A 56948-nucleotide genomic window follows, 5' to 3' on the forward strand; every position below is an offset into this window, starting at 1 on the left:
CTCGATCACAGTCCCGGCCGATGAGCTTGAGCGCCGCGTGGAAGAGCAGCTCGGCGAGGTCGGCCAGAAGGTCAATATCCCGGGCTTCCGGCCGGGTAAGGTCCCGATGAAGATCCTCAAGCAGCGCTACGGCGACGACATGCTGGGCGAGGTCATCAAGCAGGCCGTGAGCGAGACCAGCGAGACCGCGCTTACCGAGCGCGAGTTGAAGCCGGCGATGCAGCCGAACATCTCGATCACCAGCTTCGAGAAAGGCCAGGATCTGGTCTATAAGCTCGAAGTGGTCCTGATGCCGGCGATCGAGCCGATGGACTTCTCCAAGTTGTCCGTTACCCGGCTGACGCCGAAGATCTCCGACGAGGAGGTGACGCAGGCGCTCGAGGGGATCGCCAAGGATTACCGGTCTAGCGCGCCGATCGAAGGCGACCGCCCGGCCAAGGAAGGCGACGTCGTGGTCATCGATTTCGTCGGTAAGGTGGATGGTGAGGCGTTCGAGGGCGGCTCGGCGGAGGATTTCCGTCTCGAACTCGGCAGCGGTCGCTTCATTCCCGGCTTCGAGGACCAACTCGTCGGCGCCAAGGCCGGCTCCGATGTGGAGGTGAAGGTTACCTTCCCGGAGGAATATGGCAGCGAGGCGCTGGCCGGAAAGGATGCGGTCTTCGAGGTGAAGGTGAAGTCGATCGAGGAGTATCAGGACACCAAGATCGACGACGAGTTCGCCACCAGCCTCGGCATGGAATCGCTCGACCAGCTCAAGGACATGATCCGCGAGAAGCTGGCCGGCGACTACAGCGAACTCGCGCGCGGGAAAATGAAGCGCTCGCTTCTCGACCAGCTCTATGACGGCCATGAGTTCGAGGTGCCGGAGCCTATGGTCGAGCAGGAGTTCAACCAGATCTGGGAGCAGTTCGAGAAGGCCCGCGAGCAGGGCGAGATCGACGAGGAAGACCAGGAGAAGGGCGACGAGGACCTCAAGGAGGAGTACCGCGGAATCGCCCATCGCCGCGTCCAACTCGGCCTGTTGTTGAGCCATGTCGGCGAAACGGCGAAGATCGAGATCACCCAGGACGAACTCAACCGCGCGGTCGTCCGCGAGGCCCAGCGCTATCCGGGGCAGGAGCAGCAGGTCTTCGAGGCCTATTCCAAGAATCCGGAACTGATGGCCCAGCTTCGCGCGCCGATCTTCGAGGACAAGACGATCGACTATATCGTCGAGCAAGCGCAGGTCGAGGAGAAGGAGGTTCCGGTCGAGGAGCTTCTCGCCGAGGATGGCGAGGACGACGAAAAGTCCGGCGCCAAGAAGGGGGCCGCCAAGAAGGGCGGCGCGAAGAAGGCGGCGAAGAAATCAAGCGCCAAGAAAAGCGCCGCGAAAAAGGGCGACGCCAAGAAGGCGGAGGCGAAAAAGGCCGAATAGGCCGACACGAAATGAACGCCGGCGGCCTTTAACCGCCGGCGTTCCCGCTTAGATCGGAGAGACACGCCATCGACGTCCCGGCCGTAGTGGGCGCGCGGACGCGGGCGAGGGGAAAGGTGCCGTGCATCGGTCCCGCGCCCGATCAGGGAAAGAGGACAATCATGCAAGATCGCGATCCGATCGATCTCTATATGAACACGCTGGTGCCGATGGTGGTCGAGCAGACCAACCGCGGCGAACGCGCCTATGACATCTATTCGCGCCTGCTGAAGGAGCGCATCATCTTCCTGACGGGCGGCGTCGACGATCATGTCGCGAGCCTGATCTGCGCGCAGCTCCTGTTCCTGGAATCGGAGAACCCGACGAAGGATATCGCCTTCTATATCAACTCGCCGGGCGGCGTGGTGACCTCGGGACTCTCGATCTACGATACGATGCAGTACGTCCGTCCGAAGGTCTCGACCGTGTGCCTCGGTCAGGCGGCATCGATGGGCTCGCTGCTGCTGACGGCCGGTGAGGCGGGCAAGCGTTTCGCCCTGCCGAACAGCCGGATCATGGTTCACCAACCCTCCGGCGGGGCGCAGGGCCAAGCGACGGACATCGAGATCCAGGCGCGGGAAATCCTTCGTATCCGTGAACGCCTGAATGAAATCTATGTCCGGCATACCGGCCAGACGTTGGAGACGATCGAGCAGTCGATGGAGCGCGACAAGTTCATGAGTGCCGACGAGGCCAAGAGCTTCGGCATCATCGACGAGGTCATGTCCAGCCGGCCCGATTCGGTGGAAGGCGGCGATAAGGCCTAGTATATCGCGCCCGGCGCGCCGGGCGCGAACCGAACCGCGCCCGCGCCGAATTCACCGGGGGCCCGGGCAATGCGACCGGGGAACGGTCGGCCCCGCCGATAAGGGGTTGCGCGACCGGGCCTTGATCGATTGTCTTAGGTTGACGCGGTGGGCCGGGGCGCGTTCCCGTTCCGCTGGAAGGTGTCCGATCACGCCTGATGATGCTTTTGGCGTTGAAGGGTACGGATTTCAGCGGATACGATTATCGCCTTGGTTTTCCGGCTTCGGTCGGATGCCACCCAACGCGGACGCGAGGCGCGGGGCTAGGGCGCGGTGTCGGACGTGGTCTTGGGTACGGGTTTCGATGGGACCTCTGAATATCCGGTCGATGTCGGCCGGGACGGGACATCGCGGGAAACGGGTTCGGGCGGGGATCGGCGGATAGCGCCGTTCGAATTCATCGCGCGGAGCGTCATACGGGGATCCGCCCGAACAGGGCGTGCCGAACGAAACCTGGGGCGCCCTGAAAAACAGGTCGAGACGAAAGAGTAGCGACGATGAGCAAATCCACCGGTGGCGACAGCAAGAACACGCTCTTCTGCTCCTTCTGCGGGAAGAGCCAGCACGAGGTGCGGAAACTGATCGCCGGGCCGACGGTCTTCATCTGCGATGAATGCGTCGAGCTGTGCATGGACATCATCCGGGAGGATCACAAGGCCGGCGTCGCGAAATCGCGTGACGGCGTGCCGACCCCGCATGAGCTTCGCGAGGTGTTGGACGACTACGTGATCGGTCAGGACCATGCCAAGCGTGTCCTCTCCGTCGCGGTGCACAACCACTATAAACGGTTGGCGCACGGTCAGAAGAACACCGACGTGGAATTGGCGAAGTCCAACATCCTGCTGATCGGTCCGACGGGGTGCGGCAAGACGCTGCTGGCGCAGACGCTGGCGCGTATCCTGGACGTGCCCTTCACCATGGCGGACGCGACGACGCTGACGGAAGCGGGCTATGTCGGCGAGGATGTGGAGAATATCATCCTGAAGCTGCTGCAGTCGGCCGACTATAATGTCGAGCGCGCGCAGCGCGGTATCGTCTATATCGACGAGGTCGACAAGATCAGCCGCAAGTCCGACAACCCCTCGATTACCCGGGACGTCTCGGGCGAGGGCGTGCAGCAGGCCTTGCTGAAGATCATGGAGGGCACGGTCGCCAGCGTGCCGCCCCAGGGTGGACGCAAGCATCCGCAGCAGGAGTTCCTGCAGGTCGACACGACCAATATCCTGTTCATTTGCGGCGGTGCTTTCGCGGGCCTCGACAAGATCATCTCCGCGCGGGGCAAGGGCTCCTCGATCGGCTTCGGCGCGGATGTCCGCGCGGAGGAGGATCAGGAGGTCGGCAATATCCTGCGCGCGATCGAGCCGGAGGATCTGCTGAAGTTCGGCTTGATCCCGGAATTCGTGGGTCGTGTGCCGGTGCTGGCGACGCTCTCCGACCTCGACGAGGAAGCGTTGATCGAGATTCTGACGGCGCCGCGCAATGCCTTGGTCAAGCAGTATCAGAAGCTGTTCGAGATGGAGGACGTGAAGCTCGAATTCACGGCCGACGCGTTGAGCGCCATCGCGAACAAGGCGATCGCGCGCAAGACCGGCGCGCGCGGCCTGCGCTCGATCATGGAAGGCATCCTGCTGGAGCCGATGTACGACCTTCCCGGCCTGGACGGCGTCGAGGAGGTGGTCATCAACCGCGAGGTCGTGGAAGGCCGCGCCGAGCCGCTCTATATCTACGCCGAGCGGCGCGACGAGATGGAATCGAGCGCCTCCTGATCCTGGGTGACGCCGCATTCCGGTCGGATCGGCGTTCAGTCTTCCGCGCGGGGTTGCTGTCGCGGGCGGAAAGACCATCTAGAAGGGACGCCGAGAGCGTCGGCCCACCCAGCGCCCGGCAAGAGGGCCGGGTCGGCGACTTCCGCTTGAAATGAACGGCCATCGGCCACATTGTTTAGTATGATGGGTGCCGCTGCCCACAATATGCAGCTTTGGCGCCACGCTTGGAGAGCCATGCCATGACAGAGAGTCCGACCGGGACCCCCACCAGTTCGTCGAGCGCGCTCTATCCGGTTCTGCCGCTGCGCGACATCGTCGTCTTTCCGCACATGATCGTGCCGTTGTTCGTCGGGCGCGATAAATCCGTGCGTGCCTTGGAAGACGTGATGAACGACGACAAGCAGATTCTTCTCGTGACGCAGAAGAATCCGGGCGACGACGACCCCGCGCCGGAAGAGATTTACGAAACCGGGACGATCGCGACCGTGTTGCAGCTTCTCAAGCTGCCGGACGGCACGGTGAAGGTTCTGGTCGAGGGCGGGCAGCGCGCGCGGATCGATCGCTATACGCATACCGACTCCTTCTTCCAGGCTGAAGCCAGCCTGATCGAGGACCCGGCGGAGGACGAGGCGGAGTTGAAGGCGCTCGGCCGCGCGGTCGTCAGCCAGTTCGAGCAATATATCAAGCTCAACAAGAAAGTGCCGGCGGAGGTCCTGATCTCGGTCAATCAGATCGAGGAATCCTCGAAGCTCGCCGACACGGTGGCGCAGCATCTGGCGCTCAAGATCGCGGACAAGCAGGAGCTGCTGGAACTCGGCACGGTCTCCGAGCGGCTGGAGAAGATCTACGGCTTCATGGAGGGCGAGATCAGCGTCCTTCAGGTCGAGAAGCGCATCCGCAACCGCGTCAAGCGGCAGATGGAGAAGACCCAGCGCGAGTATTATCTGAACGAGCAGATGAAGGCCATTCAGAAGGAGCTCGGCGAGGGCGAGGACGGCCGCGACGAACTGGCCGAGCTCGAGGAGAAAATCCGCAAGACGAAGCTCTCCAAGGAAGCGCGCGAGAAGGCGACGGCCGAGCTCAAGAAACTGCGCGCCATGAGCCCGATGTCGGCCGAGGCGACGGTCGTGCGCAATTACCTCGACTGGTTGCTCGGCATTCCATGGAAGAAGCGCTCGCGCATCAAGAGCGATATCGGGGATGCCGAGGAAATCCTGAACGCGGATCACTATGGTCTGGAGAAGGTGAAGGAGCGCATCCTGGAGTATCTCGCCGTGCAGGCGCGGCAGAAGAAACTCAAGGGGCCCATCCTGTGCCTCGTCGGCCCGCCCGGTGTCGGCAAGACCTCGCTCGGCAAGTCGATCGCGCGGTCCACGGGGCGCGAGTTCGTGCGCATGAGCCTGGGCGGCGTGCGCGACGAGTCGGAGATTCGCGGCCACCGCCGGACCTATATCGGCTCCATGCCCGGCAAGGTGATCCAGGGCATGAAGAAGGCGAAGAAGTCGAATCCGCTCTTCCTGCTCGACGAGATCGACAAGCTGGGCGCCGACTGGCGGGGCGATCCGTCCTCGGCGCTGCTGGAGGTGCTCGATCCGGAGCAGAACAACAGCTTCAACGACCATTATCTGGAGGTCGATTACGATCTCTCGGACGTGATGTTCGTGACCACGGCCAACACGCTGCACATGCCGCAGCCGCTGATGGACCGCATGGAGATCATCCGCATCCCCGGCTATACCGAGGATGAGAAGGTCGAGATCGCCAAGCGCCACCTGATCGCCAAGCAGCTTCAGGAGAACGGCCTGAAGCAGGAGGAGTGGTCGATCTCCGACAACGCGTTGCGCGACCTGATCCGCTACTACACGCGGGAGGCCGGCGTCCGCAATCTGGAGCGCGAGATCGCCAAGCTTTGCCGCAAGGCGGTGAAGGAGTTGATGACCGACAAGAACCGTGACGCGATCAAGGTCACGACGGCCAATCTCGGCGATTACGCGGGCGTGAAGAAGTTCCGCTATGGCGAGATCGAGGACGAGGACATGGTCGGGGTCGTCACCGGCCTGGCCTGGACCGAGGTCGGCGGCGAGTTGCTGCAGATCGAGGCGGTGACGGTGCCCGGCAAGGGCCGTGTCACGATGACCGGCAAGCTCGGCGACGTGATGAAGGAATCGGTCCAGGCGGCCGAGCATTTCGTCAAGAGCCGCGCCCAGGCCTTCGGCATCAAGCCGTCGCTGTTCCAGCGCAACGACATCCACGTCCATGTGCCGGAGGGGGCGACGCCGAAGGACGGTCCATCGGCGGGGATCGCCATGGTGACGTCGATCGTCTCCACCTTGACTGGAACGCCGGTGCGCCGCGACGTCGCCATGACCGGCGAGATCACGCTGCGCGGTCGGGTGCTGCCGATCGGCGGGCTGAAGGAGAAGCTTCTCGCCGCCCTTCGCGCCGGCATCAAGACGGTGCTGATCCCGAAGGACAACGAGAAGGATCTGGCCGAAATTCCGGACAATGTGACCAAGGCGCTGACCATCGTGCCGGTCGCCTCGGTCGAGGAGGTCATGGCGAACGCGTTGAGCGAGCCGCTGACGCCACTCAAGGCGGAGGACATGGAAGCCGATCTGCGCGCGCTCGCCGCCGGGAACGGGGCCCATGGCGGCCCCCCGGAAATGACGACCCACTGATCGCCGATTCGCGGATGGGGTGTTCGTCCGCGACTCACGAAAGGATTATCCCCCGGGCCTCCATGGCTCGGGGGCTTTCTTTTCACGCCCGCGCACGATGCGTCCCGCAATTGTTCGGGCATATATGCCGAACCATGCCGAGGCGATTCAGTTTCGCGGCTTTCGAGGCAAAATCCCCGGAAAACTGGCGTTTTTGGCGGCTTTCCGATTGACGCTTCTTCGCCGGCTCGCCTACACTCCGTGCCGTTCCGGATGAATCGATCCGCGACACGCTTTCACTTCAATCCCGATATGCAAGGGGGGTTCCAACGTGAACAAAAACGACCTTGTCGCCAGCGTGGCCAGTGCGGCCGGTCTGTCGAAGAATGACGCCACCGCCGCCGTCGATGCGGTGTTCGATTCGATCACCGGCGCGCTGAAGGGCGGCTCCGAGGTTCGTCTGGTCGGCTTCGGCACCTTCTCCGTCAGCCATCGCGCGGCCTCCACCGGGCGCAACCCGCAGAACGGCGAGACGATCCAGATTCCGGCCTCCAATCAGCCGAAGTTCAAGGCCGGCAAGGCCTTGAAGGACGCCGTCAACTAATCACGGTTCACGGCCGTTTCGCGAAGAGCCGACCGTCCTGGGACGGTCGGCTTTTTCGTTGTGCGCGATCGCGCGGTCGGTGCCCGAATGCTTGTCACGCCGGCGCCCGGACGCTATTCCCATCGTCGAACCAAGGGCGGTTAGCTCAGCTGGGAGAGCGCCTCGTTTACACCGAGGAAGTCGGGAGTTCGATCCTCTCACCGCCCACCATATCCTTCGCGCGCGGCATATTGGCCGCTTCCGGTGCCGGCTTATCGTTCCCGAAGGGCCTGGGCCCGGAATGGCGAAGTCACGGACGCGTTCGGGCGATCCGACGGCGGTTCCGCGCGGAACCGAAGCGGACAAGGCATGGCGCGCGCGCTGATCGTCGATGACAACGCGACCAATCGGAAGCTCCTGGAGGCGTTCTGCGATGCCTTCGGGCTGGCGGTCGATTGCGCGCGATCGGGAGTCCAGGCCCTGGAACTCGTGACACGGTCGTTCGGACATGATGCCGCGCCGGAAAGCGCCGCGGCGTGCCGGGACCATCGGTACGGCCTCGTCCTCCTCGATATCCACATGCCGGAAATGGACGGCGTGGAGACGGCGCGCCGTATCCGCGAACAGGTGGGCGATAGCCTGCCGATCGTCGCGGTGACGGCCGACACGACCGCGGAGAATCGCGCGCGCTGCTTCGCCGCGGGACTCGCGGATGTGATATACAAACCCGTCAGCGCCGAAATTCTGGTGCCCGTCCTTGGCCGTTTCCTGCCGCTGTGAGGGGCCGTTTCGGAAAATCGTAACAAAGCGACATTGGCTTGCTTGACAGGGCGGCGGCGACGGATTACCTAGCCGCCACCCGACGATGAACGGGCCGCCGACGACCTCCCGATGGGGGGAGACGGGGGGTCGGATCAGCGTCATGCGGGGGTGTAGCTCAGTTGGTTAGAGTGCCGGCCTGTCACGCCGGAGGTCGCGGGTTCGAGCCCCGTCACTCCCGCCATTTCCTTCCTTCCCAATCGTCGAACAGGGCGCGCGCGCGGACCATGGCGCGCGCCGCGCCGGGCTGCTTTCGCTTGTCCGGGAAGGCGCGGTTTCCCTATAGTCGTGGCGGGTTTCGCACCGCACCATCGCTTCGGATTGTCGCAAGCGGCCCGGCTTGACCGATCGTCGTGGAAGTGCGACGAAGACGATGCCTTCGGAACGGGAACGGCGGCGTGCTGCGACACGCGCCGGTTCGCTACGGCCCGGGAGGGCGGGCCGAACCAGGGAGCACGCACGGGAATGCAAGACTTGCAGGGTCTTCTCGCGGAATATCTTCCGATCCTGATCTTCATCGGTATCGCGGCGGGGCTGTCGGTCGCCATGATCGTCGGCAGCATGATCGTCTCGCGCCAACATCCCGATTCGGAAAAGCTTTCGGCCTATGAATGCGGTTTCGAGGCGTTCGACGATGCGCGCCAGCGCTTCGATGTGCGCTTCTATCTGGTGACCCTCCTGTTCATCATCTTCGACCTGGAAGTGGCCTTCCTCTTCCCCTGGGCCGTGGCGCTGGGTGATATCGGTGTCTTCGGCTTCTGGTCGATGGTGGTGTTCCTGGGTATCCTGACAATCGGGTTCGTCTATGAATGGCGGAAGGGAGCGCTCGAATGGGAGTGAGCAGCGATCAAAAGGCCGCCGACCTCAAGACGGACGACCTGAAGGCCGATCCGCAGGTCGCGCTGAACCGGGGCGAGCTGGTCGCCGGTACCGACAATGATCCGTTCGGCCGGCGCACGGAGGATGGCCTGGTCGGCCCCGGCGCGGGACAGGATGCGATCATCCGCGGCGTCAATCAGGAGTTGACGGACAAGGGCTTCGTCGTCGCCAATCTCGACAAGCTGGTGAATTGGGCGCGCACGGGCTCGATGTGGCCGATGACCTTCGGGCTCGCCTGCTGCGCGGTCGAGATGATGCATGCCTATATGCCGCGCTACGATCTCGACCGATTCGGCGTGGTGGTTCGCGCCAGTCCGCGCCAGTCGGACGTGATGATCGTGGCCGGCACGCTGTGCAACAAGATGGCGCCGGCGCTGCGCAAGGTCTACGACCAGATGGCGGAGCCGCGCTGGGTCATATCGATGGGAAGCTGCGCCAATGGCGGCGGCTATTATCACTACAGCTATTCGGTGACGCGGGGCTGCGACCGGATCGTGCCGGTCGATATCTACGTGCCCGGCTGTCCGCCGACGGCGGAGGCGTTGGTCTACGGCATCCTGCAATTGCAGAAGAAGATCCGGCGGACCGGAACGATCGCGCGCTAGCGGCGGGCGGGCGCCCGGGCGGCGGGATCGGAAGAGGCAGGAAGCGCGACAGCAGCGGATGGAATGATGAGCGCGACGGGGGATAAGGCGATCGACGCCCTTCAGGACTTGGCCGATTACATCGAATCCAAGTTTCCGAACGAAATCGACGAACGGCGAATCGCCAATGACGAGCTTTCGCTCGTCGTGCCGGCCAGTTCCCTGGTGCGGCTGTGCAAGTTCCTGCGGGACGACGCCAACTGTCTCTTCAAGCAGTGCATGGATATCTGCGGCGTCGATTTCCCGGACCGGGAAAAGCGCTTCGAGATCGTCTACAACCTGCTCAGCATGAAGCATAATCTCCGGCTGCGCCTGAAGGTGGAGACGGATGACGAGATGCCGGTTCCCTCGGTCACGGGCGTCTGGCCCTCGGCCGGCTGGTGGGAGCGCGAGACCTGGGATCTCTATGGCGTCTTCTTCTCCGACCATCCGGATCTTCGGCGCATCCTCACCGATTACGGGTTCGAGGGCCATCCGCTGCGCAAGGATTTCCCACTGACCGGGTTCGTCGAGCCGCGCTACGACGCCGAGCAGCGCCGCGTCGTCTATGAGCCGGTGCGGCTGACGCAGGAGTTCCGAACCTTCGATTTCCTCTCGCCCTGGGAAGGCATGACGCAGGACCTGCCGGGCGACGAGAAGGCCGGCGAGGGGGCGGGCAGTCAGCAAGGTGCCCCGGGCGCCGCCGGTGAAGGGGGCAAGTCATGAGCATCAACACGGTCGTCGCGGGCTCCACGGCGGGCATGCCGGAATCGTCGGATCAGGACCCGACGATCAAGAACATGACCATCAATTTCGGGCCGCAGCATCCGGCGGCCCACGGCGTGCTGCGCATGGTCATGGAGATGGACGGCGAGGTGATCGAGCGTGTCGATCCCCATATCGGCCTGCTGCATCGCGGCACCGAGAAGCTGATCGAATACAAGACCTACATGCAGGCGATCCCCTATTTCGACCGCCTGGATTACGTCTCGCCGATGTGCCAGGAACATGCCTTCGTGCGCGCGGCGGAGAAGCTTCTCGGCATCACGCCGCCGGAGCGCGCGCTCTATATCCGCACGCTGTTCGATGAGATCACGCGTATCCTGAACCATCTGCTCAACGTGCCCGCCTTCGCCATGGATGTCGGCGCGATGACGCCGATGCTCTGGGCCTTCGAGGAGCGCGAGAAGCTGATGGAGTTCTATGATGCCGTCTGCGGCGCGCGGCTCCACGCGGCCTATTACCGCGTCGGCGGGGTGCATCAGGACATGCCGGCCGACCTGCCGGAGAAGATCCTGACCTGGGCGGAGCAGTTCCCGAAATTCATGGACGACATGGAATCGCTGCTGACCGAGAACCGGATCTTCAAGCAGCGTTCCGTCGATATCGGCGTCATCACCCAGGAGGAGGCGCTGGCCTGGGGCATGACGGGGCCGGTACTGCGTGCCTCCGGCGTGCCGTGGGATCTGCGCCGGGCGCAGCCCTATGCCATGTACGAGCGGATGGATTTCGAGATCCCGGTCGGCAAGAGCGGCGATTGCTATAGCCGCTATCTCGTCCGGGTGGAGGAGATGCGCCAGTCGCTGCGCATCATCCATCAGTGCCTGGAGCAGATGAAGGAAGGCCCGGTGCTGACCGACGACGCCAAGATCGCGCCGCCGCGCCGGGGCGAGATGAAGCGGTCGATGGAAGCGCTGATCCATCACTTCAAGCTCTATACCGAAGGCGTGCACGTGCCCGCCGGCGAGACCTATACGGCCGTCGAGGCGCCGAAGGGCGAATTCGGCGTCTATCTCGTCGCCGATGGCACGAACAAGCCCTATCGCTGCAAGATTCGCGCGCCGGGTTTCGCGCATCTGCAGGCGATGGACCATGTCTGCCGAGGCCATATGCTGGCGGATTCCGTGGCCATCCTGGGTGCCTTCGACATCGTGTTCGGGGAGATCGACCGGTGAGTGCCGAGACGTTCGAGTTCGAGGGCAAGTTCAAGGCGGAAGCCGAGCGGAACCTTGCCAAATATCCGCATGAGCGTCGTCAGTCGGCGATCCTGGCGCTGCTGTTCCTGGCGCAGGAGCAGCGCGCCGCCAAGGCTGGGGCCGGCAAGGGCGGGCGCTGGGTCGACGAGACCGCGATGCGCGCCATCGCCGACATGCTGGGCATGCCCTATATCCGCGTGATGGAGGTCGCGACCTTCTTCACCCAGATCAATCTGGCGCCGGTCGGCGATCATCATATCCAGCTTTGCGGCACCACGCCCTGCATGCTGCGCGGGGCGGAGAGCTTGCGCGCGGCGGTCGAGAAGCATCTCGGCATCCATGAGGGCGAGACGACCGAGGACGGCAGGTTCACCCTGAGCGAGGTCGAGTGCCTGGGCGCCTGCTGCAACGCGCCGATGGTGCAGATCAACGACGACTATTACGAGGATCTGACGGAGGAGAGCCTGCTGGCCATCATCGACAAGCTGGCGAAGGGCGAGAAGCCGGTGCCGGGCTCGCAGATCGGTCGGCGCTGCTCGGAGCCGGAGGGGGGGCCGCATGTGTTGAAGGACGGCCCCTCGCCGCAGGGACCGGCCGATCCGAAGGGTGGCCCCCACGGCAACATGCCGGCGGGCGAGCCGGAAAAGCTTTACTGAGGCAAGGCGGGACACGAAGGCCATGGCAAGCGCGACCTGGACGCCGCTCAAGGACGAGGACCGGATCTTCGGGAACCTCTACGGCTATGATTCCTGGCGGCTGGAAGCGGCCAGGAAGCGTGGGTCCTGGGACAACACCAAGGATCTGATCCTCCTCGGCCGCGAGAAGATCGTGGAGATCGTGAAGGGCTCCGGCCTGCGCGGGCGCGGCGGCGCGGGCTTCCCGACCGGCATGAAATGGTCCTTCATGCCGAAGGATACGGGCGGGCGTCCCTGCTATCTGATCGTCAACGCGGATGAGTCCGAGCCCGGTACCTGCAAGGACCGGGAGATCATGCGCAACGATCCGCATACGCTGGTGGAGGGCTGCCTTCTCGCCGGTGTCGGGATCGGCGCGACGGCGGCCTATATCTATATCCGCGGCGAGTACCGCGCGGAATACCGCGTGATGGAAGCCGCGATCCAGGAGGCGTACGACGCCGGGCTCCTGGGCAAGAACGCCTGCGGCTCGGGCTATGATTTCGACGTGATCATGCATCACGGCGCCGGTGCCTATATCTGCGGCGAGGAAACGGCCCTGCTGGAGAGCCTGGAGGGCAAGAAGGGCCAGCCGCGCCTGAAGCCGCCTTTCCCCGCGATGGCCGGCCTCTGGGGCTGTCCGTCGACGGTCAACAATGTCGAATCGATCGCTGTGACGCCGACCATCCTGCGCAAGGGCTCGGACTGGTTCGCGGGCTTCGGCCGGGAGAAGAACGAGGGCACGAAGCTCTTCTGCATCTCCGGCCATGTCGAGAAGCCGTGCAATATCGAGGAGGCGATGTCGATCCCGCTCAAGGAGTTGCTGGAGCGGCATTGCGGCGGCGTGCGCGGCGGCTGGGACAATCTGAAGGCGGTGGTGCCGGGCGGCTCCTCCGTGCCGTTGATCCCGCGGTCGATCTGCGACGATGTGTTGATGGATTTCGACGCCCTCAAGGAGGTCAAGTCGGGCCTCGGCACGGCGGCCGTGATCGTCATGGATCAGTCGACGGACATCGTGAAGGCGATCGCGCGCTTCGCCTATTTCTACAAGCATGAGAGCTGCGGCCAGTGCACGCCCTGTCGCGAGGGCACGGGCTGGATGTGGCGCGTGATCACGCGCATGGCCGAGGGCCGGGCGGAGATCGAGGAGATCGACATGCTCCTCGACGTCTCCAAGCAGGTCGAGGGTCATACGATCTGCGCCTTGGGCGATGCGGCGGCCTGGCCGATCCAGGGGCTGATCCGCCATTTCCGGGACGAGATCGAGGATCGCATCAAGAACCGCACGCGCGTTCAGGTACGCGGCACGGTGGCGGCCGAATGACGGGCCGGTAAGGGAACGACCGATGGCCGGTTGCGATAGGGTCGATTGAGATAGGCCGCTTCGGATGGGCCGTTTGAGATAGGGACGAGGGGATCGATGCCCACAGTCAAGATCAACGGGGAAGAGCACGAGGTCGAGGCCGGCATGACCGTGCTTCAGGCGTGCGAGCAGGCCGGGGTCGAAATCCCGCGTTTCTGCTATCACGAGCGTCTCTCGATCGCCGGAAACTGCCGCATGTGTTTGGTCGAGGTGAAGCCCGGCCCGCCGAAGCCCCAAGCCTCCTGCGCGCTGCCGGTCCAGGATGGGCAGGAGATCACCACCGACAGCCCGATGGTGCACAAGGCGCGCAAGGGCGTGATGGAATTCCTGCTGATCAATCATCCGCTCGATTGCCCGATCTGCGATCAGGGCGGGGAATGCGACCTGCAGGATCAGTCCATGGCCTACGGCTTCAAGGGCTCGCGCTACGAGGAGAACAAGCGCGCCGTCGCCGACAAGTATATGGGCCCGCTGATCAAGACGATCATGACGCGTTGCATCCATTGCACGCGCTGTGTCCGCTTCGCCGCCGAGGTCGCGGGCGTCGAGGAGATCGGCCTGCTGAACCGGGGCGAGAACGCGGAGATTTCCAGCCTGGAGAAGGCCGTCGACAGCGAGATGTCGGCCAATGTGATCGATCTCTGCCCGGTCGGCGCGCTGACCTCCAAGCCCTATGCCTTCGAGGCCCGGCCGTGGGAACTGCGCAAGACCGAATCCGTCGATGTGATGGACGCCGTCGGCTCCAACATCCGGGTGGATGCGCGCGGTAACGAGGTGTTGCGCGTTCTGCCGCGCCTCAACGAGGAGGTCAACGAGGAGTGGATCTCCGACAAGACGCGCTATGCCTGCGACGGGCTGGCGCGCCAGCGGTTGGACCGCCCCTATGTGCGCGGCGAGGATGGTAAGCTGAAACCGGCCGATTGGTCGACCGCGCTTCAGGTGGTGGCCGACAAGCTGAAGGCGACGGCGGCGGACGGGATCGCCGCCATCGCGGGCGATACCGCCGATGTCGAGAGCCTTTACGCCCTGAAGGCGCTGATGCAGCGCCTGGGTGTCGCCAATATCGACTGCCGGCAGGATGGCGCCCGGATCGAGGCCTCGCCGCGCGCGCAATATCTCTTCAACAGCGGCATCGCCGGGATCGATCAGGCGGACGCCCTGCTGATCGTGGGCTCGAACGTTCGTTGGGAAGCGCCGATCGTGAATGCGCGCATCCGCAAGCGGTGGATGACGGGGCAGCTTTCGGTCGGCGTCATCGGCCCGAACGTGGAGACGACCTTCGATTCGGACTATCTCGGCGCCGGGCCGGAGACCCTGACGGATGTCGCCGAGGGCAAGCATCCCTTCGCCGAAATCCTTCGCAAGGCCGAGCGTCCGATGATCATCGTGGGGCAGGGCGCGCTTGCCCGCGAGGACGGCGCGCAGGTCCTGGCGACCGCCCGCGCGATCGCGGAGACGTTCGGCATGGTCGCCGACGGGTGGAACGGCTTCAATGTCCTGCACACGGCCGCCGCGCGCGTCGGCGCGATGGAGATAGGCTTCCTGCCGGGCGAGGGCGGACGGAGCGTGCCGGAAATCCTTGATGGCGCGAAGTCCGGCGCGGTGGAGGTCGTCTATCTCCACGGCGCGGACGAGGTGGATATGTCGGCCCTGGAGAAGGCCTTCGTGATCTATCAGGGCCATCACGGCGACAAGGGCGCGCACGCGGCCGATGTCGTCCTGCCGGGCGCGGCCTATACCGAGAAGAACGGCACCTATGTGAACACGGAAGGTCGGGTGCAACTCGGTCGGCGCGCGGTCTTCCCGCCGGGCGAGGCGCGGGAGGATTGGGCGATCCTGCGCGCGCTGTCCGAGCGCGCGGGCGCGACGCTGCCCTTCGACAACCTGGATGCGTTGCGCCAGCAGATGCGCGACGCGCATCCCGGGCTCGCCCGCCTCGACATGGTGGAGCCGGGGGAATGGGGCGAATTCGGCGCGGCCGGCGCGATGAAGAGCGACCTGCCCTTCGCCTCGCCGATCGAGAATTTCTACATGACGGACCCGGTTTCGCGGTCCTCGCAAACCATGGCGCAATGCACGCAAACCTTCGTGCTGGATCGTCGGAAGGCGCTTGAATCCGGGGGGACGGGCACCGATGGCTGAGTTGTTCGACGGCATCTGGTGGTCGGGATACGTCTTCCCGACACTCAAGATCGTGGCCCTGATCCTGGCGATCACCGTGCCGATCCTGGTGTCGGTCGCCTATCTGACGCTGGCGGAGCGCAAGGTCATCGGCTGGATGCAGCTTCGCAAGGGGCCGAACGTGGTCGGGCCCTTCGGCCTGCTGCAACCCTTCGCGGACGGGCTGAAGCTGCTGCTGAAGGAGACGATCATCCCGTCGGGCGCGAACCGGGTGTTGTTCCTGGTGGCGCCGATGCTGACCTTCGTGCTGGCGCTGGTCGCCTGGGCGGTGATTCCGTTCGACGACGGCTGGGTGCTGGCTGACATCAATGTCGGGGTGCTCTATCTCTTCGCGATCAGTTCGCTCGGCGTTTACGGCATCATCGTCGCGGGCTGGGCCTCGAATTCGAAATACGCCTTCCTGGGGGCCTTGCGTTCGGCGGCCCAGATGGTCTCCTACGAGGTGTCGATCGGCTTCGTGATCGTCAGTGTGCTGCTTTGCGTCGGCTCGCTGCGCCTGACCGACGTGGTGGAGGCGCAGCGCACCATCTGGTTCTTCATCCCGTTGCTGCCGATGTTCGTGGTCTTCCTGATCTCGGCCCTGGCGGAAACGAACCGCGCGCCCTTCGACCTGCCGGAAGCGGAGGCGGAGCTCGTCTCGGGCTATAACGTCGAATATTCGGCGATGGCCTTCGCGCTCTTCTTCCTCGGCGAATACGCCAATATGATCCTGATGAGCGGCATGACGGCGGTTCTGTTCCTCGGCGGGTGGCTGCCGCCGGTGGATGTGGCGCCCTTCAACTGGATTCCGGGCGTGATCTGGTTCGCGTTGAAGATCGCGTTGGTGCTGTTCTTCTTCCTGTGGGTGCGGGCGACCTTTCCGCGCTATCGCTACGACCAATTGATGCGGCTCGGCTGGAAGGTGTTCCTGCCGTTGTCGCTCGCCTGGGTGATCATCACCGCGGGCGCGCTGATGGCGTTCGGCTGGCTGCCGACGCCCGGCGGCGCCTGAGGATTTGTGAGGGACGGAGTACCGAAACGATGGCCACTCTCGACCGCGTCGCGCGATCCTTCCTGTTGAGCGAGTTGATCGGTGGCATGGCCTTGACGCTCAAGACCATGTTCAAGCCGAAATACACGATCAACTACCCCTATGAGAAAGGGCCGCTCAGCCCCCGGTTCCGGGGCGAGCATGCGTTGCGCCGCTATCCCAACGGGGAGGAGCGCTGCATCGCCTGCAAGCTGTGCGAGGCGATTTGTCCCGCGCTCGCCATCACGATCGAGGCGGAGCCGCGCGCCGACGGCTCGCGCCGCACCACGCGCTACGATATCGACATGACCAAGTGCATCTATTGCGGCCTGTGCCAGGAGGCCTGCCCGGTGGATGCGATCGTCGAGGGACCGAACTTCGAGTTCGCGACCGAGACGCGCGAGGAGCTGATGTTCAACAAGGATCGTCTGCTCGCGAACGGCGACCGGTGGGAATCGGAGATCGCCGCCAATCTTGAACTGGACGCACCGTACCGGTAAGACCGGCACCGCACGTCCTTGATGCATGGGCCCGTCCGGGCCGGGAATACCGCGCCGCAGGGGGCCTAGCCCCGGGGATGACGCGGCCGATTTGGGGGAAGACCACGAGCCATGGCGATCGCGACGCTCTGCTTCTACGTCTTCGCGGCGATTCTCGTCGCCTGCGGGGCGATGGTGATCACCGCGCGCAACCCGGTGCATTCGGTCCTGTTCCTGATCCTGGCCTTCTTTAACGCGGCCGGGCTCTTCGTTCTGATCGGGGCGGAGTTCCTGGCGATGATCCTGGTCGTCGTCTATGTCGGCGCGGTCGCGGTGCTGTTCCTCTTCGTCGTGATGATGCTGGACATCAATTTCCGCGATATGCGCAAAGGGGCGAAGCGCTATGCCGGGGTCGGGGCGGCGATCGGGATCGTGCTGCTGGCGGAAATCCTGCTGGTGGTCGGCACCTGGCAGCTCGATCCGGGGCTTTCGGGCGCCGGCGCGGCGCCGACGCCGGCGATCGCGGACATGCACAATACCCGCGCGCTCGGCAATCTGATCTATACCGAATATGTGTACCTCTTTCAGGGCGCCGGCATGGTGCTGCTGGTCGCGATGATGGGTGCGATCGTGCTGACCCTGCGCCAGCGCGAGGGCGTGAAGCGCCAGCGGATCGCCGACCAGGTCGCCCGGTCCTCCAAGGACGAGGTGCGCAAGGTGAATGTTAGCAGCGGCAGCGGCATCTAGGCCGCCGGCGGCGAAGCGGGAAGGACGTCCGAGGAATGGCAGTCGGCCTCGAACATTATCTGACGGTGGCGGCGATCCTGTTCGCGCTGGGTCTGTTCGGGATTTTCCTGAACCGGCGCAACGTGATCATCATCCTGATGTCGATCGAGCTCATGTTGCTCGCGGTCAACATCAACCTCGTCGCCTTCTCCGTGTTCCTGCAGGATCTCGTGGGCCAGATCTTCGCGATGCTGGTGCTGACGGTCGCGGCCGCGGAGGCGGCGATCGGGCTTGCCATACTGGTGGTCTTCTACCGTAACCGCGCCTCGATCTCGGTCGAGGATATAAATCAGATGAAGGGTTGAGGGGGCGAGGGCGTAACCCATGGAAGCCGCGATCGTATTCCTGCCGCTTGCCGCCGCCATCCTGGCCGGTTTCTTCAGCCGGTTCCTGGGCGGTGATCGGTTCGCGAATCTCGTGACCTGCAGTTTCGTCGTGCTGGCGGCGGTGCTGAGTTGGATCACCTTTTTCCGCGTCGGCTTCGGCGGGGAGGGCGCCGAGCACACGATCCGGCTGTTCCGCTGGGTCGCGTCGGGCGACTTCGTGTTCGACTGGGCGCTGCGTATCGACACGCTGACGGCGGTCATGCTGATCGTGGTGACGACGGTCTCCGCGCTCGTGCATGTCTATTCGATCGGCTACATGTCGCACGATCCGGCGAAGCCGCGCTTCATGGCCTATCTCAGCCTCTTCACCTTCATGATGCTGATGCTGGTGACGGCCGACAATCTGGTGCAGATGTTCTTCGGCTGGGAGGGCGTCGGCCTCGCCTCCTATCTGCTGATCGGCTTCTGGTATCATAAGCCGAGCGCGAACGCGGCCGCGATGAAGGCCTTCCTGGTCAACCGCGTCGGCGATTTCGGCTACGGCCTCGGCATCTTCGGGTGTTTCGTCGTCTTCGGCTCGGTCGAGCTGGATCAGATCTTCGCCGCCGTGCCCGACGCGGCCGGCACGACGATCAGCTTCCTGGGCGGGGAATTCGATGCGATCACCGCCATTTGCCTGCTGCTCTTCATGGGGGCGATGGGCAAGTCGGCGCAGCTCGGCCTGCATACTTGGTTGCCGGACGCGATGGAGGGGCCGACACCCGTCTCCGCGCTGATCCACGCGGCGACGATGGTGACGGCGGGCGTCTTCCTGGTCTGCCGGATGTCGCCGATCTTCGAATATTCCGATACGGCGCTCACGGTCGTCACCTTCGTCGGCGCCTCGACCGCCTTCTTCGCGGCGACGGTGGGCCTGACGCAGAACGACATCAAGCGCGTGATCGCCTATTCCACCTGCTCGCAGCTCGGCTACATGTTCTTCGCGGCCGGCGTCTCGGCCTATCCGGCGGCGATGTTCCATCTTACGACGCACGCCTTCTTCAAGGCGCTGCTGTTCCTGGGGGCCGGTTCCGTCATCCACGCCATGTCGGACGAACAGGACATGCGCAAGATGGGCGGCATCGCGAAGCACATCAAATTCACCTACGCGATGATGTGGATCGGCTCGCTGTCGCTGGCGGGGATCGGCATTCCGGGCGTGGCCGGCTTCGCCGGGTTCCATTCCAAGGACGTGATCCTGGAATCCGCCTGGGGCGCGCATAGCGGGATCGGCAATTACGCCTTCTGGCTCGGCCTCGTCGCGGCCTTCATGACGGCATTCTATAGCTGGCGCCTGCTGCTGATGACCTTCCACGGGCCCGCCCGCGCGGACGAGAAGACCATGGCGCATATCCATGAATCGCCGCCGGTCATGACGGTACCGCTGGCCATCCTGGCGGTCGGCGCGGTGATCGCCGGCGTGGCGCTGGCGCCCTGGTTCACCGGGCATCACATGGCCGATTTCTGGCGCGACTCGATCCTGATCCTGGAAGAGCACAAGGCGTTGGAGAACGCGCACCATGCGCCAATGTGGGTCAAGATCGCGCCGCTGGTCTTCGGGCTCGCCGGTATCGCGGTCGCCTATTGGGTCTATGGCCGGGGGCTGGAACGCGGCCGCGCGGCAGGCCAGTTCCTGGGACCGTTCTATCAGTTCAGCCTGAACAAGTGGTATTTCGACGAGCTCTACGATTTCCTCTTCGTTCGGCCGGCCTTCCGTATCGGCAAGCTGTTCTGGAAGAAGGGCGACGGGCGCGTTATCGACGGTTTCGGGCCGGACGGCGTCGCCTCGACGGCGGGCCGCGCGGCCAAGGCCATCAGCTTGTTGCAGACCGGCTACGTTTATCACTACGCCTTCGCGATGCTGATCGGCGTTGTGCTGCTCGTCAGCTTCTACCTGCTGTTCGGTCACTGAGGGGGACCGCCTTCCGATGAGTGAACTTGATTGGCCGATCCTGTCGCTGGTGACCTTCGTGCCGTTGATCGGCGCGCTCGGCATCCTGTTGATCCGCGGCGAGGAGGCGGAGGTGGCCCGCAACGCGCGCTACACCGCCTTGTGGACGTCGCTGGTCGCCTTCGTGGTGTCGCTGTTCCTGGTGATCAACTTCGATTACGGCACGGCCGACTTCCAATTCGTCGAGCGGGCGGAGTGGCTGCCGAGCTTCGGCATCGCCTATCACATGGGCGTGGACGGGATTTCCGTCTGGTTCGTGCTGCTCTCGACCCTGCTGACGCCGATCTGCATCCTGGCCAGTTGGGAGGCCATCACCAAGCGCGTGCGCGAGTACATGGTCGCCTTCCTGGCGCTGGAGACCATGATGGTCGGCATGTTCTGCGCGCTCGACCTGCTGGTCTTCTATATCTTCTTCGAGGCCGTGCTGATCCCGATGTTCATCATCATCGGCGTCTGGGGCGGTCCGCGCCGGATCTACGCGGCCTTCAAGTTCTTCCTCTACACGCTGCTCGGCTCGATCCTGATGCTGCTGGCGGTGCTGGCGATGTACTTCCATGCCGGCACGACGGACATTCCGACGCTGATGCAGGAAGGCTTCCCGCGCGAGATGCAGCTTTGGATGTGGTTGGCCTTCTTCGCCTCCTTCGCGGTCAAGGTGCCGATGTGGCCGGTCCACACCTGGCTTCCGGACGCGCATGTGGAAGCGCCGACGGCCGGCTCCGTCATCCTGGCGGGCGTGCTGCTGAAGATGGGCGGCTACGGCTTCCTGCGCTTCTCGCTGCCGATGATGCCGCTGGCCTCCGAGGTCTATGCGCCGTTGGTCTTCACCCTCTCCTGCATCGCGGTCGTCTATACCTCGCTGGTGGCGCTGGTGCAGACGGACATGAAGAAGCTGATCGCCTATAGCTCGATCGCCCATATGGGTTTCGTGACCGCGGCGATCTTCTCGGTGAACGAGCAGGCGGTGGCCGGCTCCGTCATCCAGATGCTGAGCCACGGTCTGGTCTCCGGCGCGCTCTTCCTGTGCGTCGGTGTGGTCTATGACCGGCTGCACACAAGGGATATCGACCGCTATGGCGGGCTCGCCACCAACATGCCGCGCTATGCCGTGGTGTTCATGCTGTTCACCATGGCGTCGGTCGGCCTGCCCGGGACCAGCGGTTTCGTGGGCGAGTTCCTGATCCTGGTCGGCGCGTTCCAGGAGTCGAGCTGGCTGGCGGCCTTCCTGGCGACGGGCATGATCCTGGGCGCGGCCTATATGCTCTATCTCTATCGGCGGGTGATCTTCGGCGCGCTGACGAAGGACGAGCTCAAGAAGATGCTCGACCTCAGCCCGCGCGAGGTGGCGATCTTCGCGCCGCTCGTCCTGCTGGTGCTGTGGATGGGGATCTATCCGGCCACCTTCCTCGATCCGATCGAGGTTTCGGTGTCCGCCCTGGTCGAAAATTATCAGGCCGCGCTCGCGGCCGCTGAGAGCGGGCTGGCGAATGCCGCCCCCGTGATCGCGCAGTAAATCCGGCGCGGCTCGGAAGGTGAGAGAGCGATGATGAGCGAATTGCCGATCATGGGGCCGGCCCTGCCGGAAATCTTCCTGGCCATCGCGGTCATGGGGCTGATGATGGTCGGTGTCTTCGTGAAGCCCGACCGTGCGCTGCCGCTGGTCTCCGCGCTGGCCATCGCGGTCCTGCTGGTGGCGGGGGCGTTGATCGCGGCGGGGGGCGGCGGCTATCAGCTTGCCTTCGGCGATCTCTTCGTGGTCGATCGGTTCGCGGTCTTCATGAAGTTGCTGGTGATCGCCGGGTCGGTCCTGGCCATCATCATGTCCGAGGGTTTCATCCGGCGCGAGGGGATGGACCGGTTCGAATATCCGGTGCTGATTTGCCTCGCGACCCTGGGCATGCTGATGATGGTCTCGGCCAACGACCTCATCGCGCTCTATATCGGTCTCGAACTGCAGAGCCTCTCGCTCTACGTCACGGCCTCGCTCCAGCGCGACCGGCTGCGTTCGACGGAGGCGGGGCTCAAATACTTCGTCCTCGGCGCGCTCAGCTCGGGCATGCTGCTCTATGGCGCCTCGCTGATCTACGGCTTCGGCGGCACGACTGAATTCGGCGCGCTTGCCGCCCATTTCGGGGAACTCGAATCGGTTCCGGTCGGCGTCATCACCGGGATCGTCTTCCTGGTGGCGGGGCTCGCCTTCAAGGTCTCGGCCGTGCCGTTCCATATGTGGACGCCGGACGTCTATGAGGGCGCGCCGACGCCGGTCACGGCCTTCTTCGCGGTCGCCCCGAAGATCGCGGCCATGGCGCTTCTGCTGCGCGTCATGATGGGGCCGTTCGGCGGCATGGTGGGCGAATGGTTCCAGATCATCTGGTTCGTCTCCGCCGCCTCGATGGTGCTCGGCGCCTTCGCGGCGATCCCGCAGACCAATATCAAGCGTCTGATGGCCTATTCCTCCATCGGCCATGTCGGCTATGCGCTGATCGGCCTCGCCGCCGGCACGGAGGAAGGGGTGACGGGCATCCTGATCTACATGGCGATCTATCTCGTCATGAATGTCGGTACCTTCGCCTGCATCCTGTCGATGAAGGTGAAGGGCCGGATGGTCGAGCAGATCTCGGACCTCGCGGGGCTCGCCAAGACCAAGCCGGCCATGGCGGCCGCGCTCCTGATCTTCATGTTCTCTATGGCTGGTATTCCGCCGATGGCCGGCTTCTTCGGGAAGCTCTACGTCTTCCGGGCGGCGATCAACGCGGAGCTTTACACGCTCGCCGTGATCGGCGCGCTGGCCAGTGTCGTATCCGCCTTCTATTACCTGCGCATCGTCAAGGTGATGTATTTCGACGAGCCGGCGGAGGCCTTCGACCCGGTCGAGACGCGGGGGCTGAAGGCCATCATCGGCGTGGCGGGTGTCATCGTGCTGGCCTTCATCTTCTATCCCTCGCTGCTGGCCGACAACGCGGCGGTGGCGGCGGTGTCGTTGCTGCAAGGTTAAGCCGGCAATCCATGACATGGTGATCAACGCCCCGGACGGCTTCGATTGTCGCTATGTGGAGGTTATCGGCTCCACCAATGATGCCCTGAAGGCGGAAGCGGAGGCCGGCGCGCCAGACGGTACCGTGATCGCGGCGGGCCAACAGACGGCGGGGCGGGGCCGTTACGGCCGGACCTGGGACTCGCCGTCCGGTAATCTCTATGTCAGCGTATTGCTGCGCGATGTCGGTCCGGTCGCCCGCGCGGCGCAGATGAGTTTCGTGGCCGCCGTCGCGCTTGGCAACGCGATAGCGGCGTTGACCCCCGATGATCTGGCCGTGCGGTTCAAATGGCCGAACGATATCCTGGCGAACGATGCCAAGGTCGCGGGGATCCTGTTGGAAAGCGGCGGTGCCCCGGAAGCCCCCTGGCTGGTCATCGGAACCGGCATCAATCTATGCCATCATCCGGAGGGGGCGGGGTTCCGGGCGACGAATCTCGCCGCGCTCGGCGCGACGGTGACGGGCCCGGAACTGGTCCATGCCTATCTGGAGGCGCTATCGGAATGGCGGCAGCGCTGGCGGGCCCATGGTTTCGCGCCGGTGCGGGCCGGATGGTTGGCGGCGGCGGCCAATCGCGGCGGTCCGGTGACGCTGAAACTGGCGGACAAGCCGCCGCGCGAGGGCCGGTTCGTCGATCTGGACGAGGAGGGAGCGCTGCTGTTCCAGCCCAGCGGCACGGGCGGGATGGAACGCATCGCCGCCGGCGAGGTGCATTTCCCGCCACGCGCGTGACGCGCCCCATCGTCCGCGCGGACCTTAAGGGGTGCCTAACCAGAAGCGGAGACCACAGCGCATGTTGCTAGCCATCGATTCCGGCAACACCAATGTCGTATTCGGCGTATTCGACGGCGACCGTTTCGTGAAGGCTTTCCGATGCGCAAACGATCCGAAGCGCACGGCGGACGAATATATCGTCTGGTTGGACGCGTTGATGAAGCTGAACGGCCTCGACGCCTCCACGATCAGCGGCAGCATCATCGGGTCCGTCGTTCCGGAGACCGCCTTCAACCTGACGAGTCTCTGCCGGCGTTATTTCCCGGGCGAGCCGTTGGTGATCGGTGATCCCAAGGTGAAGCTCGGCAACGAAGCTCTTATCGAGTGGCCGGAGCAGGTTGGCGCCGACCGCCTGATCAATGCCTTCGAGGCGAACAGAACCTATGGCGGGCCGCTGATCGTGATCGATTTCGGCACGGCGACGACCTTCGATGTCGTCGATGCGGCGGGGAATTATTGCGGCGGCGCGATCGCGCCCGGCATCAATCTCTCCCTCGAAGCGCTCTACATGGCTTCCGCCAAGCTGCCGCTGGTCGAAATCGCGGCTCCGCCGACCTATATCGGTAAGGAGACGAAGACCGCGATGCAGTCCGGTATCTTCTGGGGCTATGTCTGCATGATCGAGGGCATGGTCGCGCGCCTCTCCGCGGAGTTCGACGCGCCCATGAAGGTGATCGCGACCGGCGGCCTTTCCGAGCTTTTCGCGGAGAAGACGGCGGTGATCGAGGAGACCGATCGCTCGCTCACCTTGCGGGGTCTCGCTGAAATCTATAAGCGCAACGCGCGTTAGGACGACGCGCGGCCACCATAATGAAGAGGGGAAATCCCTAGGAATGTCAGGTTACGCGACCACCGGCGCGCCCGGTGACGATGAGATGCTGTTCCTGCCGCTGGGCGGGGCCGGCGAGATCGGGATGAATCTCAATCTCTACGGCCATGCCGGCAAGTGGCTCATGGTCGATTGCGGCATTACCTTCGGCGACGACACGACGCCGGGAATCGACGTGATGATGCCGGACCCCGCCTTTATCGAGGAGCGGGTGGACGAACTGGCCGGCCTCGTGCTCACCCACGCGCACGAGGACCATCTGGGCGCCGTGCAGTATCTTTGGCGCCGGCTGGAGTGTCCGGTCTACGCGACCCCCTTCACGGCGGCCCTGTTGCGGCGCAAGCTGGTCGAGACCGATCTGCACAACACCGTGCCGATCCATGAGATTCCCCTGTCCGGCCGGTTCGAGGTCGGCCCGTTCGAGTTGGAATTGGTGACGTTGACCCATTCCATCCCCGAGCCGAACGCCGTCGTGGTTCGCACCAAGGCGGGCACGGTCATGCATACCGGCGACTGGAAGATCGATCCCGATCCGCTGGTTGGGCCGACGACGGACGAGGCGCGGCTGATCGAGATCGGGGAGCAGGGCGTGCTCGCCATGGTCTGCGACAGTACCAACGCGCTGGCGCCGGGGCGCAGCGGCTCCGAATCCGATGTGCGCGACAACATGATCGAATTGGTGAAGAGCCTCGAAGGCGGCGTCGCCATCGCCTGTTTCGCCTCCAATGTCGCGCGCATGGAGACGGCCGCCAAGGCCGCCATCGCGGCCGGCCGCCAGCCCGCCCTGGTCGGCCGATCCCTCTGGCGGATGAACGAGGCGGCGCGGGAGACCGGCTATCTCGCCGATCTTCCGCCGTTCCTGACGGACGAGGAGGCGGCGCGCCTGCCGAAGGAGAAGGTGCTCTTCATCTGTACCGGCAGCCAGGGAGAGCCCCGCGCGGCGCTCAGCCGCATCGCGCGCGACGACCATCCCTTCGTCGATCTGGGGGAGGGGGATACCGTTATCTTTTCCAGCCGCGAAATCCCGGGCAATGAGATGGCGATCGGCCGCCTTCAGAACGATCTGGCGCAGAAGCGGGTCGAGATCATCACCGCCCGCGATGCGGATATCCATACCTCCGGCCATCCCAACAGGGACGAACTGGCGGACATGTATCGCTGGATTCGTCCAAGGATCGCGGTGCCCGTTCATGGCGAAACCCGGCATATGATGGCGCATGCGCGTCTCGCCCAGGAATGTCAGGTGCCGCACGGTATCTGCGGGCGCAACGGCACCATGGTCGCGTTGAAGGAAAGCGGGCCCGAGGTGGTGGACGAGGTCTATTCCGGGCGCCTGATGCTGGACGGCGACAGGCTGCTGCCGATGGGGCATGCCAGTCTGAAGCACCGTCGGAAGATGGCCTATCACGGGCACGCGGTGGTCACCGTCGCGCTCGACCGGAAGGGACGGCTCGTCGACGATGCGCAGATCACGGTTTCCGGACTGCTGGACGGGGAGGGGCCGGATATCGACGATCTGCTCGACACGGCGGAGGAGACGGTGGAACGTCTCGGCGCCGGCGCGCTCAAGGATGACGGCCAGGTCCGCGAGGCGGTGCGCCGCGCGGTGCGTAAGCGGCTGAAGGCGCTTTCCGGCAAGTATCCGCCGGTGGATGTGCATGTGATCCGGGTCTGAGCCGTCGGGTTGATCGGACGCGGCAGGAAGGAAGAGGACGACCGGGCGATGATCGGAAAGCTCAATCACGTGGCCATCGTGGTTCCGGATATCGAGGCCGGGACCGCCACCTATCGCGACACGCTGGGCGCGGCGGTTTCCGACCCCATCGACCTGCCGGATCACGGCGTGACCACCGTCTTCGTCACATTGCCGAATACCAAGATCGAATTACTGCACCCGCTGGGCGCGGAAAGCCCGATCGCCAAGTTCCTGGAAAAGAACCCGGGCGGCGGCATTCACCATGTCTGCTACGAGGTCGAGGATATCCTCGCCGCGCGCGATAAGCTGAAGGCCGACGGCATGCGTGTTCTCGGCGATGGCGAGCCCAGGACGGGCGCGCACGGCAAGCCCGTGCTGTTCCTTCACCCGAAGGATTTCCACGGTACGCTGGTCGAGTTGGAGCAGGTCTGAGCACGGCAGGAGGCCGATCCATGGGCATCGTCAGCGGTATCGTCGTTTTCCTCATCATTTGGTGGCTGGTTCTCTTCATGGTGCTGCCCTTCGGCGTGCGGCGGGAGGAGGCACCGGAGCCCGGTCACGATCCCGGCGCGCCCAAGCCATTGCGGATCGGCCGCAAGATGCTGATCACGACCGGGATCACCTGCGTGCTGTTCGCCGGCTATTGGGCCGTGGTGCATTTCGATCTGATTACCCTGCGCCCGCCGGGCTCCTGAGGAGGGGGCGAAGGATGGCTTGGTACTGCGACTACGCGATCGGCGATCCCGTCCATGGGGATTATCACGACCGGGAATATGGCTTCCCGGAGGAGGATGAGGCACGCCTGTTCGAGCGGCTGGTGCTTGAGATCAATCAGGCGGGCCTGAACTGGGGATTGATCCTCAAGAAACGGGGGCGCTTCCAGACGGCCTATGACGGCTTCGAGGTGGATCGCGTCGCCGCCTATGGCGAGGCGGAAGTCGCGCGTCTTCTGGCCGACCCGGGGATTATCCGCAATCGTCTTAAGGTCGCGGCGGCGATCCACAATGCCGGCGTGATCCAGGGGTTTCGGGAGAGCCACGGCGGGTTCGCCCCTTGGCTCGCGGCGCACCACCCCTTGACCAAGCCGCAATGGGTGAAACTCTTCAAGAAGACGTTCCGCTTCACCGGCGGCGAGATCACGGGCGAATTCCTGATGTCGATCGGCTATCTGCCCGGTACGCACCGCGCGGATTGCCCGGCCGCGAAGCGGATCGCGATGCTCGACCCGCCCTGGATGCGGGTTGGCGAATCCTTCTACGCTTGACCCCGGTCGCTCCGGTCCACTTGAAACGGGAAGGCTGCCCATGGCCCCCGCATCGCCACAGATCAAACCCCTCTCCGGCAAGCTCTATCACCGGGAGCTCAAGCGCCTTCAGGTCGAATTGGTCAAGCTCCAGCATTGGGTGCAGGGGCGGGGGCTGAAGCTCGTGGTGCTTTTCGAGGGGCGGGACGCCGCCGGCAAGGGCGGGGCCATCAAACGCGTATCGGAGCATCTCAACCCGCGAATCTGCCGAATCGCCGCCTTGGGCACCCCGACGGAGCGGGAGCGCACGCAATGGTATTTCCAGCGCTATGTCGCGGAACTACCGGCGGCCGGGGAGATCGTGCTGTTCGATCGCTCCTGGTACAATCGCGCGGGTGTCGAGCGGGTCATGGGCTTCTGCACCGAGGAGGAGTACCGCGAATTCCTGCGCGACTGTCCGGAGTTCGAGCGGATGTTGGTTCGTTCGGGCATCATCCTCGTCAAATACTGGTTTTCGGTCAGCGAGGCGGAGCAGGAGCGGCGCCTCCGGGCGCGGCTGGCCGATCCGGCCAAGCGCTGGAAATTGAGTAGGATCGATCTAGAGGCCCGCAAGCATTGGGACGATTATTCCGAGGCGAAGGATAGTATGTTCGCCCATACGGACATCCGGCAGGCACCTTGGTACGTGGTGGATGCGGAGGATAAGAAGCGCGCGAGGCTTAATTGTATCCGGCATCTCCTATCCCTGATCCCCTATGAGGATGAGATGCCGGCCCCCCTTAAGCTACCGCCGCGCCCCAAAGGTCGACGGCCGCTGGAGCGCCCCCCGATGACCGACCAGACGATGGTGCCGGATTTTTATGGATAGGGATCGACCAGCTTGCCGGTCGGACGTCGAAGCGGAAATGAAAATGAGCGGAGACCACGGTCTCCGCCCATCTAAACGTGCCTTTCAATCGGCCCGCACCGTAAGCGCGCTATAGAGCGCGCCGATATGTTCGCTAACCCCTGAAGGCCCTCCCTAAACTTGGGCCACCCGACGGCGGTTTGCGGTTCTTGCCGCCCGCATCTTTCTTATCGGTAAGAGAGTCATACTGGAATCTTTAGCCGTCGTCACCCATTTTTTGCACAAAAATTAGGCGCTGCACTGCAACATAAAAAAGCAAAAAATTGTGCGGTGCGAGATAGCTTGGGAATCCGGGGGTGGCTCGTGTATGACCAATACATGAAGGGGCAAGGGGGACGCTTCAGGGCATGTCCGCGAAACCGGGAATGAACGGATCGTCCGGCGCGCATCCACGCCTGATTCTGCGTGGGATCACCAAGCGTTATCCGGGCGTGCTCGCCAATGACCGGATCGACCTGACGCTCGGTGCCGGTGAGATTCACGCGCTGCTCGGCGAGAATGGCGCGGGAAAATCAACCCTGGTCCAGATCGTCTACGGTGTCGTCCGCGCTGATGCGGGTCGGATTCTGTGGAACGGCGCGGCGGTCACGGTGGACGGGCCGGCGGGTGCGCGGGCGCTCGGCATCGGCATGGTGTTCCAGCATTTCTCGCTGTTCGAGTCCCTGACCGTGGCGGAGAATGTCGCGCTGGGACTCGATCCGAAGAGCGAGGCCGGAGCCCGCGACATGGCGGCGTTGTCGGCGCGAATCGCGGAGGTTTCGGCGCGCTACGGCCTGACCCTCGACCCCGAGGCGCGGGTCTTCGACCTGTCCGTCGGGGAACGCCAGCGGGTCGAGATCGTGCGGTGCCTGCTGCAGGACCCGAGCCTGCTGATCATGGACGAGCCGACCTCCGTTCTTACTCCGCAGGAGGCCGACCAGCTTTTCGAGACGCTTCGGCGTCTCGCCGCCGAGGGGCGGACCATCCTCTATATCAGTCACAAGCTGGACGAAATCCGGCGGCTTTGCGATTCGGCGACGATTCTGCGCGGCGGGCGCGTGGTGGCCACATGCGACCCACGGACGGAAACCGCGCCGTCGCTGGCCCGGCTGATGATCGGCGAGGAGGTGCGGGCGACCCGGAAGGAAACGGCAGGGGCGAAGCCGCGCATGGATGAGCTTCTGCGGGTCGAGGGGTTGTCGATGAAGGCGACCAATCCGCTGGGAACGCCGCTTCATGACGTTCGTCTTCGTCTTCGGGAAGGGGAGATACTGGGTATCGCCGGCGTCGCGGGGAATGGGCAGAACACGCTTCTCGCCGCGCTCAGCGGGGAGTTGCCGGCGCCGCGCGCGGACGCCATCCGTTTCGAGGGGGTGTCTATCGGCTTGGAAGGCGCCCGCGCCCGGCGCGACCGGGGCATCAATTTCGTCCCAGAGGACCGGCTGGGGCATGGCGCGGTCGCGGATCTGTCGCTCGCCGACAATGCGTTGCTGTCCGGCTGGCGGCGCTGGTCGCTGGTGCGGCGTGGGCTCGTTTCCTTCGCGCGCAGCCGGGAGCGGGCGGAACAGGTCGTGGCGCGTTTCTCCGTCGCCGCGCCCGGCGCGCACGCGGCGGCGCGCAGCCTATCCGGCGGCAATCTCCAGAAATTCATCATCGGACGCGAGATCATGCAGCGGCCCCGGCTGCTGATCGCCGCCCATCCGACATGGGGCGTCGATGCAGGCGCGGCCGCGGCGATCCACAAGGCCTTGATCGAACTGGCCGCGTCCGGCGCCGGCGTGATCGTCGTCAGCCAGGATCTGGACGAGCTTTTCACGCTGGCCGATCGGGTCGCGGTGATCTGTGCCGGGCGGCTCTCCGCCAGCCGGCCGGCGCACGAGGTAACGGCGGAGGATGTCGGGTTGATGATGGGCGGCCTGTTCGACGCCGCCATCGCCAAGGGCGGCGGCGTGCCGAGCGAGACGGGGGATACGCGCGATGGCGGTTAGCGGTCTCCTCGGCCTTCGCCTCGAACGCCGCGCCAACGCGTCGCGTGCCATGCTGCTGGTCACGCCGCCGCTGGCGGTATTGCTGACGGTCCTTTCCGGGGCGGTGCTGTTCGCGGCACTGGGTTTCGATCCGGTGAAGGCGCTGATGTCCTATTTTGTGGCGCCGATTTCCACCCGCTACGGTATCGGCGAACTGGCGGTGAAGGCGACGCCGTTGGCGATGATCGGGATCGGCCTAGCGCTCGGCTTCCGGGGGAATGTCTGGAACATCGGGGCGGAGGGGCAGTTGACCCTGGGCGCGATCTGCGCCGGTGGTCTGGCGCTCGCTTTCCATGGGCAGGAGGGGCCGTGGCTTCTGCCGCTGATGATGCTGGCGGGGGCGGCGGGCGGCCTGGCCTATGGCGCCATACCGGCTTGGTTGCGCACGCGCTTCAACGCCAATGAGATCCTGACCAGCCTGATGCTGACCTATGTGGGGACGCTGCTTCTCAGCTATCTGGTCACGGGTCCGTGGAAGGACCCGGACGGCTTCAATTTTCCCGAATCGCGGCTGTTCAACGATGCGGCGCTGCTTCCCATCATCCTTGACGGAACACGGATGCATTTGGGCGCGCCGTTGGCGCTGCTGGCGGTCGTCGTGGGGTGGGTGATCGTCGCGCGAACGCTGATCGGATTTCAGATCAAGGTGGTGGGCCTAACACCGATCGCCGCGGGCTATGCCGGCTTTAGCCAGGCGCGCACGATCTGGTTCACGCTGCTGCTTTCCGGCGGGCTGGCGGGGCTCGCCGGCGCGATCGAGGTCGCGGGGCCGATCGGCCAGTTGCAGCCCAGCATATCGCCCGGCTACGGCTTCACCGCCATCATCGTCGCCTTTCTGGGCAGGTTACATCCGGTGGGTGTTCTGCTGGCGGCGCTGCTGATGGCGCTGAGCTATCTGGGCGGGGAGCACGCGCAGATCGAGCTCGGCTTGCCATTGGCGCTGACCGGGGTCTTCCAGGGGATGTTGCTGTTCTTCCTTCTGGCGAGCGATTTCCTGGTGCATTACCGCCTGCGGCGGGTCGCCCCCCCAGGCGTCCGCGCCGCGCGCGGCCGGGTAGGGGAGGCAAGGCGGCGATGGACATCCTTTCCATGATCCTTATGTCGGTCGTTGCCGCCGCGACACCCCTGCTTTTCGCGGGCCTGGGCGAGTTGGTGACGGAGAAGGCGGGTGTCCTCAATCTCGGCGTCGAGGGCATGATGCTGATGGGCGCGGTGATCGGCTTCGCGGTCACGGCGGTGACGGGGACGGCCTTTCTGGGGATTCCGGCGGCGGCGCTGGCGGGCGCGGCGATGGCGGGGCTGTTCGCGCTGCTGACTCTCAACCTGTTGGCCAATCAGGTGGCGACGGGTCTCGCGCTGACGCTTTTCGGTGTCGGGCTCAGTTCGCTGATCGGCCAGGATTTCGTCGGCACGCCGCTCGACCGGCTGCCCCAGCTCGACATTCCGGGCTTGAGCACGGTGCCGGTGATCGGCCCGGTGCTGTTCGGGCAGGATGCGCTCGTCTATCTATCGCTGCTGGCGGTCGGCGGGGTCGTCTGGTTCCTGGCGCGCACGCGCGCCGGGCTCGTCCTGAAGGCGGTGGGGGAGAATCCGGCCGCCGCTCACAGGCTCGGCCATTCGGTGCTGGGCGTGCGCTGGCTGGCGGTGCTGTTCGGCGGGGCGATGTCCGGGATCGGCGGGGCCTATCTGTCGCTCGCCTATACCCCGCTTTGGGCGGAGAATATGACGGCGGGACGTGGCTGGATCGCGCTGGCGCTGGTTGTTTTCGCGACCTGGCGGCCGGGGCGGGTATTGCTCGGCGCCTATCTCTTCGGCGGGGTGACGATCGCCCAGCTTCACGCCCAATCCGCCGGCATCGATATCCCCAGCCAGTTCATGTCGATGCTGCCCTATGTCGCGACCATCCTCGTCCTCGTGCTGATCAGCCGCGACGCGACGCGCATCCGCCTCAACGCGCCGGCTTCCATCGGCAAGGTGTTCCATCCGGGCGGGTGAGGGATTATGCTCGCCGGTCAGCGAATAGGACAAAGTTCGAGCGGGATGGAAACGGCTCGCGATCGATGACCCGATCGACCTCATTTCAGAACTCAGGAGCATCGCCCATGCGTATCAATCGTCGTCGTTTCACCCAGCTTTCCCTAGCCGCGGCGGCCACGCCCGCGGCCTTCGCGATCGGCGGCAAGGCCCGCGCGGCAGACCCGCTGAAGATCGGTTTCGTCTATGTCGGCCCGATCGGCGATCATGGCTGGACCTACCAGCACGATCAGGGCCGCCTCGCGGTCGAGGAGGAATTCGGCGATCAGGTCGAGACCAGCTTCGTCGAGAATGTCTCGGAGGGCGCGGACGCGGAACGCGTCATCAACCAGCTCGCGACCACGGGACACGGGCTGATCTTCACCACCTCCTTCGGTTTCATGAATCCGACCCTGAAGGTGGCCAAGCGCCATCCCGACGTGCGGTTCGAGCATGCGACCGGCTATAAGCGCGCCGACAATCTGGCGACCTATGCCGCGCGCTTCTATGAGGGGCGCACCGTCAGCGGCATCCTGGCGGCGCATGTGACGAAAACGAACACGATCGGCTATATCGCCTCCTTCCCGATTCCGGAGGTGGTGCGCGGCATCGGCGCCTTCACCGTCGCCGCCCGGCGTATCAATCCGGACCTTCAGGTGAAGGTGGTCTGGGTCAATAGCTGGTACGACCCGGGCAAGGAGGCCGATGCGGCCAAGGCGCTGATCGATCAGGGCGCCGACGTGTTGTTGCAACATACCGATTCGCCGGCCCCGGTGCAGGTCGCGGAGGAACGCGGCGTCAAATGCGTCGGCCAAGCCTCCGACATGTCCCGCTTCGGGCCGACGGCGCATATGACCGCCGTGGTCGACGATTGGGCGCCTTATTACAAGGAGCGGGTGAAGCTCGCCCTCGACGGCGGTTGGTCCGCGACCGACACTTGGGGTGGCTTGGCGAGCGGGATGGTGAAGCTTTCCCCCTTCAACGGGAATCTGCCGGCGGAAGCGATTTCCGATGCGGAGGCGGCCATCGCCGCGATCGAGAGCGGCGAGCGCCATGCCTTCGACGGTCCGGTCCGCGATCAGTCCGGTACGGTACGCGTGCCGGAGGGCGAGCATCTCTCCGACGAGGGGTTGCTCGGCATGGATTGGTATGTCGAGGGAGTTCAGGGCAAGCTTCCGGGCTGATGCCCCGGAAGTCTGCCCCGGAAGCCCGGATCTCGGTGGACGTCGGCGGTGTCGTATTTGCGGCCCGCCGACCTCCCCTGATAAGACCGAATGGGCCCGGCCCGGATGACCGGCCCGAAGCGGTATTAAGGTGTTGTCAATGAATCGGCGCCGATACTTCCTGTCATTGGGGCGGAGGCAAGGATGCGTCGGGTTGTTGTGATCGGCAATGCGGGTGGGGGTAAAACGACGCTGTCCAAGCGGATGGCCGTCGATCTCGGTGTCGCCTATCATGCGATCGATCATATCCAATGGCTGCCCGGTTGGATATTCAACGAGGATTTCGACGTCCTGCATGATGCGTGGCTGCAGGAACCGGGCTGGGTGATCGACGGAATCGGCCCGTGGGAAGCCGTGGAACGTCGGTTGGAATATGCCGACACGGTCCTTTGGGTCGATCTGCCTCTTTCCACCCATCTCTGGTGGGCGACAAAGCGCCTGCTGAAAAATCTGTTCGGACCGGATTCGGACGTGCCCGGCGGATGTTCCCTGATCGGTTCGGCCATCCCTTTCTATCGCATGATCCTGGATATCCATAAGACGCACCGCGCGGCCATGGCGTTGGTGATCGAAACCGCGCGCGATCATGGCAAGGTCGTGCATATCCTGCGCACGCCGGCCCAGATCGCGCGTTTTCGCGCGGGCGCCTGGAAATTCGCGGAGGCCGCCTGACGGTTTATCCGGCTTGGGGGGCGGGCATTGCAGTGGCCCGACCTTCGCTGTGGCCCAACCTTTGCTGTTGCCAACCTTTGGGGGTGCCAACCTTTGGGGGTGCCAACTTTTGGGGGTGCCAACCTTTGGAGTGGATAGGCCCATGGCGACGACCCGACTGTTGACGATCGGAATCGCGTTGCTTCTGTCAGGTGCCGGCGCGCCGGCCTTGGCCCAGGAGGCGGCGAATCCCTTCACCAATGACGGCGCGATCTCGACCGGGGAACCGCCGCGTGCCCGCCTCAAGCCGGAGGCCGTGCGTATCGTCGTCAGCGCGGCGGATTGCCGGCGCCTTATTCCGCACGAACCGTCCCCCGATGTTACCTATCAGCCCGGCGTCGATGCGCATGGCGATCCGGTCGCCCCGGCCGACTTGCCGGGGAGCACGGTGCTCGCCGACCGGTTGCGGGAGACGGAGATCGCGTTCGATCTGACGCTAAACCCGCTGCTGTTCGCTGGAAATCAACGGTTGGCGGAGGATTTCGACGAAGCCGTGGTGGATTTCGGCCGGGTCCGTTTCGATCGGAGGACGGGGGCTCTTACCCTGGATGGCGAGACGCTGCGCGACCCGGCGACGGCCGCGATCGCCGACGCGTGCCGGGCGCGTCTCTCCGATACGGAGTAGGTCGCCGTGGCTTGCGGCGGACGGTGCCAATCCCTACAGTCCGCCGGCCGGCGGCGGGCCCGCGCCGGATCCGAAACCGCCAGAGGAGCCGCGCCAGACGCCATGTTCGGATCCTTCGAGCGCTTTGTCGCCTTCCGCTACCTCCGCGCCAAGCGGCAGGAGGGATTCATCTCCGTCGTCGCCTGGTTCTCGCTGCTCGGCATCATGCTTGGGGTCGCGACCCTGATTATCGTGATGGCGGTGATGAACGGCTTCCGCCACGATTTGCTGGACCGCGTGATCGGCCTGAACGGCCATATCACGGTCGAGGCCCAGGACGGCTCCATCGAACCTTATGAGGACATCACCCGGCAATTGACCGGCCTGCGCGGCGTGGAACAGGTAACGCCGCTGGTCGAGGGGCAGGTCATGGCCACCGCCGAGAACCAGGCGGCTGGCGGCGCGCTCGTCCGTGGCATCCATGCGGCCGATTTCGCCGCCCGCGACATCCTTCGCGAGGCGCTGACGCGCGGCGACCTTGAGGGGTTCGACGACGGACTCGGCATCATTATCGGCATCCGCATGGCGAACCGCCTGCGTGTCGGTGTCGGGGACAAGGTGACGTTGATCGCGCCCAAGGGGTCCGTCACCGCCTTCGGCACGGTTCCGCGCGTCAAGGCCTTCGACGTGAAGGCGATCTTCTCCGTCGGCATGTATGAATATGACAATTCCTTCGTCTATATGCCGTTCCAGGTGGCGCAGCGCTATTTCAACAGCGACGGCGCGGCGACCGATATCGAGATCATGATCGACGATGCGGAAGCCGCGGAAAGCCAAGCCTACGAGATCAACCGGCTATTGGGGGGGGACTATCGCGTGCTCGGCTGGCAACGGGTCAATGCCAGTTTCTTCAATGCCTTGCAGGTCGAACGTAATGTCATGTTCCTGATCCTGACGCTGATCATCCTGGTCGCCGCCTTCAACGTGATTTCGAGCCAGATCATGTTGGTGAAGGACAAGGGGCGGGGGATCGCCATCCTGCGTACCATGGGGGCGAGCCGCGCGACGATCCTGCGCATCTTCTTCATTACAGGATCTTCCGTCGGCGTGATCGGGACGGCTTTGGGCGCGGCGCTGGGCATCGCCTTCGCGCTGAATATCGAGACCATCCGGCAATGGATAGAGGGGCTGTCCGGCGCCAACCTCTTCGCGGCGGAGATCTATTTCCTGTCCAAGCTGCCGGCGCGGGTCGAGACGGGGGAAGTCATCTCCGTCGTCGTCATGGCCCTGACATTGAGCTTGCTGGCCTCGATCTATCCCGCATGGCGGGCGGCGCGGCTCGATCCGGTCGAGGTGCTGCGCTATGAGTGATATGAGTGAGGCGGTCCTCGAACTCCGCGCGGTGGAGCGGACCTATAAGACCGCCGCCGGTGGGCTGACCGTGCTGAACGGCGCGTCGCTGTCCGTCGGCCGGGGGGAGCTTGTCGGCCTCGTCGCGCCGTCGGGCGCGGGGAAATCGACGCTCCTCCATGTCGCGGGCTTGCTGGAGCGGCCTGATGGCGGCGATGTCGCCCTGGAAGGGCGCGGCTGCAACGCGCTAACCGACCGCCAGCGCACGCTGCTGCGGCGCGGGCGGGTCGGGTTCGTCTATCAGTTCCATCATCTGCTGCCCGAGTTCTCGGCGCTGGAAAATGTGGTCCTGCCGCAGATGATCGCTGGCGCGGGCAAGGGCGCGGCGAAGCGCAAGGCATCGGACCTGCTGAACCGCGTTGGCCTCGGCCCAAGGGCGAGCCACCGGCCGGCCCGTCTCTCGGGTGGGGAACAACAGCGCGTCGCGATCGCGCGGGCCGTCGTCAACCGCCCGGCCGTTCTTCTGGCGGACGAGCCGACCGGCAATCTCGACCCCACGACCAGCGAGACGGTCTTCGACCTGCTCGTCTCCCTCGTGCGGGAGGAGGGAATGGCCGCCCTGATCGCCACGCACAATCTGACGCTCGCACGGCGCATGGACCGCGTGCTGACCTTCCAGGACGGCCATATCGCGGCCTTCGAGGAATAGAATAGGGCCGAGGAATAGGGCGGCCGGGTCGGCGGCGCCATTCCTCCCAAAAGAAAAAGCCGCGGGGGGCGATGCGCCCCACGCGGCTTCTCGCGGCGTGCCTCGACGGCCGAGGGTATCGGCCGCCGAATGGCTTCGTCGAGCGATTACGAACTCGGCATATCGCCGGTCACCCAATAGTTCACGCGGGCTTCGTTGTCTTCGATGAAGTTATCGACTGCGGTCTGGTAACCGTTCTCGTTCGCGTCGTACATGGCGGCCTGAAGATCGTCGATCGGCAGGCTCATGCGCGACAGGAAGCCGGCGGCCTCCGGATTATCCTGGTAGAAGCCCTGGCGCGCGATGGCGTGCACGCGCTCCGGCCCGCCGAGCGTGCCCTTCGGATCCTCCAGATAGCGCAGATCATAGGCGCCGAACATCCAATGCGGGCTCCAGCCGGTGACGACGATCCACTCGTCACGGCTGATCGCGCGATCCAGCGCCGCCGTCATGGCCGCGCCCGAGGCGGAAACGAGGTTGTAGTCGAGCTCGTAATCCTCGTCGATCACCTTGTTCGACAGGCGCATCAGGCCGGCGCCCGGATCGATGCCCTGGATCTTGCCGTCCAGCTTCTCGCGGACCTCGTCGTTCTTCAGGTCCTCGATCGAGCTGAGCTGATCCTCCGGGATGTAGTTCGGCACGGCCCAGCCGAGCTTCGCGCCGGTATAGAGGATGCCGAGATTGACCACGTCGCCGCCGACCTTGTCCATGTAGTCGGCATGCGTCGCCGGCAGCCAGGACATCAGCATGGCGTCGATATCGCCGTTGGCCACGCCCTGATACTGCGGGGCGATATCGGTCTGGACCAGTTCGACTTCCTGATCCATGCGCTCTTCCATCACCGTCTTGGCGAGCTTGGTGACGAATTCGGCGTCGGACCAGGCGGTCCAGCCGATCGTGACATCCTGCGCGGCGGCCGCGCCGGTCATCATGGTGACGCCGGCGACGGCGCCGGTGAGGGTCTTCAGAACACGATGTTGCATCGCTTCAAAGGCTCCTTTCATCCGAGTCTTTGTCGAAGCGTGAAACGCGTCGGGCGGATGCCGGCGTTTCCCGCCGGTCTTGTTCGTCGTCGCCGCCGCGACGGGACCGCGCCTCATTGCGCGGCCGCTTGGTGCTAGGGGCCGGATGGTGTGATCCGCGCGAGGGCGGATCACCCGTTCCGGCCGTGCGCGGGCGAGGCTTCCTTGGCCTCGTCCCGCGTACCGCTATGGCCTTCGGCGCGCGATCCGGTCGCGAAGACCGATTTCAGGAAGGAGAAGAGCCCTCCCGTCGCGCCATGGCCGAAACTCTGCGTGATACGGTCGAGCAGGATGGCGAGCACCACGACGCCCAAGCCCCCCTCGAATCCGAGCCCGACATCCAGGCGCTGAATACCCGTCAGCACCGTATTGCCGAGGCCCCCGGCCCCGATCATCGAGGCGATCACCACCATCGACAGCGCCAGCATGATGGTCTGGTTCACGCCCGCCATGATGGTCGGCAGGGCGAGCGGGAACTGTACCTTGCTCAACAACTGCCAATCGGTGCAGCCGAAGGCGAGGCCGGCTTCGACATTCTCTTCGGAAACCTGGCGAATCCCCAGATTGGTGAGGCGAACCACCGGCGGCATGGCGAAGACGATGGTCGCGATCGTCCCCGGCACCTTGCCGAGGCCGAAGAACATCGCCGCCGGAATGAGATAGACGAAGGGCGGCAGGGTCTGCATCAGGTCCAGGATGGGCCGGACCAGGGTCTCCAGCGTGTCGTTGCGCGACATCGCGATGCCGATCGGTATGCCGACCACCAGCGCGATGAAGGTCGCGGTCAAGACCAGGGCGAGCGTATTCACCGTCTCCTCCCACAGGCCCATGCCGACGACGAGCAGCATCGCGCCCAGCGTGAAGAGCGAGAATTTCCATCCGACACGCCACAGGCTCAACACCACCAGAAGCGCCGTCAGCAGCCACCAGGGCATGATGTCGAGGGCGATGAAGGTGCCGTCCGCGACCCATTCGATCACGGTGGCGATGCCGTCCAGCCCGTCCTGGAAGTTGTTGCGGATATAATCGACGGCCGCGGAAACCCCGTCGCCGATCTCGATATTGAATTCCATGGGGAAGATGCCTCCTCGGGGGCTTCTATCCGGCGCATCGAGCCTGGCGATGGCGCGGAAGCGCCACGACGCCGGCGCGCCGGGCCTGTTCCAGCGGCTCCTGTTCTAGCGGCTCTTGTCGAAAGTCTTGAGCAGGGCCGTCTTGCTGATCGCGCCCAGGCGCTTGCCGTCCTCGCCCGTGACGGGGGCGGGACCGTCGGCGTTGGAGACGATGCTCAACACCTCGTCGAGAGAGGCGTCGGCGGAAATCTCCGTGACGCCGTCGCCGGGCTGCACGCCCGGATCGGCGATGTCGCCGGCCTTGAAGACCTGCGTCACGTCCACATTGCGGAAGAAGGACCGGACATAGTCGTTCGCCGGTTCGCTGACGATCTTGTCGGGGGTATCGATCTGCACGAAACGCCCATCCTGCATGATGGCGATCCGGTCGCCGATGCGCATCGCCTCGTCCAGATCGTGGGAGATGAAGACGATGGTACGGCGATGCTCGCGCTGCAGTCGGATCAACTCGTCCTGCATCTCGGTGCGGATCAACGGGTCGAGGGCCGAGAACGCCTCGTCCATCAGCAGCACCGGCGGATCGTTGGCCAGCGCGCGGGCAAGGCCGACACGCTGTTTCATGCCGCCGGAAAGCTCGGAGGGATAGCTGCGCGCATTCTGGCCGAGACCGACGGCCTCCAATGCTTCGAGCGCGCGCGCCTCGCGATCGGCCTTGTCGCGGCCGGAGACGGTAAGGCCGAAAGCCGCGTTTTCCAGAACCGTCTGATGCGGCATGAGGGCGAAGCTCTGGAACACCATGCTCATGTCCCGCCGGCGCAGATCGATCAGCGCCTTGCGATTCATCGCCGTGATGTTCTGGCCATTGATGCTGACCGTCCCGAAGGTCGGGTCGATCAATCTGTTCAACATGCGAACCATGGTGGACTTGCCGGAACCGGAAAGCCCCATGATGACGAAAACCTCGCCGCTCTTCACGGTGAAGGACGCGTCCTGCACCGCGACGGTTGCACCGGTCTCCCGGAAGATCTGATCCTTGGTCTTGCCCTCGCCCAGCAGGCGATAGGCCTCGTCCGGATTGCCGCCGAAAATCTTGTAGGCGTTCTCGACGACGATCCGGTCCTCGTCCGCCTCCTGGCGCGCGTCATCGCGCGCGGAAGGCTGCTGTAAGGCAGCGTCGCTCATATCCTGTCCCGTTCTTCTTGCTTCGTGGCACGCGGCGAAGCCCGGCGCCAATGCCGAATTGGCGGCGCCTCAAACGCCGGCGGGCGCCTTGGGTGGCGCCGATCAATTCTCCTCCAAGCTGTGCCGGGAAGCCGAGGACTTCAAGGGGAATGCGGAGAAAAATTGTTAACTTTTTGTTTTCAATGCCATGATCAGGACAAATTTGATCGGTGATTATGGCTTTGGAAAATGAATGATTTTAACGCTCGATGATAAATTCTACCTATGATTACATATTGGATGCCAGTTGCCGCAGCTGCTCCAGACCACTTTCGAAGATGCCCTGTACGCTTCGTTCCACGGGCGCCGGGTCCTCGTCCTCGCGAACGTCGAAGCGGGCGGACCAATGCGCGATAGAGCCGCCGGCGCCGTCATCCTCGATGTGGAAGGTTGCTTGATAATTGTCGACCGGCATGGGCGATTCGACGATCCGATAGGCATAAGCCCGGGCGGCATCGTCCCGTTGGAGCAGGGCCTCCAGCAGTTCCCCGCCATCGACGAGGATCAAGCGGCGCTGGCGCCCCTCGGCCTCCAGGGTGCACCGCGCGACCGCGGGATGCCAATCGGCCAGGCTGCCGAATCCGCCCGCGACCTTCCATACGGCGTCCGGCGGGGCGGGGATGGCGCATTCGGCTTCGGCGAGGGGCATTTAGAGTCTCCTGTTCAATTCGGGAACGCGCGAGATTCCGCGCGTTACCCTGGTCGAGGGCCTTTAGTCAATTGCGCCCGTCGTCCGGCCCTTCGCTCGCTCACCCCGAGCGCAGGGTAGCGATCGCGGCGTCGCGTTCGAAGAGATAGAGCAAGGTGCGCAACCGCTTGCCCCGCTCGCCCTCCAATTCCGGGTCGCGGTCGAGGATCAGGCGGGAATCGTCATGGGCCGCCTTCATCAATTCCCCATGAAGCGCGATATCGGCGAGACGGAAGGCGGGCAGCCCGCTCTGCCGCGTGCCCAGGATCTCGCCGGCGCCGCGCAGTTCCAGATCCTTCTCCGCGATGATGAAGCCGTCCTCCGTCTCGGCCAGGGTCTTAAGGCGTTCGCGCGCGGTCTCCGTCAACTGCTCGGAGCGCAGCAGGATGCAGGTCGAGGCCTTGTCGCCCCGCCCGATCCGTCCGCGCAACTGATGAAGCTGGGCGAGGCCGAATCGCTCCGCGTGCTCGATCACCATGACGGTCGCCTCGGGCACGTTGACGCCGACCTCGATCACCGTGGTGGCGACGAGGATTTGGGCCTCTCCCTCGGCGAAGCGGGCCATGGCCGCTTCCTTTTCCGTCCCCTTCATCCGGCCGTGGACGAGGGCGACGCGCGTCTCCCCGAACCGCTCGCGCAGGGCGGAGAAGCGCTGTTCGGCCGCCGCCATGTCGCTGGTCTCCGATTCCTCGACCAGGGGGCAGACCCAATAGATCTTGGCGCCGGCCGTCATCTGGCGCTCGATCCCGGCGACCACTTCCTCGATGCGCGGGGCGGCGACGACCACCGTCCTGACGGGCTTCCGCCCCGGCGGCTTGTCGGTAAGGCGCGAGCCGTCGAGATCGCCATAGGCCGACATCATCAGCGTGCGCGGAATCGGCGTCGCGGTCATGACCAGCATGTCGACCGCCTTGCCCTTCGCCGCCAGATTGAGGCGCTGATGCACGCCGAACCGGTGCTGCTCGTCCACCACCGCCAGCATTAGGTCGCGGAAGATCACGTCGTCCTGGAATAGGGCATGGGTTCCGACGATCAAATCGATCTCCCCCGCGGCCAGGGATTCCAGCAGCGCGCGCCGGGCCTTGCCCTTGTCGCGGCCGGTCAGCACGGCGACGCGGATACCGGCGGCCTCGGCCAGCGGCCCGATGGTCTCGAAATGCTGGCGAGCCAGGATCTCTGTCGGCGCCATCAGGGCCGCCTGACCGCCGCATTCGACCGCGTTCAACATCGCCATCAGGGCGACGACCGTCTTGCCGCTGCCGACATCGCCCTGCAGCAGGCGCAGCATGCGCTGCTTGGCCGCCATGTCGGCGTTGATCTCCTTCAGCGCCTCGATTTGGCTGCCGGTCAGGTCGAAAGGCAGGGCGGCCAGCGCCTTTCGCCGCAACCGCTTGTCGCCCGCGATTTCACGACCCGCCTGGCGCTTCGCCCGGCGCCGCATGATGGCGAGCGCCAGTTGGTTCGCCAGCAACTCGTCGAAGGCGAGGCGCTGGCGCGCCTTGGAGAGGGGGGAGAGCGCGCCCTCCGCGCTGGGCGCGTGGGCGGCCGTCAGCGCCTCCCGCCAGCCGGGCCAGCCCTGGCGCGCGCGATAGCTTTCGTCTAGCCACTCGGGCAGGTCCGGCGCGCGCTCCAGCGCCTGTGTCACGGCCTTTCGCACGCTATTGCCGGTCAGGCCGGCGGTCAGGGGATAGACCGGCTCCACCATCGGGATATCGCCGCGCTTCGCCACCGGGACGACATGATCGGGATGAACGATCTGCTTCACGCCGTTGAACAGTTCGATCCGGCCGCTGACGACGACCTGCTCCCCCTCCGGCAGCAGGTTCGCCATGTAGCGCTGGTCGGCATGGAAGAAGACGAGCGTCATGAACCCCGTTCCGTCGCGCAAGAGCACGCGATAGGGGCGCTTGCGCGTCGGCGGCACCTCATGCCGGTCGACATGGGCGGTGATGGTGGCGATCCGGTCGGGGAGGGCCGCCTGGATCGTCGGCTCCTCCGACCGGTCGATGACCTCGCGCGGGAGATGCCAGAGCAGATCGACGACCTTCGGGCCCGCCGCCTTTTCCAGCAACGTGGCGATGCGCTGGCCGACGCCCTTCAGGGACGTCACCGGCGCGAACAGGGGGAAGAGGATCTCGGGCCGCATGGCCGCAAGAGTAGCGAGCCCGCCCCCCGGCTTAAAGCACGCGTGAAGGCTTCGAGGGTGCTTTCCCGCGTCTCGGCCCGCCGAGGCTGGCGATGCCCGCGCCGGCGATCAGGGCGAGCCCCAGGAGCGTCAGGATATCCGGATGCTCTCCGTGGAACGCCAATCCCCAGATCACCGCGAAGCCGACATAGGAATAATCGCAGGCTCCGACCACACCGCCCGGCGCGTTCTGATAGGCGAAAGCGGTTCCGACGCTCGCGATAACCAGGATGACGGCCAGGAAAAACAGGATCGCGATTTCTTCCAAACCGACCGGACGCCATGTCGTGGAAAGCGCCCCGTCCCCCGTAATTCCATCGGGCAGCAGGCCATCGGGCAGCAGGGCACCGAGGCCGCAAGCGAGTGTGCCCGCGACGACGAAGGCGAGCGCCAGCGTCAGGGAAAGCGACAAGGGGTTGTCGTCGCGGCACCGCGTCCGTGTCAGGTTCATCGCGAGCGCATAGAGAACCGCCGCCAGGATCGGCAATAGGGCCGCGGACGTGAAGCCCGCCGCTCCCGGACGCAGCACGAGCAAGACGCCGAGGAACCCGACAAGGGCGGCCAGGATCGCGCGCCGTGTCAGCCGCTCCCGCGCGAAGAGCGCGGAGAAGGCCAGGATGAAGAACGGCAATGTGTAGTATCCGGCCGCGGCCGCCGCGAGGGACAGATGCGGCAGCGCCGCGTAATAGGCCATCCACATCGCGACCAGAACCGCGCCGCGCAATCCGGCCCAGAGCGGCCGCGCCGGCCACAGCGCGCCGATCCCGGGGCCGAGCGATGCGATTATCCCCAATATCGCCAGCATGATCATGGCCCGGAGCAACACCAGTTGCCAGAGACCGAGCGTCACGCTCAACCCCTTGATCACCGCGTCGCCGAGGGATAGCGCCGCCGCGACCGCGACGATCGCCGCCACGGCCATTCCGGGCCGGTCTGTTCGTGCAGGGGTCGGCATCATTCACCTTCACCGATTCCATTCATTCCAAACGATGAAGGTGTATTCGGGTTTATCGCTTTGGATAATTGAATTATCCATTCCAATAGATAATGTTTTGGAATGAATAAGAGTCACAATCGCATACCGGGCCTCAAAGGTCTCATCGCGCTGGAAGCCGTGGTCCGGTTGGGGAGCGTGACGGCGGCCGCATCGGAACTCGGCCTGACCCAGGCGGCCGTCAGCAAGCAGGTCCACGCGCTGGAACGGGAATTGGACGCCCCCCTCTTCACCCGTCGGAACCGCATGGTCGTGCCGACCGAGGCGGCATCGGCCTTCGCGAAAACGCTCGCCCGTTCGCTAGGGGACATCGCGGCGGCGGCGGATCGCTTGCGCCGGGTCGATCTCGGCCCGGAAGTCGTGATCCGCACACAGCTTTTCGAAGGCCTATTCTGGCTAACCCCACGCCTGACGGGTCTTTATCGCCGTCATCCCGATATCGCGGTGCGCGTCACCTCCACCCTCGAGCCGCTGTCCGAGGCACGGGAGCATTATGATCTGGCACTGCAATCCGCCGGCCGTCCGGCGGGTACGGCGGAGGAGATATTCGGCGCGGTGGATTGGGTGCAGCCCGTCTGCGCACCCGCCTATCTGGCCGGTCGGGGGGAGGTGCCGTCGCTCGATGCGCTCGACCGGGAGCGATTGTTGCATCACCGGGTCGATCCGCAGGAATGGATCGATTGGGACGCTTGGCTCGCCGGGGTCGGGCGTGCCGGTCTAACGGTACCGGCCGGCCGGGATTTCGACAGCTATCCGATCGCCATCCAAGCGGCGATCGAAGGGCAGGGGATCGCGCTTGGCTGGCGGCGGACGATCGCGCGCCATCTGGCGACGGGCACGCTCGTTCCGGCCTTCGATCCGGCGCTTCATATGACGGACCGGCTTTCCGTCTTCCGTCCCTTCGGCGGATCGCGGGGTGGGCGCCAGCATCCCGATACCGGCCGTGTGCTCGAATGGTTGAAGGAGGCGCTGCGGGCGGACCCGATCGAGGCATGAGGCGGCGGCGTGGTTTACCTCCCCGGCCGGGGGCGCTATATCCCTCGCCATTCCAGACCCAGCCCCCGGATGGACGAGGTAGTCGATGGATCCCGTCAACGACAATAGCGCGGGCGAGCGCGAGGCGCGCCGCCGCAAGCTCATGTTCCGGGCCTGGCACCGGGGCACGAAGGAGATGGATATCCTGCTTGGCGGATTCGCCGAGGCCTATATCGGCGAGATGACGGACGAGCAACTCGATGCCTTCGAGGCTCTGTTGCATATTCCCGACCAGGATTTCTACGACATGCTGGTCAAGGACGGGCCCGTGCCGGCAGCCTATGACAGCCCGATGATGCACGCCATCATCGCCTATGCCGGAACCCGGTTCGAGCCATCCTGAAGCGTTGACGGACAGCCGCGTGACATCCCTTTCCGATCTGACCAACCGCCCGGGCCCCGCGACCATCGCCGGCGCGCCCGAAGGCGCCGACGCCCTGGTCCTCGCCCATCTGGCCCGCGCGGCCGACGCGCCCATCCTATTCGTCGGGCGGGACGAGACGCGCATGGCCCGCATGGGCGATCTGCTGGGCTTCATCGACCCGGAACTGCGCGCGCTGAGCTTCCCGGCCTGGGATTGTTTGCCCTATGACCGGGTGTCGCCGAATTCCACGTCCGTCGCGCGGCGGTTGGAGACGCTGACCCGGCTGGCGGGGGAAGGAGGCGCCGGGCGCGGCACGGTGCTGCTGACGACCGTCGCCGCCGTGACGCAGCGCGTGCCGACGCGCGAGCGCCTGAAGGATGCGGCGCTGGTGCTGAAGCCGGGGGACAGTGCCTCGCTCGACCTGTTGAGCGACTTCTTCACCAAGAACGGCTATCGCCGCGCCGATACGGTGCGCGAGGCCGGCGAATACGCTGTGCGCGGCGGCATCCTCGACGTCTTCCCGCCGGGAGAGGAGGAGCCGCTGCGGCTCGACTTCTTCGGGGATGAATTGGAGACCGTGCGCCGCTTCGACGCGATGAGCCAGCGCAGCACGGGCGAGACGGACGGGCTCAGCCTCAAGCCGGTCAGCGAGATCATGCTGGACCGGGACAGCATCGACCGCTTCCGCCAAGCCTATCGCCGGCTCTTCGGCGGCTCGACCGAGGGCGACCAGCTCTTCGAGGCGGTGAGCGAGGGGCGCCGCCCGCCCGGCGTCGAACATTGGCTGCCTCTGTTCCATGAGGGGATGGAAACGCTATTCGACTACCTGCCCGAGGGGCCGGTAATCCTGGACCATCAGTCGGACGAGGCGGTGACGGCGCGGTTGGACCTGGTGCGCGATCACCATGCCGCCCGGCAGGAGGATCTGGAGATCGCGCTCAAGCGCAAGGATGCGGACGCGCCGCCGCTTTATAAGCCGCTGCCGCCGGACATGCTCTATCTCACGGATCGGGACTGGAAGGCGGCGCTCGACCGGCGGGCGCATCTGCATCTGACGCCCTTCGCCGCGGATGCGGATCTGGCCGCGAGCGCGGAGGTCGGCGACATCGTCGATTTCGGCGCGCATCGTGTCCCCGATTTCGCTGCCGCGCGTACCGATCCTAATACCAATATCTATGAGGCGGTGGCCGCGCGGGTGAAGCACCAGGGCGCGAAGCCGACCCTGATCGCGGCGGCCAGCGAGGGCTCGCGGGAGCGATTGAAGCTTCTGCTGGGCGAGGGGGGGCTGAAGGATCTGCCGACGGTCCCGGACTGGAGCCGTGCCGTCGCGCAGCCGGGAGGCGTCGCCGGTATCGCGGTCCTCAATCTCGATCACGGGTTCGAGACGGACGGCATCCAACTCATCACCGAAAGCGATATCCTGGGTGAGCGCATGGCGCGGCCCGCGCGCCGCCGCCGCCGGGGGGAGGAGTTCATCTCCGAACTCTCCGCCATCGAGGTCGGGGATATCGTCGTTCATGTCGATCACGGCATCGGTCGTTATGACGGGTTGGAGACGCTGACCGTCGACGGCGCGCCGCATGATTGCCTGCGGCTGATCTATTCGGGTGGGGACAAGCTCTTCCTGCCAGTCGAGAACCTGGAGGTGCTGACCAAGTACGGCTCCGAGGACTCCGAGGTGCAACTCGACAAGCTCGGCGGCGTCGCTTGGCAGGCGCGCAAGGCCCGGATCAAGGAGCGGGTGCGCGAGATGGCGGACCAGCTTCTCAAGATCGCCGCCCAGCGGCAGTTGAAGAAGGCCGACCAGCTTTCCCCGACCGAGGGGGCCTATGACGAATTCGTCGCCCGCTTCCCCTTCGCCGAGACGGAGGATCAGGCCCGCGCCATCGAGGACGTGGCCGAGGACCTGCAATCCGGCAAGCCGATGGACCGGTTGATCTGCGGCGATGTCGGGTTCGGCAAGACGGAGGTGGCGCTGCGCGCGGCCTTCCTCGCCGTGATGAACGGGTTGCAGGTGGCGGTCGTGGTGCCGACGACGCTGTTGGCGCGCCAGCACTACAAGCTCTTCCGGGAGCGGTTCCAGGGCCTGCCGGTCAAGATCGGCCAGCTTTCCCGTCTCGCCACCCCGAAGGAGGCGGCGGAGACTAAGGCGGGGCTTTCCGACGGGACGCTCGATATCGTCGTCGGCACGCATGCGGTGTTGTCGAAATCCGTTTCCTTCCGCCATCTCGGCCTGATGATCGTGGACGAGGAACAGCATTTCGGCGTCGGCCAGAAGGAGCGGCTGAAGCAGCTTCGCGCCAATGTGCATGTGCTGACGCTGACGGCGACGCCGATCCCGCGCACGCTTCAGATGGCGCTCGCCGGGGTGCGGGAGATGTCGATCATCGCCACGCCCCCGGTCGATCGTCTGGCGGTTCGGACCTTCGTCCTGCCCTACGATCCGATGGTGCTGCGCGAGGCGATCCGGCGGGAGCGCTTCCGAGGCGGGCAGATCTTCTATGTCTGTCCGCGCGTGGCCGATCTCGACCGGGTACGCGAGCGCTTGCGCGATCTCGCGCCCGATGCCTCCGTCGCCATGGCCCATGGGCGCATGGGGGCGGCGGAGCTTGAAATCGTGATGAGCGATTTCGTGGATGGGAAGTACGATATCCTGCTCTCCACCAATATCGTGGAAAGCGGACTCGACATCCCGAACGCCAACACGATGATCGTCCATCGCTCCGACATGTTCGGGCTGGCGCAACTCTATCAGTTGCGTGGGCGCATCGGGCGCGGCAAGCAGCGCGCCTATTGCTATCTGACCCTGCCGCCCGGACGGATGTTGAGCGAGACGGCGCGCAAGCGCCTCGACGTCATGCAGACACTCGACGGGCTGGGCGCCGGTTTCACCCTGGCGAGCCACGATCTGGACATTCGCGGCGCGGGCAATCTGCTGGGCGACGAGCAGTCGGGGCAGGTGCGCGAGGTCGGGGTCGAACTCTATCAGCGCATGTTGGAGGAGGCGGTCGCCGCCGCCCGCGACGATGTCGCGGCGGAGGAGGTGGAGGAGACCTGGTCGCCGACCATCACGCTCGGCACCGCGGTGCTGATCCCGGAGAAATATGTCGGCGACCTGTCGGTCCGCCTCGGGCTCTACCGCCGTCTCTCCGCCCTCAAGGACCGCAAGGAGATCGATGCCTTCGCGGTCGAGTTGGTGGACCGCTTCGGCGCCATGCCGCGCGAGGTGGAGAACCTGCTGGAGGTCGTCGCCATCAAGCAGGCCTGCAAGCGCGCGAATGTCGAGAAGATCGACGCCGGTCCGAAAGGCGCCGTCGTCACCTTCCGCAATCACGATTTCCCGAATCCCCAGGGGCTGATCGGCTTCATTCAGAAGTTCGGCGGTTCCGCCAAGCTGCGCCCGGATCACAAGATGGTGCTGATGCGCAACTGGGAGGCGGAGCCGGACCGTCTGAAAGGCGCACGGAACCTCGCCGACCGGCTGTCCGAGATCGCGGCGCTTGCCTGAGGAAGCGCTTTCGCCGGCATCGCCGGCGGTCACGGTCTCGTGAGCCGTGTTGTTTTTTAGACTGATCGGTCCAAATATCGGTCATGACCGATATGGCGGATATTCCGAGGGGCCGGCCCAAGGCCTTTGACGAGACGGCGGCTCTCATGGCCGCCAGGAATCTCTTCGCTCGGCACGGTTATTCTCGGACCTCGCTCGACGCGCTGACGGATGCGATGGGCATCAATCGGTCGAGCTTCTATGCCAGCTTCGGCAGCAAGCGCGATGTCCTGCTGCGGGCGCTGGAGAGTTACTGTCGTGCGCAATACGCGGATTTCCGCACCGCGATAGAGGGGGCGCCCACCCCGATGGCAGGCGCGCGGGCCATGATCGCGATGGTGGTCAACGCCCATGGCGGACGGCACGGTTGCTTCGCCGTGAATTGCATCGGCGAACTGGCGCCGAGCGACCCCGAGGTGGATCATATTCTCCGCGCGCACATGGCCGACAGCGAGACATTGCTGGCCGATGCCCTGAGCCGTGCGGGGGCAAGCGATCCACGGGGGCGGGCGAAGGCGGCCCTGGCTCTGGCGTTGGGCGCGATCGCGCTGCGCAAGGCCGGCAGCGCGCCGGAGAGCATAGAGCGAATTGTTCAAGACGGGTTGGACGCCCTGTTCGGATAAAGAGAACGGGCTGGTTTCACCGCATGCCATGCGACGAACCGACATCGTGCATGCGGATTTTTGGACCATTCGGTCCATAACATGGGAAGGAGAAGCGATCATGAGCATCAAACGTAAGGGTTCCGCGATCTGGAAAGGCGATCTGAAGTCCGGCAAGGGAACCGTCACGACCCAGTCCGGCGTGCTGAAGGACCAGACCTATGGCTTCAAGACGCGTTTCGAGGATGGGCCGGGCACCAATCCGGAAGAGTTGATCGGCGCGGCGCACGCCGGTTGCTATTCGATGGCGCTGAGCCTGATCCTGGGCGAGCATGATCTGGTCGCGGATGAAATCCGCACCAATGCCGACGTCACGCTTTCCGAGGCCGAGGGAGGTGGGTTCGAGATTTCCGCCATCCACCTGACCGTCAAGGCCAGGATCCCCGGCGCCACCCGGGACGCCTTCGAGCAGGCCACCCAGGCCGCGAAGGAGGGGTGCCCGATTTCGAAGCTGATGACGGCGCCGATCACCATGGAGGCGACGCTGGAGGGATGATCCCGCCGGGTCCGGTTCAGCAACGGTGAAAGGGGAAGGGCGGGCCCCGGCATGGGGCTTGCCCTTCCTGTGTTCGTGCCCGCGCCTGTCCGGTTGCCGGAGCCGGAGCGGGCGGTTATAGCTTGGCCGCCTATCCGACATCGTTTTTGACCGAGAGGGAATCCCATGACCGCCATCATCGACGTGCACGGACGCGAGATCCTGGACAGCCGGGGCAACCCGACGGTCGAGGTGGAGGTCCTGCTGGAAAGCGGCGCCGCCGGCCGCGCCGCCGTGCCGAGCGGTGCCTCGACCGGCGCCCACGAGGCGCATGAACTGCGCGACGGCGGTGAGCGCTATGGCGGCAAGGGCGTCCTGGAAGCGGTCGACGCGGTCAATGGGGAAATCTTCGATTTGCTATCCGGCCTCGATGCCGAGGATCAGGTCGATATCGACAGCAAGATGATCGCGCTCGACGGCACGGCCAACAAAAGCCGGCTCGGCGCCAACGCGCTGCTCGGCGTCAGCCTTGCCGTCGCCAAGGCGGCGGCCGAGGATGCGGGCCTGCCGCTCTATCGCTATGTCGGCGGCAGCTTCGCGCGGACGCTTCCCGTGCCGATGATGAACATCGTCAATGGCGGCGCGCACGCGGACAACGCCATCGATTTTCAGGAATTCATGATCGCCCCCGTCGGCGCCGACAGTCTGGCCGAGGGTGTGCGCTGGGGCGCGGAGGTTTTCCATGCCTTGAAAGCCGGTCTGAAGAAGGACGGCCACAATACCAATGTCGGCGACGAGGGGGGCTTCGCTCCCGATCTGAAGTCGGCGGAGGATGCGCTCGACTATATAATGAAGGCGATCGAGCAGGCGGGATACCAGCCGGGCACGGACGTGGCGCTCGCGCTCGATTGCGCGGCGACGGAGTATTTCAGCGGCGGCAAGTACGAGATGAAGGGCGCGGCCAAGAGCTTCGACGCGGAGCAGAACGCGGCCTATCTGAAGAGCCTCGTCGGCGGCTATCCGATCCTCTCCATCGAGGACGGCATGGCCGAGGATGACTGGGACGGCTGGAAGCTTCTGACGGAGGAGATCGGCGATCGCTGCCAGCTCGTCGGCGACGATCTGTTCGTCACCAATCCCGGCCGCCTGCGCCATGGGATCGAGGCCGGTGTCGCCAATTCGATCCTGATCAAGGTCAATCAGATCGGCACGCTGACCGAGACGCTGGAGGCGGTCGAGACCGCGCACCGCGCCGGCTACACGGCCATGATGTCCCATCGTTCCGGCGAGACGGAGGATACCACCATCGCCGATCTCGCGGTCGCGACCAATTGCGGCCAGATCAAGACCGGCTCTCTCAGCCGCTCGGACCGGATCGCGAAATACAACCAATTGATCCGGATCGAGGAAGGCCTCGGCCTCGCCGCCGCCTATGCCGGTGCGGCCGCCTTCAAGGGATAGGGATGGCCGGAACGGCGGGAGTGGCAGGGCGCCTCACCGCCCTTTCCATCTGGTCGCCACAAGATATTGTCGCTTGTAATTCGATATCGGCAATATCTGCCCGGTAATAGACTAAAAATATTGCCGATTGACGGCGAATCGCATCCGTGATTCTTATGCCGTCATGGCAGTCTTGCACGAATTCCGTCGGCGCTCCCGCCACGTGGTCGTGCCCGTCCTGGGCGCGTGCGTGATCGGCTATTTCGTCTACCACACGGTTCAAGGGGATCGTGGGCTGCTCGCCTATATGCGCCTTAGCGGCGAAGTGGCGCGGGCGGAGGCTGTTCTCGCGGATGCGCGGGCGGAGCGCATGCGCCTGGAGCACAAGGTCAATCTGCTGGACGGCGACAGCCTGGATCTCGACATGCTGGAGGAGCGCGCGCGCGACGTGCTGAACCGCGTGCGCGACGATGAGATCGTGGTCTTCATGCCGGTTGAGGGGTAAGCCGCGACGGCGACCGCATGGTCTTGGGTGCGCTGCACCAAATGCGCGCCGGCAAGCTTTTCAACTGAATTCCAGTTAAAATGTAAAAATTCCATGAAAATCAGCGCCTTGCTGGATGCTTGCGAAGCCTTTCGCGAGGCGATATTGCTGTTTCAAAGGAGAACGCACGGATCCGTGCCCTTTGCGTGCATGGCGCCAAGGTGGACGGTGTCCGGCACAACAGGGCAAGGGGCGCCGATCATCCCTGATTGATTGGTGGGGCGATCCGACCGGGTCGCGGCCACGGCAACGGGAATGGGTGTTTCATGCCGTCTCACCTAGGGGAGCCGACATGGCGAGCGAATCCTCGAAGAAGGGCGGGGCCAGGAAGGCCACGGCGAAGAAGTCCTCCGCCAAGAAGGGCGCGGCGAAATGGGCCGGCGCCAAGAAGCCCGAGGCGACAGCCGACGAGTTGAAGACCCATTACCGCGAGATGCTGTTGATCCGTCGCTTCGAGGAGAAGGCGGGTCAACTCTACGGCATGGGGCTGATTGGCGGGTTCTGTCACCTCTATATCGGCCAGGAAGCGGTCGTCGTGGGCATGCAGGCCTGCTGCAAGGAGGGCGACTCGGTCGTTACCAGCTATCGCGACCACGGCCACATGCTGGCGACCGGCATGGATCCCAAGGGGGTGATGGCGGAACTGACCGGCCGCGAGGGGGGCTACTCCAAGGGTAAGGGTGGCTCCATGCACATGTTCTCCAAGGAAAAGAACTTCTACGGCGGCCATGGGATCGTGGGCGCGCAGGTGCCACTCGGCACGGGAATCGGTTTCGCCTTGCAGTATAACGAGACCGATAATGTCTGCCTGACCTATACCGGCGACGGCGCCATGAACCAGGGGCAGGTTTACGAGAGCTTCAACATGGCCGCGCTCTGGAAGCTTCCCGTCATCTACGTGATCGAGAACAACAAATATGGCATGGGCACCTCGGTCGAGCGGATTTCGGCCAGCGGCGCAAATCTGCACGATCGCGGCAAGGCCTATGGCATCCCGGGGATGGAGGTCGACGGCATGGACGTCCTCGCCGTCAAGCAGGCGGGCGAGGAGGCGGTCGCCCATTGTCGCGCCGGCAAGGGCCCGATCATCCTGGAGATGAAGACCTATCGCTATCGCGGGCACTCGATGTCCGATCCGGCCAAGTACCGCTCCAAGGACGAGGTCAACAAGATGCGCTCGCAGCACGACCCGATCGATCATGTGAAGAACATGTTGATCGAGGGTGGCCACGCGAGCGAGGAGGACCTCAAGGCACTCGACAAGGAGGTGAAGCAGATCATCTCCGAGGCAGCCGACTTCGCCCAGGAAAGCCCCGAGCCCGATCCGTCCGAACTGTGGACGGACGTGCTGCTCGACGCGTGATCCCGCGCCGGATCGACCAGGAGGGATACCCGATATGACCGTTCAGGTTCTGATGCCGGCGCTCTCGCCCACCATGACGGAGGGCACGCTGGCCAAATGGAACGTCAAGGAAGGCGACAGCGTCGCCGCCGGTGACGTTCTCGCCGAGATCGAGACCGACAAGGCGACGATGGAGTTCGAAGCCGTCGACGAGGGCACGGTCGGCAAGATCCTCGTCGAGGCGGGCGCCGAGGGCGTGGCCGTCAACACGCCGATCGCGATCCTGCTTGAGGAGGGCGAGGACGAAAGCGCCCTGGAGGGGGCGGAAACCCCGGCGCCTGATAAGGATGCCGACGGGTCGGATGATGCCGGAGCGGCCGAGGCCAAGTCGTCGGAGAAGGCGCCGGCCCAACCCGCCGCGCCCGCCCAGGCCGCGCCCGAGCCGGAGCCCGAATGGGACGGCCCGACCAAGACCCAGGCCGTGCGCGATGCGCTGCGCGATGCCATGTGGGAGGAATTGGAGCGCGACCCCAAGGTCTTCCTCATGGGCGAGGAGGTGGCCGAATATCAGGGCGCCTATAAGGTGACCCAGGGGCTGCTCGACAAATTCGGCGCGAAGCGCGTGATCGACACCCCGATCACGGAGCAGGGTTTCGCGGGCCTTGGTGTCGGCGCGGCCTTCATGGGGCTGAAGCCGATCGTCGAGTTCATGACTTTCAACTTCGCGATGCAGGCGATCGACCAGATCATCAATTCCGCCGCCAAGACGCTCTATATGTCGGGCGGCCAGATGGGCGCGCCGATCGTCTTCCGCGGTCCCAACGGCGCGGCCAGCCGCGTCGCCGCCCAGCATTCCCAGTGCTATGCCAGTTGGTACGCGCATTGTCCGGGCCTCAAGGTCGTCAGCCCCTGGAACGCGGCGGATGCGAAGGGCTTGCTGAAGTCCGCGATCCGCGATCCGAACCCGGTCATATTCCTTGAGAACGAGATGCTCTACGGCCAGAGCTTCGAGGTGCCGGACACCGATGACTGGACCGTTCCGATCGGCAAGGCCCGCATCGTGCGGCCGGGCAAGGATGTCACCATCACCGCCTTCTCGATCATGGTGGGCCGGGCGCTGGAGGCCGCCGATGCGCTCGCGGAGGCCGGGATCGAGGCGGAGGTGATCGATCTGCGCACGATCCGCCCGCTCGACACCGAGACGATCGTCAAGTCGGTCAAGAAGACCAACCGCCTCGTCTCCTGCGAGGAGGGGTGGCCCTTCGCCGGGATCGGATCGGAGATGGCGGCGCTGATGATGGAGCAGGCGTTCGATTATCTCGACGCGCCCGTCACCCGCGTTCACGGCGCGGACGTGCCCTTGCCCTATGCCGCCAACCTGGAAAAGCTCGCCTTGCCGCAGGCGGACAAGATCATCGATGCCGCGAAGTCGGTCTGCTATCGCTGACCCGGCCGCCTAAGGGAGAGAAAGACAATGCCGATCCAGGTTCTGATGCCTGCCCTGTCCCCGACCATGACGGAGGGGACGCTCGCCAAATGGCACGTCAAGGAAGGGGACGAGGTTTCTTCCGGCGATGTCCTGGCGGAAATCGAGACCGACAAGGCGACGATGGAGTTCGAGGCCGTCGACGAAGGGACGATCGCGAAGATCCTTATCGCCGAAGGGACCGAGGGCGTCGCGGTGAACGAGCCGATCGCCATTCTGGCCGAGGAGGGCGAGGACCCTGCCGAGGCGGCCAAGGCCAAGGTCGATGGCGGAGGTGCCGCGAAGTCGGAAGAGCCCGCGAAGCAGGAACCGGCAGAACGGGAGACGGTGGCGCAGGAAGAGGCGAAACCCACCCCCGGGGCCGCGTCGGATGCCAAACCGGCGGCCGGGGAGGGGCAAAAAGCCCCACCCGCGCCGAGGACGGAGGACGGGGAACGCGTCCTCGCCAGCCCGCTCGCCCGTCGCATCGCCGCCGCCGAGGGGGTGGATCTGACGCGTGTCGAGGGCTCCGGCCCCCATGGCCGTATCGTGCGCGAGGATGTCGAAGGCGCCATCGCCACCGGCGGTGCGAAGGCCGCCCCGGCCGAGAAGCCCTCGACCGGGGGGGCTCCCGCCGCTGGGGCCACGCCTTCGCCGGCGCCGGCCTCGCCCGACGATCCGATCTTCCAGATGCTGCCGTCGTTCGAGGAGGTCCCGAACAGCGGGATGCGCCGGACGATCGCCAAGCGGCTGACCGAATCCGCCCGCGAGACACCGCATTTCAACCTTCAGGTCGATGTCGAGATCGACACGCTGATGGCGATGCGCAAGCAGCTCAACGAGCGGGACGGGGCGGATTACAAAATTTCCGTCAACGACTTCATCGTGAAGGCGACGGCGCTCGCGCTTCAGCGCGTGCCGGATTGCAATGTCGCCTATACGGAGAAGGCGGTGCTGAAGTTCAGCCGTGTCGACATGGCCATCGCGGTCGCGATCGACGGCGGGTTGATCACGCCGATCATCAAGGATTGCGCGTCGAAAGGGTTGGCCACGATTTCCAAGGAGGCGAAGGAACTCGCGGGCCGCGCGCGCGAGGGTAAGCTCAAGCCCGAGGAATATCAGGGTGGCACCTTCTCGATCTCCAATCTCGGCATGTTCGGGATCAAGAGCTTCAACTCGATCATCAATCCGCCGCAGGGCGGCATCCTCTCCGTCGGCGCGGGCGAGCAGCGTCCGGTGGTGAAGGACGGTGCGCTGGCCATCGCGACGGTGGTCACCTTGAGCCTGGCGGTCGATCACCGTTGCATCGACGGCGCGACGGGCGCCGCCTTCATGAAGGAGTTGAAGACGCTGATCGAGGACCCGATCGCGTTGATGCTCTG

Annotated in this window: 51 protein-coding genes and 2 tRNA genes (2 of these 53 cut by a window edge); 47 read left to right on the plus strand and 6 right to left on the minus strand. The window is 64.9% G+C overall.

The features are described from left to right. From tig to KAJ83_RS00885, 37 genes are all read left to right on the plus strand, one after another. On the plus strand, positions 1-1414 hold the 3' portion of the coding sequence (gene tig, locus KAJ83_RS00705; RefSeq protein WP_210680098.1) for a trigger factor. The gene continues 44 nt to the left of window position 1, outside the view; only the last 1414 of its 1458 coding nucleotides appear in the window; its start codon lies off the left edge, out of view; it ends in the stop codon at positions 1412-1414. Between the two features lie 161 nt (positions 1415-1575). Further along, positions 1576-2220 carry an ATP-dependent Clp endopeptidase proteolytic subunit ClpP gene (gene clpP, locus KAJ83_RS00710; RefSeq protein ID WP_210680099.1) on the plus strand — a complete coding sequence of 215 codons (645 nt, stop codon included), beginning with the start codon at positions 1576-1578 and terminating at the stop codon, positions 2218-2220. Positions 2221-2756: 536 nt separating this feature from the next. Continuing rightward, on the plus strand, positions 2757-4025 hold the full coding sequence (clpX, locus tag KAJ83_RS00715) for an ATP-dependent Clp protease ATP-binding subunit ClpX (protein ID WP_210680100.1): 1269 nt from the start codon (positions 2757-2759) through the stop codon (positions 4023-4025). 239 nt (positions 4026-4264) lie between these two features. Further along, on the plus strand, positions 4265-6703 hold the full coding sequence (lon, locus tag KAJ83_RS00720; protein WP_210680101.1) for an endopeptidase La: 2439 nt from the start codon (positions 4265-4267) through the stop codon (positions 6701-6703). A gap of 310 nt (positions 6704-7013) precedes the next feature. Continuing rightward, positions 7014-7286, plus strand: a complete 273-nt coding sequence (locus tag KAJ83_RS00725; RefSeq protein WP_210680102.1) for an HU family DNA-binding protein — start codon at positions 7014-7016, stop codon at positions 7284-7286. 134 nt (positions 7287-7420) lie between these two features. After that, positions 7421-7496, plus strand: a tRNA-Val gene (locus KAJ83_RS00730). A 138-nt stretch (positions 7497-7634) separates the two neighbouring features. After that, positions 7635-8045, plus strand: a complete 411-nt coding sequence (locus tag KAJ83_RS00735) for a response regulator (RefSeq protein WP_210680103.1) — start codon at positions 7635-7637, stop codon at positions 8043-8045. A gap of 146 nt (positions 8046-8191) precedes the next feature. After that, positions 8192-8268 (plus strand) — tRNA-Asp (locus tag KAJ83_RS00740). Between the two features lie 281 nt (positions 8269-8549). Continuing rightward, a complete protein-coding gene (locus tag KAJ83_RS00745; protein WP_210680104.1) occupies positions 8550-8924 on the plus strand; it encodes an NADH-quinone oxidoreductase subunit A in 375 nt (124 codons plus the stop codon). Positions 8925-9052: 128 nt separating this feature from the next. Next, on the plus strand, positions 9053-9568 hold the full coding sequence (locus KAJ83_RS00750) for a NuoB/complex I 20 kDa subunit family protein (protein ID WP_417568566.1): 516 nt from the start codon (positions 9053-9055) through the stop codon (positions 9566-9568). Positions 9569-9634: 66 nt separating this feature from the next. Then, positions 9635-10312, plus strand: coding sequence for an NADH-quinone oxidoreductase subunit C (locus KAJ83_RS00755; protein ID WP_210680789.1), 678 nt, complete (start codon positions 9635-9637; stop codon positions 10310-10312). Positions 10313-10347: 35 nt separating this feature from the next. Then, complete coding sequence (locus KAJ83_RS00760) at positions 10348-11541, plus strand: NADH-quinone oxidoreductase subunit D (protein WP_246484199.1); 1194 nt, start codon at positions 10348-10350, stop codon at positions 11539-11541. Then, positions 11538-12218: an NADH-quinone oxidoreductase subunit NuoE gene (nuoE, locus tag KAJ83_RS00765; protein ID WP_210680107.1), complete on the plus strand. Its 681-nt coding sequence runs from the start codon at positions 11538-11540 to the stop codon at positions 12216-12218. The genes KAJ83_RS00760 and nuoE overlap by 4 nt, the downstream gene beginning before the upstream one ends. 22 nt (positions 12219-12240) lie before the next feature. Continuing rightward, a complete protein-coding gene (gene nuoF, locus KAJ83_RS00770) occupies positions 12241-13560 on the plus strand; it encodes an NADH-quinone oxidoreductase subunit NuoF (protein WP_210680108.1) in 1320 nt (439 codons plus the stop codon). Positions 13561-13656: 96 nt separating this feature from the next. Then, positions 13657-15741, plus strand: coding sequence for an NADH-quinone oxidoreductase subunit NuoG (nuoG, locus tag KAJ83_RS00775; RefSeq protein ID WP_210680109.1), 2085 nt, complete (start codon positions 13657-13659; stop codon positions 15739-15741). After that, positions 15734-16771 (plus strand): NADH-quinone oxidoreductase subunit NuoH, encoded by a 1038-nt coding sequence (gene nuoH, locus KAJ83_RS00780; protein ID WP_210680110.1) that lies wholly within the window; start codon positions 15734-15736, stop codon positions 16769-16771. Before nuoG ends, nuoH begins: the two co-directional genes overlap by 8 nt. Before the next feature lie 29 nt (positions 16772-16800). Beyond that, complete coding sequence (gene nuoI / locus KAJ83_RS00785) at positions 16801-17289, plus strand: NADH-quinone oxidoreductase subunit NuoI (RefSeq protein WP_210680111.1); 489 nt, start codon at positions 16801-16803, stop codon at positions 17287-17289. Positions 17290-17400: 111 nt separating this feature from the next. After that, positions 17401-18015 (plus strand): NADH-quinone oxidoreductase subunit J, encoded by a 615-nt coding sequence (locus tag KAJ83_RS00790; RefSeq protein ID WP_210680112.1) that lies wholly within the window; start codon positions 17401-17403, stop codon positions 18013-18015. Positions 18016-18050: 35 nt separating this feature from the next. Further along, positions 18051-18359, plus strand: coding sequence for an NADH-quinone oxidoreductase subunit NuoK (gene nuoK, locus KAJ83_RS00795; RefSeq protein WP_210680113.1), 309 nt, complete (start codon positions 18051-18053; stop codon positions 18357-18359). A 19-nt stretch (positions 18360-18378) separates the two neighbouring features. After that, the gene (gene nuoL / locus KAJ83_RS00800) at positions 18379-20331 is read left to right on the plus strand and encodes an NADH-quinone oxidoreductase subunit L (protein ID WP_210680114.1); all 1953 of its coding nucleotides are present in this window, start codon (positions 18379-18381) and stop codon (positions 20329-20331) included. Between the two features lie 16 nt (positions 20332-20347). Next, positions 20348-21883, plus strand: a complete 1536-nt coding sequence (locus tag KAJ83_RS00805) for an NADH-quinone oxidoreductase subunit M (RefSeq protein WP_210680115.1) — start codon at positions 20348-20350, stop codon at positions 21881-21883. Positions 21884-21913: 30 nt separating this feature from the next. Next, entirely contained in the window at positions 21914-23365 is a 1452-nt protein-coding gene (nuoN, locus tag KAJ83_RS00810) for an NADH-quinone oxidoreductase subunit NuoN (protein WP_210680116.1), read from the plus strand. Positions 23366-23381: 16 nt separating this feature from the next. Then, positions 23382-24137: a biotin--[acetyl-CoA-carboxylase] ligase gene (locus KAJ83_RS00815; protein ID WP_210680117.1), complete on the plus strand. Its 756-nt coding sequence runs from the start codon at positions 23382-23384 to the stop codon at positions 24135-24137. Between the two features lie 61 nt (positions 24138-24198). Then, entirely contained in the window at positions 24199-24969 is a 771-nt protein-coding gene (locus KAJ83_RS00820) for a type III pantothenate kinase (RefSeq protein WP_210680118.1), read from the plus strand. Positions 24970-25012: 43 nt separating this feature from the next. Next, on the plus strand, positions 25013-26683 hold the full coding sequence (locus KAJ83_RS00825; protein ID WP_210680119.1) for a ribonuclease J: 1671 nt from the start codon (positions 25013-25015) through the stop codon (positions 26681-26683). A 48-nt stretch (positions 26684-26731) separates the two neighbouring features. Further along, complete coding sequence (gene mce, locus KAJ83_RS00830; RefSeq protein WP_210680120.1) at positions 26732-27136, plus strand: methylmalonyl-CoA epimerase; 405 nt, start codon at positions 26732-26734, stop codon at positions 27134-27136. Positions 27137-27156: 20 nt separating this feature from the next. After that, positions 27157-27399 (plus strand): DUF1467 family protein, encoded by a 243-nt coding sequence (locus tag KAJ83_RS00835; protein ID WP_210680121.1) that lies wholly within the window; start codon positions 27157-27159, stop codon positions 27397-27399. A gap of 14 nt (positions 27400-27413) precedes the next feature. Beyond that, entirely contained in the window at positions 27414-27968 is a 555-nt protein-coding gene (locus KAJ83_RS00840) for a DNA-3-methyladenine glycosylase I (protein ID WP_210680122.1), read from the plus strand. Between the two features lie 40 nt (positions 27969-28008). Further along, on the plus strand, positions 28009-28815 hold the full coding sequence (gene ppk2 / locus KAJ83_RS00845; RefSeq protein ID WP_210680123.1) for a polyphosphate kinase 2: 807 nt from the start codon (positions 28009-28011) through the stop codon (positions 28813-28815). A 386-nt stretch (positions 28816-29201) separates the two neighbouring features. Next, on the plus strand, positions 29202-30821 hold the full coding sequence (locus KAJ83_RS00850; RefSeq protein WP_210680124.1) for an ABC transporter ATP-binding protein: 1620 nt from the start codon (positions 29202-29204) through the stop codon (positions 30819-30821). After that, complete coding sequence (locus KAJ83_RS00855) at positions 30811-31953, plus strand: ABC transporter permease (RefSeq protein ID WP_246484127.1); 1143 nt, start codon at positions 30811-30813, stop codon at positions 31951-31953. The genes KAJ83_RS00850 and KAJ83_RS00855 overlap by 11 nt, the downstream gene beginning before the upstream one ends. Next, positions 31935-32855 carry an ABC transporter permease gene (locus KAJ83_RS00860; protein ID WP_210680125.1) on the plus strand — a complete coding sequence of 307 codons (921 nt, stop codon included), beginning with the start codon at positions 31935-31937 and terminating at the stop codon, positions 32853-32855. The genes KAJ83_RS00855 and KAJ83_RS00860 overlap by 19 nt, the downstream gene beginning before the upstream one ends. A gap of 107 nt (positions 32856-32962) precedes the next feature. Continuing rightward, positions 32963-34057 carry a BMP family ABC transporter substrate-binding protein gene (locus tag KAJ83_RS00865; RefSeq protein WP_210680126.1) on the plus strand — a complete coding sequence of 365 codons (1095 nt, stop codon included), beginning with the start codon at positions 32963-32965 and terminating at the stop codon, positions 34055-34057. Between the two features lie 183 nt (positions 34058-34240). Further along, on the plus strand, positions 34241-34768 hold the full coding sequence (locus tag KAJ83_RS00870; RefSeq protein WP_210680127.1) for a P-loop NTPase family protein: 528 nt from the start codon (positions 34241-34243) through the stop codon (positions 34766-34768). 142 nt (positions 34769-34910) lie between these two features. Beyond that, entirely contained in the window at positions 34911-35432 is a 522-nt protein-coding gene (locus tag KAJ83_RS00875; RefSeq protein WP_210680128.1) for a hypothetical protein, read from the plus strand. Between the two features lie 102 nt (positions 35433-35534). Further along, positions 35535-36782 (plus strand): lipoprotein-releasing ABC transporter permease subunit, encoded by a 1248-nt coding sequence (locus KAJ83_RS00880; protein WP_210680129.1) that lies wholly within the window; start codon positions 35535-35537, stop codon positions 36780-36782. Continuing rightward, positions 36775-37470 carry an ABC transporter ATP-binding protein gene (locus KAJ83_RS00885; protein WP_379786859.1) on the plus strand — a complete coding sequence of 232 codons (696 nt, stop codon included), beginning with the start codon at positions 36775-36777 and terminating at the stop codon, positions 37468-37470. The genes KAJ83_RS00880 and KAJ83_RS00885 overlap by 8 nt, the downstream gene beginning before the upstream one ends. A 146-nt stretch (positions 37471-37616) precedes the next feature. Here KAJ83_RS00885 and KAJ83_RS00890 read toward each other — a convergent pair whose 3' ends face one another. The 6 genes from KAJ83_RS00890 to KAJ83_RS00915 all read right to left on the minus strand — a co-directional run bounded on the left by KAJ83_RS00890 (position 37617) and on the right by KAJ83_RS00915 (position 44656). Further along, positions 37617-38492, minus strand: coding sequence for a glycine betaine ABC transporter substrate-binding protein (locus tag KAJ83_RS00890; protein ID WP_210680130.1), 876 nt, complete (start codon positions 38490-38492; stop codon positions 37617-37619). A 170-nt stretch (positions 38493-38662) separates the two neighbouring features. Next, positions 38663-39604 (minus strand): ABC transporter permease, encoded by a 942-nt coding sequence (locus KAJ83_RS00895; protein ID WP_210680131.1) that lies wholly within the window; start codon positions 39602-39604, stop codon positions 38663-38665. Positions 39605-39709: 105 nt separating this feature from the next. Then, positions 39710-40786 (minus strand): quaternary amine ABC transporter ATP-binding protein, encoded by a 1077-nt coding sequence (locus KAJ83_RS00900; protein ID WP_210680132.1) that lies wholly within the window; start codon positions 40784-40786, stop codon positions 39710-39712. Between the two features lie 268 nt (positions 40787-41054). After that, positions 41055-41474, minus strand: coding sequence for an SRPBCC family protein (locus tag KAJ83_RS00905; RefSeq protein ID WP_210680133.1), 420 nt, complete (start codon positions 41472-41474; stop codon positions 41055-41057). A gap of 100 nt (positions 41475-41574) precedes the next feature. Then, positions 41575-43659, minus strand: coding sequence for an ATP-dependent DNA helicase RecG (gene recG / locus KAJ83_RS00910; protein WP_210680134.1), 2085 nt, complete (start codon positions 43657-43659; stop codon positions 41575-41577). A 31-nt stretch (positions 43660-43690) separates the two neighbouring features. After that, positions 43691-44656, minus strand: coding sequence for a DMT family transporter (locus KAJ83_RS00915; RefSeq protein WP_210680135.1), 966 nt, complete (start codon positions 44654-44656; stop codon positions 43691-43693). Positions 44657-44755: 99 nt separating this feature from the next. Here KAJ83_RS00915 and KAJ83_RS00920 point away from each other — a divergent pair, with 99 nt between their 5' ends. The 10 genes from KAJ83_RS00920 to KAJ83_RS00965 form a co-directional block, all read left to right on the plus strand. Next, positions 44756-45688 carry a LysR family transcriptional regulator gene (locus tag KAJ83_RS00920; RefSeq protein ID WP_210680136.1) on the plus strand — a complete coding sequence of 311 codons (933 nt, stop codon included), beginning with the start codon at positions 44756-44758 and terminating at the stop codon, positions 45686-45688. Positions 45689-45773: 85 nt separating this feature from the next. Continuing rightward, positions 45774-46070 (plus strand): FAD assembly factor SdhE, encoded by a 297-nt coding sequence (locus KAJ83_RS00925; protein ID WP_210680137.1) that lies wholly within the window; start codon positions 45774-45776, stop codon positions 46068-46070. A gap of 19 nt (positions 46071-46089) precedes the next feature. Further along, entirely contained in the window at positions 46090-49599 is a 3510-nt protein-coding gene (gene mfd / locus KAJ83_RS00930; protein WP_379786861.1) for a transcription-repair coupling factor, read from the plus strand. Positions 49600-49745: 146 nt separating this feature from the next. Continuing rightward, positions 49746-50261: a TetR/AcrR family transcriptional regulator gene (locus KAJ83_RS00935; RefSeq protein WP_210680139.1), complete on the plus strand. Its 516-nt coding sequence runs from the start codon at positions 49746-49748 to the stop codon at positions 50259-50261. 100 nt (positions 50262-50361) lie between these two features. Further along, complete coding sequence (locus KAJ83_RS00940) at positions 50362-50796, plus strand: OsmC family protein (protein ID WP_210680140.1); 435 nt, start codon at positions 50362-50364, stop codon at positions 50794-50796. A gap of 165 nt (positions 50797-50961) precedes the next feature. After that, positions 50962-52236: a phosphopyruvate hydratase gene (gene eno, locus KAJ83_RS00945; protein ID WP_210680141.1), complete on the plus strand. Its 1275-nt coding sequence runs from the start codon at positions 50962-50964 to the stop codon at positions 52234-52236. 163 nt (positions 52237-52399) lie between these two features. After that, positions 52400-52720: an FtsB family cell division protein gene (locus tag KAJ83_RS00950; protein ID WP_210680142.1), complete on the plus strand. Its 321-nt coding sequence runs from the start codon at positions 52400-52402 to the stop codon at positions 52718-52720. 331 nt (positions 52721-53051) lie between these two features. Further along, a complete protein-coding gene (gene pdhA / locus KAJ83_RS00955; protein WP_210680143.1) occupies positions 53052-54122 on the plus strand; it encodes a pyruvate dehydrogenase (acetyl-transferring) E1 component subunit alpha in 1071 nt (356 codons plus the stop codon). Positions 54123-54156: 34 nt separating this feature from the next. After that, positions 54157-55548 carry a pyruvate dehydrogenase complex E1 component subunit beta gene (locus KAJ83_RS00960; protein ID WP_210680144.1) on the plus strand — a complete coding sequence of 464 codons (1392 nt, stop codon included), beginning with the start codon at positions 54157-54159 and terminating at the stop codon, positions 55546-55548. 27 nt (positions 55549-55575) lie between these two features. Beyond that, a protein-coding gene (locus KAJ83_RS00965; RefSeq protein ID WP_210680145.1) for a pyruvate dehydrogenase complex dihydrolipoamide acetyltransferase crosses the window boundary here: on the plus strand, positions 55576-56948 show its 5' portion. Its footprint extends 1 nt past the window's final position; the window shows 1373 of its 1374 coding nt (coding positions 1-1373); its start codon is at positions 55576-55578; its stop codon straddles the right edge of the window (only 2 of its three bases are visible, at positions 56947-56948).

The sequence above is a fragment of the Marivibrio halodurans genome (assembly GCF_017963645.1).
Classification (GTDB): Bacteria; Pseudomonadota; Alphaproteobacteria; order UBA8366; family Aestuariispiraceae; genus Marivibrio; species Marivibrio halodurans.

What these genes read in the sequence shown, in the direction of transcription:
- clpP (WP_210680099.1), top strand. Translation starts at nt 1,576, where the DNA reads ATGCAAGATCGCGATCCGATCGATCTCTATATGAACACGCTGGTGCCG.
- lon (WP_210680101.1), top strand. Translation starts at nt 4,265, where the DNA reads ATGACAGAGAGTCCGACCGGGACCCCCACCAGTTCGTCGAGCGCGCTC.
- mce (WP_210680120.1), top strand. Translation starts at nt 26,732, where the DNA reads ATGATCGGAAAGCTCAATCACGTGGCCATCGTGGTTCCGGATATCGAG.
- KAJ83_RS00755 (WP_210680789.1), top strand. Translation starts at nt 9,635, where the DNA reads ATGAGCGCGACGGGGGATAAGGCGATCGACGCCCTTCAGGACTTGGCC.
- KAJ83_RS00870 (WP_210680127.1), top strand. Translation starts at nt 34,241, where the DNA reads ATGCGTCGGGTTGTTGTGATCGGCAATGCGGGTGGGGGTAAAACGACG.
- KAJ83_RS00875 (WP_210680128.1), top strand. Translation starts at nt 34,911, where the DNA reads ATGGCGACGACCCGACTGTTGACGATCGGAATCGCGTTGCTTCTGTCA.
- KAJ83_RS00895 (WP_210680131.1), bottom strand. Translation starts at nt 39,604, where the DNA reads ATGGAATTCAATATCGAGATCGGCGACGGGGTTTCCGCGGCCGTCGAT.
- KAJ83_RS00900 (WP_210680132.1), bottom strand. Translation starts at nt 40,786, where the DNA reads ATGAGCGACGCTGCCTTACAGCAGCCTTCCGCGCGCGATGACGCGCGC.
- KAJ83_RS00935 (WP_210680139.1), top strand. Translation starts at nt 49,746, where the DNA reads ATGGCCGCCAGGAATCTCTTCGCTCGGCACGGTTATTCTCGGACCTCG.
- nuoL (WP_210680114.1), top strand. Translation starts at nt 18,379, where the DNA reads ATGGAAGCCGCGATCGTATTCCTGCCGCTTGCCGCCGCCATCCTGGCC.
- KAJ83_RS00865 (WP_210680126.1), top strand. Translation starts at nt 32,963, where the DNA reads ATGCGTATCAATCGTCGTCGTTTCACCCAGCTTTCCCTAGCCGCGGCG.
- KAJ83_RS00805 (WP_210680115.1), top strand. Translation starts at nt 20,348, where the DNA reads ATGAGTGAACTTGATTGGCCGATCCTGTCGCTGGTGACCTTCGTGCCG.
- KAJ83_RS00950 (WP_210680142.1), top strand. Translation starts at nt 52,400, where the DNA reads ATGGCAGTCTTGCACGAATTCCGTCGGCGCTCCCGCCACGTGGTCGTG.
- KAJ83_RS00835 (WP_210680121.1), top strand. Translation starts at nt 27,157, where the DNA reads ATGGGCATCGTCAGCGGTATCGTCGTTTTCCTCATCATTTGGTGGCTG.
- KAJ83_RS00745 (WP_210680104.1), top strand. Translation starts at nt 8,550, where the DNA reads ATGCAAGACTTGCAGGGTCTTCTCGCGGAATATCTTCCGATCCTGATC.
- KAJ83_RS00905 (WP_210680133.1), bottom strand. Translation starts at nt 41,474, where the DNA reads ATGCCCCTCGCCGAAGCCGAATGCGCCATCCCCGCCCCGCCGGACGCC.
- KAJ83_RS00860 (WP_210680125.1), top strand. Translation starts at nt 31,935, where the DNA reads ATGGACATCCTTTCCATGATCCTTATGTCGGTCGTTGCCGCCGCGACA.
- KAJ83_RS00890 (WP_210680130.1), bottom strand. Translation starts at nt 38,492, where the DNA reads ATGCAACATCGTGTTCTGAAGACCCTCACCGGCGCCGTCGCCGGCGTC.
- KAJ83_RS00915 (WP_210680135.1), bottom strand. Translation starts at nt 44,656, where the DNA reads ATGATGCCGACCCCTGCACGAACAGACCGGCCCGGAATGGCCGTGGCG.
- nuoN (WP_210680116.1), top strand. Translation starts at nt 21,914, where the DNA reads ATGATGAGCGAATTGCCGATCATGGGGCCGGCCCTGCCGGAAATCTTC.
- KAJ83_RS00925 (WP_210680137.1), top strand. Translation starts at nt 45,774, where the DNA reads ATGGATCCCGTCAACGACAATAGCGCGGGCGAGCGCGAGGCGCGCCGC.
- KAJ83_RS00790 (WP_210680112.1), top strand. Translation starts at nt 17,401, where the DNA reads ATGGCGATCGCGACGCTCTGCTTCTACGTCTTCGCGGCGATTCTCGTC.
- eno (WP_210680141.1), top strand. Translation starts at nt 50,962, where the DNA reads ATGACCGCCATCATCGACGTGCACGGACGCGAGATCCTGGACAGCCGG.
- KAJ83_RS00735 (WP_210680103.1), top strand. Translation starts at nt 7,635, where the DNA reads ATGGCGCGCGCGCTGATCGTCGATGACAACGCGACCAATCGGAAGCTC.
- ppk2 (WP_210680123.1), top strand. Translation starts at nt 28,009, where the DNA reads ATGGCCCCCGCATCGCCACAGATCAAACCCCTCTCCGGCAAGCTCTAT.
- nuoG (WP_210680109.1), top strand. Translation starts at nt 13,657, where the DNA reads ATGCCCACAGTCAAGATCAACGGGGAAGAGCACGAGGTCGAGGCCGGC.
- KAJ83_RS00825 (WP_210680119.1), top strand. Translation starts at nt 25,013, where the DNA reads ATGTCAGGTTACGCGACCACCGGCGCGCCCGGTGACGATGAGATGCTG.
- KAJ83_RS00840 (WP_210680122.1), top strand. Translation starts at nt 27,414, where the DNA reads ATGGCTTGGTACTGCGACTACGCGATCGGCGATCCCGTCCATGGGGAT.
- KAJ83_RS00960 (WP_210680144.1), top strand. Translation starts at nt 54,157, where the DNA reads ATGACCGTTCAGGTTCTGATGCCGGCGCTCTCGCCCACCATGACGGAG.
- KAJ83_RS00920 (WP_210680136.1), top strand. Translation starts at nt 44,756, where the DNA reads ATGAATAAGAGTCACAATCGCATACCGGGCCTCAAAGGTCTCATCGCG.
- KAJ83_RS00880 (WP_210680129.1), top strand. Translation starts at nt 35,535, where the DNA reads ATGTTCGGATCCTTCGAGCGCTTTGTCGCCTTCCGCTACCTCCGCGCC.
- KAJ83_RS00885 (WP_379786859.1), top strand. Translation starts at nt 36,775, where the DNA reads ATGAGTGATATGAGTGAGGCGGTCCTCGAACTCCGCGCGGTGGAGCGG.
- nuoK (WP_210680113.1), top strand. Translation starts at nt 18,051, where the DNA reads ATGGCAGTCGGCCTCGAACATTATCTGACGGTGGCGGCGATCCTGTTC.
- recG (WP_210680134.1), bottom strand. Translation starts at nt 43,659, where the DNA reads ATGCGGCCCGAGATCCTCTTCCCCCTGTTCGCGCCGGTGACGTCCCTG.
- nuoF (WP_210680108.1), top strand. Translation starts at nt 12,241, where the DNA reads ATGGCAAGCGCGACCTGGACGCCGCTCAAGGACGAGGACCGGATCTTC.
- nuoH (WP_210680110.1), top strand. Translation starts at nt 15,734, where the DNA reads ATGGCTGAGTTGTTCGACGGCATCTGGTGGTCGGGATACGTCTTCCCG.
- KAJ83_RS00940 (WP_210680140.1), top strand. Translation starts at nt 50,362, where the DNA reads ATGAGCATCAAACGTAAGGGTTCCGCGATCTGGAAAGGCGATCTGAAG.
- clpX (WP_210680100.1), top strand. Translation starts at nt 2,757, where the DNA reads ATGAGCAAATCCACCGGTGGCGACAGCAAGAACACGCTCTTCTGCTCC.
- KAJ83_RS00760 (WP_246484199.1), top strand. Translation starts at nt 10,348, where the DNA reads ATGCCGGAATCGTCGGATCAGGACCCGACGATCAAGAACATGACCATC.
- nuoI (WP_210680111.1), top strand. Translation starts at nt 16,801, where the DNA reads ATGGCCACTCTCGACCGCGTCGCGCGATCCTTCCTGTTGAGCGAGTTG.
- KAJ83_RS00820 (WP_210680118.1), top strand. Translation starts at nt 24,199, where the DNA reads ATGTTGCTAGCCATCGATTCCGGCAACACCAATGTCGTATTCGGCGTA.
- pdhA (WP_210680143.1), top strand. Translation starts at nt 53,052, where the DNA reads ATGGCGAGCGAATCCTCGAAGAAGGGCGGGGCCAGGAAGGCCACGGCG.
- KAJ83_RS00855 (WP_246484127.1), top strand. Translation starts at nt 30,811, where the DNA reads ATGGCGGTTAGCGGTCTCCTCGGCCTTCGCCTCGAACGCCGCGCCAAC.
- KAJ83_RS00815 (WP_210680117.1), top strand. Translation starts at nt 23,382, where the DNA reads ATGGTGATCAACGCCCCGGACGGCTTCGATTGTCGCTATGTGGAGGTT.
- KAJ83_RS00850 (WP_210680124.1), top strand. Translation starts at nt 29,202, where the DNA reads ATGTCCGCGAAACCGGGAATGAACGGATCGTCCGGCGCGCATCCACGC.